This window comes from Saccharopolyspora flava, from assembly GCF_900116135.1.
Taxonomy (GTDB): Bacteria; Actinomycetota; Actinomycetes; order Mycobacteriales; family Pseudonocardiaceae; genus Saccharopolyspora; species Saccharopolyspora flava.
In genome coordinates this window covers 624,669-682,339 of record NZ_FOZX01000002.1, presented here as the reverse complement: position 1 = coordinate 682,339, position 57,671 = coordinate 624,669, and the positions used below count along the sequence as shown (strand labels likewise).

Sequence of the window (57,671 nt, the reverse complement as noted above, 5' to 3'; positions counted from 1 at the left end):
GCGCGCTGACCTCGGTTAGGCTGCTGCGGCAACCGAACCGAGGAGGCGTGGGCCTCCCGCGACCGAGGCCCTTCGATGTCGTTCGCTTCCCCGCTGTTCCTCTGGTACTTCCTGCCGGTCGTGCTCGCGGCCGTGCTGGTGGCACCCCGCAGCGGGCGCAACACCGTCGTCGCGCTGGCCAGCCTGGTGTTCTACGCCAGCGGGGCGGGCGGCACGACGGTGCTGCTGCTGGCGTGCATCGCGGTGAACTTCCTGGCCGGTCGCCACCTGGAACCGGGTGCCCAGTGGCCGGGCGCGCGGGAACGCCGCCGGTGGGTACTGATCGGCGTGGTCGCGTTCAACCTGGCGATCCTTCTGATCTGGAAGTACGCGGGGTTCGCGACCGAGCAGCTGGCGGTGCTGGCGCGCTGGTTCGGCGGCGACTACCCGGTGCTGCACCTGGCGCTGCCGATCGGCATCTCGTTCTACACGTTCCACCACATCTCGTACGTGGTGGACGTCTACCGGGGTGAGCGCCCGGCGCTGCGGAACCCGGTCTCGTTCGTCACCTACATCGCGATGTTCCCGCAGCTGGTGGCGGGCCCGATCGTGCGCTACCGGGAGATCGCCGATCAGCTGCCGCAGCGCCGCACGCACCGGCTGGACGACATCGCCGCCGGTTTCCCGCGCTTCGCCTGGGGTTTGACGAAGAAGGTCGTCGTCGCGGACACGCTGGCGCCGATGGTGGACGCGTGCTTCGCGACGCCCGCGCAGGACATGACGTTCGCGATCGCCTGGCTGGGCGCGATCGGCTACGCGATGCAGCTGTACTTCGACTTCTCCGGCTACTCGGACATGGCGATCGGGCTGGGGCGGATGCTGGGGTTCCGGCTGCCGGAGAACTTCGCGCGGCCCTACTCGTCGGTGACGATCACCGAGTTCTGGCGGCGCTGGCACATGTCGCTGTCGCGCTGGTTCCGCGACTACGTCTACATCCCGCTCGGCGGCAACCGCCGGGGCGCGGCGACGACGTACCGGAACCTGACGATCATCTTCGTGCTCACCGGTTTCTGGCACGGCGCGGCGTGGACCTACCTGGTGTGGGGGCTGTTCCACGGCGCGCTGCTGGTGCTGGAGCGGCGTTTCGGCTGGTCGGCGGCCCCCGCGGACGTGCGGGCGCGGTGGGCGCGGCGGGCGCTGACGCTGCTGCTGGTGGTGGTCGGCTGGGTGTTCTTCCGCGCGCCGGACCTGGGCAGCGCGCTGGGGATGCTCGGGCACATGCTGGTCCCGGACCTGGCGGGGCTGACCGACGTCGTCTCGGCGTCGGTGACCCACCAGCGGCTGTTCTTCCTGCTGATCGCGCTGATCGTGGTGCTGCTGCCCGCGGGTTCGGGCACCGGCCCGTTCCTGGAGGCGGTGCGCACCCGCGAGGCCTACGCCGCGCGGGCGGCGGTGCTCACGGCGGGCCTGGGCTACTCGGGCCTGCTGGTCGCCACCGGCACGTTCAGCCCGTTCCTGTACTACCAGTTCTAGAGGGGGAGAGGTGCGGACTCCGGAGTTGCCGCCGGTGCACGAGGCGTGGTTGCCGCGGGATCACCCGCTGCACCGGCCCCGGCACGGCCGGCGTCAGCTGGTGGCGCTGATCTGCGCGCTGGCGTTCTTCAGCGCGCCGTTGAGCAGCTGGTTGTTCGGGGCCCGGCCGGAGCAGCTGGAGAACCGGCCGCTGGCCGAGTTCCCCAGCGTCACCGAGGGTTTCGGGTTCTTCACCGGGTTGAACGGGTGGGCCACCGATCATCTGCCGTTCCGCAAGGGAGCGGTGCAGGCGGTCAGCGGCATCAGCAGGGGAGTGTTCGGCGAGCCCGCGCCGCTGGCGGGCGGCTCGCACGGATCGCCGGTGGGCGCGGGGCAGGTGGACGCCAAGCCGCCGATCGACGAGAGCGTGTTCCCGCCGGTCATCGAGGGCCGGGACGGCTGGCTGTACTTGGGTCACGACGTCTCGTACCGCTGCGTGCCGAGCCGCACGATGGACGAGGTCATCGCGGGATTGCGCGCGTGGCGGAAGGCGGTGGAGTCGTCGGGGCGGACGTTCCAGCTGGTCATCGCCCCCGACAAGTCCACCGAGTACCCGGAGCACCTGCCGGAGGACTACGCCGGGAAGGACTGCTCGGAGGCGGCCAGGGCCGAGTTCTGGCGGCGGGTCCCGGAGGCGACGGGCGCGATCGACCTGCGCGGGGCGCTGCGCCGGGCCGCCGAGCGCAACGGGCACCCGATTTACCACGACATCGACACGCACTGGACCCACGAGGGCGGCGCGACGATGGTCTACCAGCTGGCGGAACGGCTTTCGCCGGGCATCACCGGCACGTGGCGGATGACGCCGTCGCGGCGCTACCCGCACAGCGCCGACATCCCGGACCTGCTCGGCCAGGACCGCACGGTCGACATCCAGGCCTACGCGCTGGCGCCGGACGGGGGAGAGGACAACGCGCAGTTCAAGCCCAGCGACTTCCACGAACCGCTGCACCTGAGGTCAACGCCGAAGCCGGGCATGATCACCAAACCGGTGCGGATGGTCGGCGACTCCTTCACCCAGTTCGCCAGCCCCTACCTGGCGGCGACGTACTCCGACATCACCATCACCCACCCGGACAACGTCGCCACCAACCCCGCAGCCACGGCTGATCTCCTGGCGCAGGGCGAGGTCGTCACCTTCGAGCTCTCCGAACGCTTCGTAGCCGGAGGCCGCTACCCCCTCCTCAACCCCGACGTCGCCGCCGAAGTCGGCCAGGTCCTCGCCGCTCACCCGGTGAGGTGAGGGCAGGGGACAGTTTTTGCCAGGACTGTCCGGGGGTGATGCCCGAAATGTCCGGACAGTTATGGCTAAAACTGTCCCCTGGCAACGAACGTCGCCGCCGCGACGTCGCTTCGAACGCGACGACGCACCCGAGCCGGGCCCCGGAGCGGAGCGGCGGTTGGGGCTCCGCTCCGGGGTGGGGCGTCAGCGGTGGAGTGGGGTGAAGTCCCTGGATGCGATGTGGTTGGGGCGTGGGGACTTCGCCGCGTACGGCTCTTCCAGGGTGTTGTCCACGCTGTTGAACACGATGAAGATGTTCGAGCGCGGGTAGGGCGTGATGTTGTTGCCCGAGCCGTGCATGCAGTTGGAGTCGAACCACAGGGCCGAGCCCGCCGGGCCGGTGAACTGCTCGATGCCGTGCTCGTAGGCGAGCTTGGTGATGTCGTCCTCGGACGGGACGCCGACCTTCTGCTGCTTGAGCGAGGTCTTGTGGTTCTCCTCCGGGGTCTCACCCGCGCACGAGACGAACGTGCGGTGGGCGCCCGGCATGATCATCAGGCCGCCGTTGAACGGGTGGTTGTCGGTCAGCGCGATCGAGATGCTCACCGCGCGCGGGGACGGCATCCCGTCCTCGGCGTGCCAGGTCTCGAAGTCCGAGTGCCAGTAGAAGCCGGTGCCGCGGAACCCGGGCATGTAGTTGATCCGGCTCTGGTGCACGTACACCTCGGATCCCAGGATCTGCCTGGCGCGGTCGAGCACCCGCGGATCGCGGGCCAGATCGCCGATCAGCGGACTGATCCGGTGCACCTCGAAGATGGAGCGGACCTCGTCGGACGAGCGCTCGATGATCGTGCGCTCGTCGTTGCGGACCTGCTCGTCGCGGGTCAGCCGCTCCAGCTCCTGCCAGTAGGTCTGCACCTCCGCGGGGGACAGCAGTCCCTCGTGGACGTGGAAGCCCTTGGCGTCGTGCTCGGCCAGCTCGTCGCGCGTGGCCGGGCCGGTGGGCACACGGGACCACACGGTCGGATCGGTCCGTTCGAGCAGCGCCGAATCGGAGCCCCGCGTCGGGTAGCGGTCCGTGGTGCTCAGATCAGCGACGGTCATGGGTTGCGCCTCCTTCGCGAATTACCGCCGGAGCGGATCGATGTCCGGATGACACCGCCCGCCGTTCTCGGTTCCTCGGTTGAGAAGCGGCACACGTCGAGTGCCCGCGTACCCCCACGTCGCGCGTGGGGAAACCCCAGGTGGTGAAAGACAGCGCGGCGGGTCCCCGGTCTCCGGGTACCCGCCGCGCGTGGAGCTGAATCAGCCCGCGACGATCAGTCCTCGACGATCAGCGGGTAGACGCCGTTCTCGTCGTGCACCTCGCGACCGGTGACCGGCGGGTTGAACACGCACACGGTCTTCATGGTCGTCTTCGGGCGCACCTGGTGCTTGTCGGCGTCGTTGAGCACGTAGATCGAACCCGGCTTGAGCTGGTGGACCTCACCGGTCGCCTTGTTCTCGACCTCGCCCTCGCCCTCGGTGATGAACACGGCTTCGATGTGGTTGGCGTACCAGAAGTCGTTCACCGTGCCGGCGTACAGCGTGGTCTCGTGCACCGAGAAGCCCAGCTTGTCCTTGGCGAGGAGAATGCGCTTGCTGCGCCAGTTCTCGGTCTTGATGTCGGCGTCGGTGTCCTCGATCTCCGAGAGGTGCCGGACGATCACGTTTCCTCCTGTGAATCTTGGTTGGTGCACTGCGCGGGAACGCGCCACACGCAGCTTGCCGCACGACGTGCTCGGGCCGGGAGAGGCGAAAGCCGTTCGAATGGCTTTTTCACCCTCCCGACCCGCGGAAGCAACGTCAAATCAGGCCAAAACGGCACGAACCGAATCGCGGACGATCTCCAGGCCCTTCTCGAGCTCGTCGTCCGTGACGGTCAGCGGCGGCATGATCTTGAGGACCTCGCTGGAGGGACCGGAGGTCTCCATCAGCAGCTTGCGGTCGAACGCGGCCTTGGAGACCTTGCCCGCCACGTTGGTGTCCTCGAAGCCCAGGCCGCGAGCCAGGCCGCGGCCCTTGGCGATGGCGCCACCGTGCTCGGCGGCGATCTCCTCCAGCACCTGGCCGACCCGCTCGCCCTTGGCGATGGTCGACTTCTCCAGCTGGTCGTCCGACCAGTACAGGCGGAAGGCCTCGGCGGCGGTCACGAACGCGGGGTTGTTGCCGCGGAACGTGCCGTTGTGCTCACCCGGCTCCCACACGTCGTGCTCGGGCTTGATCAGCGTCACGGCCAGCGGCATGCCGTAGCCGCCGATGGACTTCGACAGGCAGACGATGTCGGGCTGGATGCCGGCCTCCTCGAAGGAGAAGAACGGGCCGGTCCGGCCGCAGCCCATCTGCACGTCGTCGACGATCATCAGGATGCCGTGCTTCTGGCACAGGTCGTAGAGGCCGCGCAGCCACTCGGGGCGCGAGGAGTTGATGCCGCCCTCGCCCTGCAGCGTCTCGACGATGACCGCGGCCGGCTCGTTGAGGCCCGAACCGCTGTCCTCGAGCATCCGCTCGAAGTACAGGAAGTCGGGGACCTGGCCGTCGAAGTAGTCGTCGTAGGGCATCGGGGTGGCGTGCACCAGCGGGATGCCCGCGCCGCCGCGCTTCATCGAGTTGCCGGTGACCGACAGCGAGCCCAGCGTCATGCCGTGGAAGGCGTTGGTGAAGCTGATGATCGACTCGCGGCCGGTGATCTTGCGGGCCAGCTTCAGCGCCGACTCCACCGAGTTGGTGCCCGTCGGGCCGGGGAACTGGACCTTGTAGTTCAGCCCGCGGCGCTGCAGCACGTTCGTGTTGAACGACTCCAGGAACTCGGCCTTGGCCTTGGTGGCCTGGTCGAGACCGTGGGTGACGCCGTCGCGGGCGATGTAGTCGAGCAGCTTCTGCTTCAGCTTCGGGTTGTTGTGCCCGTAGTTGAGCGCACCCGCGCCTGCGAAGAAGTCGAGGTAGCCGGTGCCGTCCTCGTCGTAGAGGTAGCTGCCGACCGCGCGGTCGAACGTGGTCGGCCACGTTCTGCTGTAGCTGCGGACTTCGGACTCGAGGGTGGCGAAGATGTCGTTCACGGATCCTCCGTTCGGCCGGCGGCGCGCGGGCGCCCGGCGCTTCAAGACGAGAAAGAGTGGGGTGGCTCGTGCCTCAGGCGGCGTCGAACGGCCCGATGCGGTACAGGTCCTCTCCCAGGTGCGAGTCCGGGAACAGGTCAGCGGTGAACAACTCGCTGCTGGTGATCTGCGTCGCTCGGTCGCGCGCCAGTGCGCTGAAAAGCTTGATCGATGCGGTGTTGTCCGGGGTGATCGTGGTCTCCAGGAAACGCACGCCTCGCCCCTGCACGCGGTCGACCAGGTGGTTCAGCAGCTTGCCCGCCACGCCACCACCGCGCTGGGAGGCATCGACGGCGATCTGCCACACCACGAGGGTGTCCGGGGCGTCGGGCCGGATGAACCCGGTCACGAAGCCCACGACCGCACCGTCGACACGCGCCACCGCGGAGGTCTGCGAGAAGTCCCGGCACCACAACAAATATGCGTAGGACGAGTTCACATCGAGCACTGCCGAATCGCGAGTGATCCGGTAGAGCTCAGGGCCGTCCGCGACGACCGGAGCGTCGATCTCCAACCGTCCGGCTGAACCGCTTCCGCCATTCCGATCTTCGTGTTTATGGCTCGGTTTATCGCCGGTCATGTTGTGCCAACTTAACAGAACATCCGTCGTGAGTCAGGTTCTCACGCCTTTCTTCCGGCATCTACCAGGCGATTCTGGATTTTACACGTGAGAAGCACTACAGAAACGTTGATTCGCCGTCTGAGCCGGTGCTAGCCCGCCTCTGCCACGATTTGGCGGACAATTTCCGGCAGGGTCTGACCAGGGGAAACTTAGTATTCGGGCGCAGTGGATCAGTGCGGTGCAGGAAATCTTCCGGTGTTGTGAATACTGCTCGGATCGAGTGAGAAATGGAAGCGGGCGCACCCGCCGGGGCCGGCACGCCCCGGGCGAATGCGCCCGCTGGAGCGGGGACCCCTGCCTGCGTCGCGGTCCCCGGTGGGAGGTCGATCAGACCCCGGCGAGGCCGGAGATCCAGTCGCGGTACTCGGTGATGTTGACGTAGGCCGTCGAGGTCGCGCGGTCGCTGGTGGAGGCCACGCCGACCTGCTTGTCACCGGCGAACATGGGGCCGCCGGAGTCGCCGCCGGCCGGGATGCCGTCACCGCGCGAGGCGCAGATGGCCTGGCCGCCGCGGTAGTCGGTGCAGTCGCCGTTCACGCCGGTCACGCTGACGTCGGCGACCTTGAGGATCGGCGCCTGGCACTCGATCTCCGGCTTGTCGGTGCAGGTCGCGCCCCAGCCGTAGGTCTGCACGGTGTCACCGGTCTTGACGGTGTCCGGGTCGCCCAGCGGGGCGTAGTCGGTCTGCACCGCCTTGTCGATCTTGACCAGCGCGATGTCGGCGGTGTCGTGGATGTGCACCTCGCCGGGGATGGCGTTGACGTGCTCGCCCTTGGTCTGGTCGACGTCACCGATGTTGAAGCTCAGGCCGTTGCCGTCGGCCGCGTCGGCGACGCAGTGCTGCGCGGTGAGCACCCACTCGGGGGCGATGATCGACGCGGTGCAGGTCTCCTGGTCGTCGACGAACAACCGGGCCGCCCACGGCGCGCTGTCCACCTCGTGGCCATCGATGATGAGCGGCTGGACGTCCTGCGGGGTGGTAGCTGCCTGCGCGGGCACCGCCAGCAGGCCGCCGGCGATCACGGCACCGGCGAGTCCGGCGAGATTGCGGACGAGCGACACGTTGGTCTCCTTCGGTTCGCGGATGGGCGAGAGCCGAAATCGACCTTCACTCGATCGGGTGGCGGTGTCCATTGCTTGAGCACAACTCGCCAATCAATGGGAAATGCGGCACCCGGCAATTCCCAGTATTTCCCAACGGAATTCAACCCCGGCGGTTCGGATTCCCCTCCGGTTCGGCGGAGTCCCGGCGGAGCTCGCGGTACTCCTTGACCACCATCACGATGATCGCGATGTCCAGCACGGTGAGCGCGGGCAGGATCAGCGAGTGCGTCTGCACGCCCCGGATCAGCTCGAAGAGCACGAACAGTCCCAGCGCGGCGATGGCCACCGGGTACCAGCGGATCTCCTTGCGCAGCAGGGCGATCACCAGTCCGAGCTTGATCAGGCCGTGCACCAGCAGGTAGCCGATCACGAAGGCGCGGGCGCCGCCGGCGAAGTGCTGGACGGCCTCCTCGAAGTGGCCCGCCAGCGGTCCGGTCGGCGGGCCCAGCAGATCGCGCGTCACGATGCCGTGCGCGATCCGGGTCAGCGCCCGCGGCGTGAAGAAGATCAGCAGCACCCCGCCGAGCAGCTGGCCCACGGCGTCCAGGCCCTTGATCCACACGGCGACCCGGAACAGCTTGTCCGTCAGCGTCAGCTCACCGGCCACGACCCCATGATGCGCCCACCGAGCCCCGCCCTGCGCGGACGCGCCGCCCGACGGGGTCCGGGTCAGAGGGTTCTGGTCATGAAGACGCTGTTGGGGTCTTTGCGGTATTCGGCGAAGGGTTCGCAGTAGTCGAAGCCGTGCTTGAGGTAGAGCTTGCGGGCGGGTTCGAAGAAATCGGCGGATCCCGTTTCCAGGCTCAGGCGCGTGTAGCCCATGAGTTTCGATTCGTCGATGATGTGCGTCAGCAGTTGCGACGCGATTCCCCGATTCTTGTGCGTGGGGTCGGTCCGCATTGATTTGATCTCGGCGTGCTCGAGGTCGATTTCCTTGATCGCTCCGCAGCCCAGCACCGCGTCGCCCTCGCGCGCGGACCAGAACGTAACCCCAGGTCGGCGCAGGGAGCTGAGCTCCAGCGCGTGCTTGCTCTCCGGCGGCGAGACCGCCCGCATTTTGCTGATGTGGCCGTGCAGGAAAGCCTCGATCTCCGGACCTGTCAGATCGTCAACGACGATGCGCACGAGCAACCCCACCAGAATTCACGATCGACAACCGCAGGGACGGTATAGGTCGGGGTCCTCCGATGTCCAGCCGCCCCGTCGAAGGTGATCTTCAACGCGTCGGAAATCAGCTCGTGATCGCAGGTTGTGAGCGCTGCAAAGAATTTCTGCTGGTCCCGGGACCAGAATTCCCGCGGGCGGACTGTGGCGGAGCGGACACGGCCGTACCCGCTCGGTCATAAGGCCTGGTCAGGTACGCTCGGAGCCGCTGAGGGGACTCGAACCCCTGACCATCCGCTTACAAGGCGGGCGCTCTACCAACTGAGCTACAGCGGCGCGCGACAACGAGGTGTGCGCGAACATCGTAAGCGCCGCCGCGCTCGGCCCGGGAAGCGCCCGCGCCTGCGCCCACGACCAGTGATGGAAGCCACAGATGCCGACTGCAACGGTCCGCTCATGACGGGCGATGCCCGAGGGGAAGATCAGCCACGGCGGCGCTCCGCTCGCGGGGCGCGGCAGGAAGGAAAGACCGCGGTGGGAATCACGCAGCGCGCGCGTGGTGTGCTGCGGCGGCGCGACCCCGAGCAGACGATCGTCCCGGGCTCTCGCAACGTCGTCTACGGGCCCTCGCTGCCCGACGAGTCAACCGTCCACCTGGTCCTCGACCTCGGCCTGCGCATCGGTGAGGTGCAGATGGCCAGCGGCGCGGGTGCCTCCGACGTCACCGCGACGATCATCGGCGTGGTCAGCGCCTACGGTCTGCCGCACTGCGAGGTCGACGTGATCTACACGTCGATCACCGTCTCCTGCTACCGGGGCACCGAGCAGCCGCCGATCACCTCGCTGCGCGTGGTCCGCAACCGCTCCATCGACTACACCCGGCTCGCCGACGTCGAGAACCTGCTGCGGCGCATCACCGCGGGCGAGATCAGCGCCAACGACGCCTACGCCGAGCTGGACCAGATCACCACCGCCGCGCACCCGTTCCCGCGCTGGGTCGCCACCCTGGCCTGGGCGGGCATGGCCGCCTCGCTGGCGGTGCTGCTCGGCGGCGGCAACGACCCGTTCCTGCCGCTGGTCGCCGCGGGCACCACCGCCCTCGTCGACCGCGTCGGCCGGTTGCTGAACAAGCGAGCGCTGCCGTTCTTCTTCCAGCAGGCCGTCGGCGGGGCCGTGGCGACCACCATCGCGCTCGGCGCCTACGCGCTGGGCCTGCTGGGGAGCGCGCCGCTGGCGATCGCCGCGAGCATCATCGTTCTGCTGTCCGGGATGACCGTCGTCGGTTCCATGCAGGACGCCATCACCGGCTACAACGTCACCGCGGCGGGCCGGATGGCGGAACTGGCGATGATGACCGCCGGGCTGATCGCGGGCGTGGTGCTCGCGCTCTACATCGGCCTGCGCATCGGCGGCGACCAGGTCGCCGGGCTCGACGCCCAGTCGCTGGGCAGAGCGCAGGTGAGCGCGCCCGGCCTGGTGCTGTCGGTGCAGGTGCTCGCGGGTGCCTCCACCTCGGCCTGCTTCGCGCTGGCCAGCTACGCGCCGCCGCGACCGCTGCTCGTCGCCGGCATCGGCGGCGGCGTGGCCGCCGGGGTGTACGCGACGCTGACCATGGCGGACGGCCCGGCGCTCAACCCCGTGCTGGCCGGTGCGGTGGCCACCACCGTCGTCGGTTTCGTCGGCGGCATCGTCGCCCGCCGGTTGCGGATCCCGGCGCTGGTCATCGCGGTTTCCGCGGTGTCGCCGCTGCTGCCCGGTCTGGCGACCTACCGGGGTCTGTTCGAGCTGTCGGTGCTGGGCAGCCCGACCGGTGTCGCCACGCTGATGCTGGCGGTGGCCACGGGTCTGGCGCTGGGCGCGGGCGTGGTGCTCGGCGAGTACCTGGCGCAGCCGGTGCGCAGCAGGCTCGGCAACCTGGAGCGGCGGATCTCCGGCCCGAGGCTGTCCGGTCCGCTGCGCCCCAGCAGGAGGCGGCTGGACTGATGAGAACTTGCCGCGCAACGCAACCGCAACGAAGTTAAGGCCCCATCCGGACCGAAACACACGAGTGTGTTTGGGCCACACGAAGCACGCGATGACGAGGCCGGTTAAGTAGCCTCACCACTCCAGGTGGACACAGGGCGGGAGGGTTTCCGGTGAGCAAGGGCGACGGGCCCCAGAGGAGTTCGAAGCGAGCGGACTTCGTCGTGGTCGCCAACCGGCTACCCGTCGACCTGGAGAAGCTCGAGGACGGCACCGAGCGCTGGAAGCACAGCCCCGGCGGGCTGGTCACCGCGCTGGAGCCGTTCCTGCGCGCCCGGCGCGGCGCCTGGGTCGGCTGGCCCGGCGTGGCCGACGTCGACGTCGAGCCGTTCGACGACGACGAGATGCAGCTGTACCCGGTGCGGCTGTCGGCGGACGAGTTCGCCGAGTACTACGAGGGCTTCTCCAACGCGACGCTGTGGCCGCTGTACCACGACGTGGTCGTGCCGCCGGTGTTCGACCGCTCCTGGTGGCACGCCTACCAGCGGGTGAACCGCCGCTTCGCCGAGGCCGCCGCCGAGGTCAGCGCCGAGGGCGCCACCGTGTGGGTGCAGGACTACCAGCTGCAGCTGGTGCCCGCGATGCTCCGCGAGCTCCGGCCCGACCTGCGGATCGGCTTCTTCCTGCACATCCCGTTCCCGCCGGTCGAGCTGTTCATGCAGCTGCCGTGGCGGACCGAGATCGTGCGCGGTCTGCTCGGCGCCGACCTGGTCGGCTTCCACCGTCCCGGCGGCGCGCAGAACTTCCTGTGGCTGGCCCGCAGGCTCGCCGGTTTCGAGCCCAGCCGCGGCCAGGTCGGCGTGCGCAACCGGCCGGGCGTGGTGCAGGTGGGCGACCGGACGGTGCGGGTCGGCGCGTTCCCGATCTCCATCGCCTCCACCGAGCTGGACCGGCTCGCGCGCAGCAAGGACGTCCAGCAGCGGGTCAAGAAGCTGCGCGCGGACCTGGGCAACCCGCGCAAGATCATGCTCGGGGTGGACCGGCTGGACTACACCAAGGGCATCGACGTGCGGCTGCACGCCATGCACGAGCTGCTCGCCGAGGGCCACATCAAGGCCGAGGACGTGACGATGATCCAGGTCGCCACGCCCAGCCGGGAGCGCGTCGAGCACTACAAGCAGATGCGCGACGGCATCGAGCGCGAGGTCGGCCGGATCAACGGCCTGTTCGGCCGCGTCGGTCACCCGGCCGTGCACTACCTGCACACCTCTGTGGACAAGAAGGACCTGGTCGCGCTGTACGCCGCGGCCGACGTGATGGTCGTGACCCCGGTGCGCGACGGGATGAACCTGGTCTGCAAGGAGTACGTCGCGTGCCGGTACGACCTGGGCGGGGCGCTGGTGCTCAGCGAGTTCGCCGGGGCGGCCGCCGAGCTCACGAGTGCGTTCTTGGTGAATCCCCATAACCTGGACGGGGTGAAGGACGCTCTGCTCGCCGCCCTGGAGATCGACGAGGCGGAGGGTCGCCGTAGGATGCGCGCTCTGCGTAGGCAAGTGCTCACGCACGATGTCGACCGCTGGGCGCGGTCGTTCCTCGAAGCGTTGGGCGCGCCCCTCGTGGAGTAGCTGACGGTAACCGGTCCGCAACAGCGGAACGCGCCACGTCGGCGATACTGAGCAGAACCGGTCGCCAGCAGATGGTTATCGCCTCAGGCGTTCCGGATCGATCCATCCAGACTTGACCTGCCCCAAGGAGTATGGCGTTGACCGCCGAAGCCCTGCCTGCGGAGCTGCGACGCGTGATCGTGCAGCTCGCGCGGACGCCTCGACTTCTGGTCGCCTGCGACTACGACGGCACGCTCGCGCCGATCGTGGCCGACCCGACCCAGGCCAAACCGCTACCCGAATCCGTGCACGCGCTGCGCTCGCTCGCCGCGCTGCCCGCGACCACCACGGCGGTGATCTCCGGTCGTGCGCTGCGCGACCTCGCGACCCTGTCCCGCCTGCCCGCGGAGGTCCACCTCGTCGGCAGCCACGGTTCGGAGTTCGACGTCGGCTTCGTGCACGGACTCGAACCCGAGGCCACCCAGCTCCGGACCGAGCTGCAGGTCGCCGTGCAGGACGTCGTGCGCGGCCGGACCGGCGTGACGCTGGAGGCCAAGCCGGCCAGCGTCGCCGTCCACGTCCGCCGCGCCGAGCCCGACGTGGCCGAGGCCGTCCTCGACGCCGTGCGCTCCGGCCCCGCCCAGTGGGACGGCGTGCAGGTCACCGAGGGCAAGGCCGTCATCGAGCTGGCCGTGGTGCAGACCGACAAGGGCAACGCGCTCGAGGCGCTGCGCCACCAGGTCGGCGCCACCGCCGCGATCTTCCTCGGCGACGACGTCACCGACGAGAAGGCCTTCGCCCGCCTGCAGGGACCCGACCTGGGCATCAAGGTCGGCGACGGGGAGTCGCTGGCGGCGCACCGGATCAGCAGCACCACCGACGTGGCCACCGTGCTGGCGTTCCTCATGGAGGAGCGGCGCACCTGGCTCTACGGCGAGCAGGCTCCGCCCATCGAGCGGCTGACCATGCTGTCCAACGAGCGCACCATCGCGCTGGTCACCCCGGACGCCCGGGTGACCTGGATGTGCCACCCCGGGCCGGACTCGGCCGCGGTGTTCGCTGACCTGCTCGGCGGCCCGACCGCCGGGCACTTCAGCATCCGCCCGCACGCCAGCGGCAACGGCGGTCAGCGCAGCCCGCTGCCGCTGGGCCAGCGCTACGTGCCCAACACGATGACCGTGGAGACCCGCTGGTCGCGGCTGCTGGTCACCGACTACCTCGCGCACGGCACCGACAGCCACCGCACCGACCTGGTGCGCGTCATCAGCGGCAGCACCACGGTGACCGTGGACTTCGCGCCGCGGCCGGAGTTCGGCCAGGTGCCGGTGCGGATCACGCCCGAGGCCGGGGGCCTGCGCGTGCAGGGCACCTCCGAGCCGATGGTGCTGTACTCGCCGGGCGTGCAGTGGGAGATCACCTCCGACGGGATGCACCAGTCGGCGAAGGCCGTCATCGAGCTCACCGACGGTGAGCCGGTGGTGCTGGAGATGCGCGGCGGCACCGAGGACCTCACGCCCACCGACGAGCCCGCCCGCCGGGCCGAGGCCGAGGCCTACTGGTCGGAGTGGATGAAGACGCTGTCGCTGCCGGAGGTCGAGCGCGACCTGGTGGCCCGCTCGGCGCTCACGCTGCGCGGCCTGGTGCACTCCGACACCGGCGCGATCATGGCGGCGGCCACCACCTCGCTGCCCGAGGAGATCGGCGGTGTCCGCAACTGGGACTACCGCTACTGCTGGCTGCGCGACGGCGCCATGACCGCCCAGGCGCTGGTCACGCTCGGCTCCAACACCGAGGCGGAGGACTTCCTGGACTGGCTGCACCGGGTGCTGGAGAGCGTCCCCGGGCCGGAGCGGCTGCACCCGCTGTACTCGCTGCAGGGCACCGGTCTCGGCCCGGAGGCCGTGATCGACAGCCTGCCCGGCTACGCCGGTTCGCGTCCGGTGCGCGTCGGCAACCTCGCCGACCAGCAGGTCCAGCTCGACGTGTTCGGGCCGGTCGTGGAGCTCATCGCGCACCTCGCGCAGGCCACCGGCCGGGTCAGGGACAACGACTGGGAGCTGGTCACGGCGATGGCCGACGCGGTCGGCAAGCGCTGGTTCGAGCCCGACCACGGCATCTGGGAGGAGCGCGACGCGCCGCGCCACCACGTCTACTCCAAGGTGATGTGCTGGGTGACGCTGGACCGCGCCGTCAAGATCGCCGAGGCCTACGGCCGCGAGCTCGACGACGCCTGGGTCCCGCTGCGCGACCAGATCGCCGAGGACGTGGTGAAGAACGGCTGGCACCCGGACGTGCAGGCGTTCACCACCGCCTACGAGGGCTCCGACCTGGACGCGGCCTCGCTCTACGTCGGGCTGTCGGGCCTGATCGACCCGTCCGACGAGCGGTTCCGCGCCACCGTCACCGCCATCGAGGCGGAGCTGCGCAGCGGCTCCACCGTCTACCGCTACCGGCGGGACGACGGCCTGCCCGGTGACGAGGGCGGGTTCCACCTGTGCGCGGCGTGGCTGATCGAGGCCTACCTGCTCACCGGCCGCCGCACCGAGGCGGAGGAGCTGTTCCAGCAGATCGTCGACACCGCCGGTCCGACGGGCCTGCTGTCGGAGGAGTACGACCCGATCGCCGAGCGCTCGCTGGGCAACCACCCGCAGGCGTACTCGCACCTGGGCCTGATCCGCTGCGCCCAGCTGCTCTCCGCCTGACGCACCTCCCGAGAAGGGCCGCCCACCACCCGGTGGGCGGCCCTTTCCATTTCGGTTGGTCACGTTTCGGGGTTTTGGGCCACTCGGGTGATCTCGTCCGGTTAGCCTCGGCGCGAGATCCTGCGGAAAGGGGGAAGCCATGACGGCGTTGCTGGTCGTGCTGGTGCTGCTGCTGATCGTGGTCGCGGTCGTCGCCGTGGTGCTCGGGATGCGGGCGCGGCGCGCGGAGCGCCAGGGGGAGTCGACGGCGGGAACGCCGCAGGACCCCTTCGGCACGGGTGACCAGGACTCGCTGCGCGGTGATCCGCGCGCGCTCAAGGCCGGGGACATCGTGGAGATCCGCTCGACGACCTACACCGTGCGCGGCAGCCTGCGCCTCGACGAGGGCGGCTGGAGCTGGTCGGAGCACCTGCTCGACGACTCCAAGGGAACCCAGGTGTGGCTGGCGGTGGAGGAGGACCCGGATCTGATCCTGACCATGTGGACGCCGGTGACCGGGGTCGGAGCGCCGGGCGCCCCGACGATCGAGCACGAGGGCCGCACCTACCGCTCGGGCGAGTCGGGTTCGGCGAGCTTCCGCAGCGAGGCGACCACGGGCCTGGATGCGCAGGGGACCGTGCGCTACCACGACTACGAGGCTGCCGACGGCGCGCTGCTGGGCTTCGAGTCCTACGGCGGTGCAGCGTGGGAGGCCACCGCGGGCGAGAAGCTCGGCCGCTACGACGTGCTCATCTACCCGACGGCGGACTGATCGATGAAACCCAGGTACTGGTTCGTCATCGCGGGCGCTGCCGCGGTGATCGCCCTCATCGTCGCGATGGTGCTGATCTTCGCCGGTGGTGGCGGGCCGCGCGGCTACGTGCAGCAGCACTACACCCGCGCCGCGCACCTCGACATCGCCGGGGACGACGACAACGAGGCCTACACCAGCCCGAAGCCGCCGCGGACCGTCGCGGGCGAGATCACCGCCAAGTGGCGGCCCCAGGCGCAGACCACCGACGCCTCGGGCGTCTACCTGCGCTACTCGGACGACGCGGTGATCATCCAGCCGCAGCGGACCGGCTCGGTCATCCACCTGATGGACGCCGACCGCGCCTACCGCCACTACCACAGCCACGTCGCGCACGTGTGGGGCTGGAGCTCCACGCGCGGCGAGACCTTCCGGGGCGGCGGTCCGGGAGTCGGCAAGTGACGCGCGGCCCCGCCACCGCACCTCGACCTCCGCGCGCGGTTCCGGCCGCGCGCTGACGCACTCACCACACGGGAAGGGCACCACCTTGCTCCACGAACTGCTCGCCGGCCTGTTCGCCGCGGTCGCCTACGGGGTGATCGGGGTGGCGATGATGGCCCTCGGCTACGTGCTCGTCGACCTCGCGACCCCCGGCAGGCTGCGCGACCTGATCTGGGTGCAGCGCAACCCGAACGCCGCGCTGCTGCTGGTCTCCGGCCTGCTCGGCGTCGGCATCATCCTCACCACCGCGATCATGGCCAGCTCCAACGACCTGCTCGTCGGCCTGGTCGGCACCGTCGTTTACGGGCTGCTCGGGCTGATCCTGATGAGCCTGTCCTTCCTGCTCATCGACGCCATCACGCCCGGCAAGCTCGGCGACGAGCTGGCCTCGCCGGACATGCACCCGGCGACCTGGGTGTCGGCGTCCGCGCACCTGGTGATCGCGGTCCTGATGGCCGCGTCGATCTACTGATCCACCCGTGACGACGACCGAAGCCGCTCCGGCACAACAGGATTCGGCCCCGGCGCCGCCCAACCGCGGGGCGCGGTTCGCGGTGCTGGTGGCGGTGTTCGTCTGCGCCGCCTGCGGCCTGGTCTACGAGCTCGCGCTGGTCGCGCTCGGCAGCTACCTGATCGGCGACACCATCGGGCAGGCCTCGATCGTGCTGTCGCTCATGGTGTTCGCGATGGGCGTCGGCGCGCTGGTGGCCAAACCCCTCCAGCCGTGGGCGGCGGCCTCGTTCGCCGGGATCGAGCTGGCGCTGGCGCTGCTCGGCGGGCTCAGCGTCCTCGGGCTCTACGCGGCGTTCGCGTGGCTGAGCCTGTACCTGCCGGCGCTGATCGCGACCGCGCTGGTGCTGGGCCTGCTCATCGGCGCCGAGATCCCGCTGCTCATGGTGCTGCTGCAGCGCATCCGCAGCCAGGACGCGGGGTCGGCGGTGGCCGACCTGTTCGCCGCCGACTACGTCGGTGGCCTGGTCGGCGGGCTGGCCTTCCCGTTCCTGCTGCTGCCGCTGTTCGGGCAGGTGCAGGGCGCGCTGCTGGTGGGGATGCTCAACGCCGCCGCCGGGCTGGGCCTGGTGCTCACGGTGTTCCGCCGGGAGCTGTCCAAGCGCGCCCGGCTGCTGCTGATCGGCGCGTCGGCGCTGGTCGCGGGCCTGCTGCTGGGCGCCTACGCCTACGCCGACGACTTCGAGGTCACCGCGCGGCAAGCGCTGTACTCGGCGCCGGTGGTGCACGCCGAGCGCACGCCCTACCAGGACGTGGTGCTCACCGAATCGGTGTCGCTGAGCGGGGTTCGGGACACGCGGCTGTTCCTCAACGGGGACCTGCAGTTCAGCTCGGTCGACGAGTACCGGTACCACGAGGCCCTGGTGCACCCGGCGATGTGCGGGCCGCGCGGGCGCGTGCTGGTGCTCGGCGGCGGGGACGGCCTGGCGCTGCGGGAGATCCTGCGCTACCCGGACGTGCGCGAGGTGACGCTGGTCGACCTCGACCCGGCGGTGCTGAAGCTGGCCCGCGACGACGAGCGCGTCTCCTCGCTGAACCACGACGCGTTCCGCGACCCGAGGGTGCACGCGATCCCGGCCGACGCGTTCAGCTGGCTGCGGGAGAACCGGGACCGCTACGACGTGGTGTTCGTCGACATGCCCGACGCCGACTCGACCGCGACCGCGAAGCTGTACTCCGCCGAGTTCTACGGCCTGGTCCGGCAGGCCATGACCGACCGGGCGCGGATGGTCGTGCAGGCCGGGTCGCCGTACTTCGCGCCGAAGGCCTACTGGTGCGTCGAGGCGACGCTGCGCTCCCTCGGCCTGGCCACCACGCCCTACGAGGTCTCGGTCCCGGCCTTCGGCGAGTGGGGGTTCCACCTGGTCACCCAGGGCTCAACGCCCCCGGAACCGCGCCTGCCCGACGACGTCCCGCCGCTGCGCTCCCTCGACGCGGACACGCTGCGGGCGGCCCGGACGTTCCCGCCGGACCGCGCCCGCCTCCCGGACCTGCGGCCCTCGACCCTGATGCACCCGACGATCCTCGACTACGCCCAGGGCGAGTGGACCAACTACTGACCCGGCCCGATTTCCGCGGAAATCGGGTCCACCGCGGGTCACGGGCCGAACCAGAACTCCTCGCCGGAGCGGGGCGGGCCCGAGGTCGAGCCGGTGATGAGCTGGGTCTCGAGCTGGATGTGGCGGGGACGGCTGGGCTCGGCGGTCTCCAGCAGGAGGCGACCGGCGGCGCGGCCCTTCTCCAGCCAGGGCTGGCGGACCGTGGTGAGCCCGGCGCGCTCGGCGTCCGGGATGCCGTCGAAACCGGTGATCGTGAGGTCCTCGGGCACCCGCAGGCCGCGGTTGCGGGCCTCGCGCAGCGCGCCCAGCGCCAGGATGTCGGAGGTGCACACCAGCGCGGTGATCTCCGGGTCGATCTCCAGCGCCTGCGCGGCGGCGGAGGCGCCCGAGTCCAGCGTGTGGTCGAAGCGCTCCACGACCGGCACCGTCGTCCAGTCCACGCCGGCCTCGCTGAACTCCTCGGCGAGCGCGGTCAGGCGGGCCTTCTGCACGTGGAAGCTGGCGTTGGCCTGCCGCTGCACGGTGGCGGGACCGTCGTTGCGGCCGCGCGCCAGGCGCATGCACAGCACGCCGATGCGGCGGTGCCCGAGCCCGATGAGGTGATCGGCGACGGCCTTGATGGCCTTGCGGTCGTCCGGGCCGACCCAGTCCAGGTTGTCCAGGCGCGGCTGGTCGCACACCACGACCGGGACGGGGCGCTCCAGCACGGCTGCCAGGTGCGGGTCGTCCTCGGGAACGGAGTACACGACGAAGCCGTCGACGCCGGCGCGGTGCACCGAGGCGACGTCCTCGCGCTCCGGGCTGGCCGGGATGAGCGTCAGCCCCTGACCGGCGTCCTCGCAGGCCAGCGCGAGCCCTTCCAGGAAGCCGACGGCTCCCGGGTCGCGGAAGGCGTAGGAGAGGTTCTCGGTGAGCAGCAGGCCGACCGCACCCGCCTTGCGGGTGCGCAGCGAGCGTGCGACCGGGTCCGGCCCGGGATAGCCGAGCCGCCGCGCCGTCTCCAGGACGCGCTTGCGCAGCTCAGGAGACAGCTGATCCGGACGGTTGTAGGCGTTCGACACCGTCGTCCGGGAAACCCCGAGTTCCGCAGCGAGCGACGCGAGGGTCGCAGGCCGCCGGGCATTCGTTGACCGCGCCATGGAGGAACCGTAACGGTTCAGATCCCGAGGGTGAAGCGAGCATGACCTACGTCCCACTGATGTTCGAACGCTGAACACGGCGCGATGTACGCTGATCACTGTCCGAAATGGTTCGCTCGGGGGAGTGACGGAAACACTTTCGGCGGATAGCGTCCTCTGGACCATTTGTAGTGAAGGGTGTCACATATGGCTGAGGTCGCGTACGTCAACGCCTCGCGCGTCTATCCCGGCAGCCCGCCGGTCAAGGCCGTTGACCAGCTGGAACTGGACGTCGCCGACGGCGAGTTCCTCGTTCTGGTGGGGCCCTCCGGGTCCGGGAAGTCCACCGCGTTGCGCATGCTGGCCGGGCTCGAGGACATCGACGAGGGCGGTATTTCCATCGGTGGCAGCGATGTCACCAACACCCCGCCGAAGGCGCGGGACATCGCGATGGTCTTCCAGTCCTACGCGCTCTACCCGCACATGACGGTCGCCGAGAACATGGGCTTCGCGCTCAAGCTGCGCAAGACCCCGAAGGCCGTCATCAACGAGAAGGTGACCGAGGCCGCGCGGATGCTCGACCTCGAGAAGTACCTGGACCGCAAGCCCAAGGCCCTGTCCGGCGGTCAGCGCCAGCGGGTCGCGATGGGCCGCGCGATCGTCCGCGAGCCCAGCGTGTTCCTGATGGACGAGCCGCTGTCCAACCTGGACGCCAAGCTCCGCGTGGAGACCCGCGCGAACATCGCCGCGCTGCAGAAGCGCCTGGGGACCACGACCATCTACGTCACCCACGACCAGGTCGAGGCGATGACGATGGGCCACCGCGTGGCGGTGCTCAAGGACGGCCTGCTGCAGCAGGTGGCCTCGCCGCGCGAGCTGTACGAGAACCCGGCGAACGCGTTCGTCGCGGGCTTCATCGGCTCCCCGGCGATGAACCTCAAGACGGTGCCGCTGAGCAGCGAGGGCGCGGTGCTCGACGGCACCACGGTCCCGCTGTCCCGCGAGTCGCTGGCCGCCGCGGGCGACCTCAAGGAGGTCACCTTCGGCGTGCGTCCCGAGGCCCTGGAGCTGACCTCCAGCGAGGCCGAGGGCCTGGACATGACCGTGGAGCTGGTCGAGGAGCTGGGCGCCGACGCGCTCATCCACGGCTCGATCACGGTCGGCGGCTCCTCGGAGCGCTTCGTCGTGCGCGCCGACGGCCGCACGCCCCCGGCGCTGGGCCAGAAGGTCAAGGTCGCCCTCCGCGACGCCGGTGAGGTGCACCTGTTCCACCCCGAAACGGGTGTCCGCCTGGCCGCCTGATCGGTTTCGATCGCCGCCGTCTCCTGCGGGGTCGGCGATCGCGTCAACGCCCTCGTCCTGGTTTTCCGGGCGGGGGCGTTGTTGCTGCTTGTGGGGCATGTCGCGTTCGGAAATACGACGGGTTCTGGTGCGTTTGGTTGAAGGGCGCCTAGACTGCTGTTGACAACGGTTACCGTTACCGTTCGCATCTGGAGTCGCTCGACAGCGTCCTGCCTGATCACCCGGGAGTGCCATCCATGACCGTCCGCAGCCGCACAGCTGTGACCGCATTAGCCGGAATGACCGTCGGCGTCATCGCGCTGACCGGTTGCTCGGCGGGTCAGCCCGCCGCACCCGGGCCCGACGACAAGGTCAAGGTCGTCGCCTCGACCAGCGTGTGGGGCAGCGTCGCGCAGGCCGTCGGCGGCGACGCCGTCGAGGTCGAGTCGATCATCAACGACGCCGGGGCCGACCCGCACTCCTACGAGAGCAGCCCGCAGGACGCCGCCAAGATCAGCGACGCGAACCTGGTGGTGCTCAACGGCGGCGGCTACGACGAGTTCATGACCCAGATCCTGGGCCAGAGCGCCAAGCCGACCGTGCAGGCCGTCGACTCCGAGCACCCCGAGCCCGCCCCGGCGGAGGGCGAACACGGTGGTGAGCACGGCGGTGAGCACGCGGGCGAGCACGCCGAGGAGCCGCACGGCGAGCACGCCGGGCACGACCACTCGGTGAACGAGCACGTCTGGTACGACCTGCACGCCGTGCACGAGGTCGCCGACAAGATCGCCGCCGAGCTCGGCAGGATCCAGCCCGCCAAGGCGCAGCAGTTCGAGGCCAACGCCGCCGGTTTCGAGCAGCAGGTCGCCGGGCTGGAGAAGCGGGTCGGCGAGATCGCCGCGGCGCACCAGGGCAAGCCGGTGATCGTCACCGAGCCGGTGGCCCACTACATGATCGAATCCGCCAAGCTGAACGACGTGACCCCGCCGTCGTTCGTCAACGCCATCGAGGCCGAGACCGACCCCTCGGCGGCGGCCGTCGCCGACGTCCAGAACGCGATCAACGGGCGTCAGGCCGTCGCCGTCATCTACAACCCGCAGACCGAATCGCCGGTCACCCGCAACGTGCGCACCGCCGCCGACGCGCAGCGCATCCCGGTCGTGGAGATGACCGAGACGCTGCCCGAGGGCGCCGGTTACGTGCAGTGGATGGACGCGCAGATCACCGCCTTGCAAGGTGCCCTCAACCGATGACCTCCGAACAACTCGCAGAAGCGGACCCGGCGGCGGCGCAGGACGGCGCCGGGTCCCCGGCCGTCTCGCTGCGCGGCGCGACCCTCGCCTACGGCGAGCGGACCCTGTGGTCCGGCCTGGACCTCGACGTCGCACCGGGCGAGTTCGTGGCCGTGCTCGGCCCGAACGGCTCGGGCAAGACCAGCCTGCTCCGGGTGCTGCTCGGGCTGCAGGAGCTCAACTCCGGGACCGTCCACATCGGAGGGGAACCGGCGCGGCGCGGCAGCGACCGGATCGGCTACATCCCGCAGCAGCGGGCGCTGGAGGCCAACGTCACGGTGCGCGGCAGCGACCTCGTCGGCCTCGGCCTCGACGGCCACCACTGGGGTCTGGGCTTCGGCGGCCGCCGGGAGCGCAAGCGCCGGGTCGCCGACGCGCTGCGCGCGGTCGAGGCCACCGAGTACGCGAAGATGCCGGTCGGCCTGCTCTCCGGCGGTGAGCAGCAGCGGCTGCGGGTGGCCCAGGCGCTGGTCAGCGACCCGTCGGTGCTGCTGTGCGACGAACCGCTGCTGTCGCTGGACCTCTCGCACCAGCGCAAGGTGTCGCGGCTGATCGCCGAGCAGGCGCGCCGCACCGACGCGGGCGTGCTGTTCGTGACCCACGAGATCAACCCGGTGCTGCCGCTGGTGGACCGGGTGCTGTACCTGGTCGACGGCCGGTTCCGGATCGGCACGCCGGACGAGGTGATGAACTCCGAGACCCTCTCGGAGCTGTACCGGACCGACATCGAGGTGGCCCGGGTCGGCGGTCGTCTCGTGGTGGCCGGGGCCGAGAACGACGAGCACCACGTGGTGGGGGCGGACGAAGCGTGAACGACGTCGGTGAGTCGCTGAGCAAGGTGCTCGACTTCGACACCATGATCAACCTGCTCGGTTACCCGTTCGTGCAGCAGGCGCTGCTGGCGGCCGCCGCGCTCGGCCTCGTGTCGGGCTGCCTGGCGCCGCTGGTCGTGGCCCGCAAGATGTCCTTCGCCGTGCACGGCACCGCCGAGCTGGCCTTCACCGGCGCCGCCGCGGCGCTGCTGGTGGGGGTGAGCGTCGGCGTCGGCGCGCTGGCCGGTGCGGTGGTGGCCGCGCTGCTGCTGGGCCTGCTGGGCCAGAAGCAGACCGAGCGCGACTCGGTGATCGGCGCGATCCTGTCGTTCGGCCTGGGCGTGGGCGTGTTCCTGCTGTGGCTGAACCCCGAGCGCACCGCGAACAAGTTCAGCCTGCTGGTGGGGCAGATCGTCGGCGTGGACTCGGCCGACGTGCTGCTGCTCAGCGGCTGCGCGGTGGTGGTGCTGCTGGTGCTGGCCTTCGTGTACCGGCCGCTGCTGTTCGCCAGCGTCGACCCCGACGTCGCCACCGCGCGCGGTGTGCCGACCCGCGTGCTGACCCCGCTGTTCGCGGTCCTGGTCGGCGTGGCGACGGCGTTGGGCGTCTACACCGTGGGCGCGTTGCTGGTGCTGGCCCTGATGGTCACGCCGGGCGCGGCGGCCGCGCGGGTGACCGCGAGCCCGGTGCGCGCGACCGTGCTGGCCGTGGTGTTCGCGGAAGTCGCCGTGCTGGGCGGCATCCTGCTGTCGCTGGCGCCGGGCGCGCCGGTGAGCGCGTTCGTCACGATCATCTCGTTCGTGATCTACCTGGTCTGCCGGGCCGTCGGCACCCGCCGCCTCGCGCGGGCCTCGCGGGTCCCGGCCGCGGCCTGACCGGGCTCAGCCGAGACCGAGGTAGCGGCGCTCGTTGAACGGCTCCCCCGAGCAGGAGGCGCCGAGGTCGTGGCCGATGCGCTCGATGACGTCGGCGAGTTCCAGGCGGGCCAGCCAGTTCCGCGGCAGCACGGCCGTGCCGTGGCGGGCGCCGAGGATGCTGCCGGTGACGGCCGCGGTGGAGTCGCTGTGGCCGGAGTGGTTGACCGCCAGCCGGATCGCGTCGGCGAACTGCTCGGGCTTGGGCAGCGCGAGCGCGCAGTAGACGCCGATGGCCAGCGCCTCCGGGCCGATCCAGCCCTGCCCGAGGCGTTCGATGTGACCGACGCTGGCGCCGAGCCGGGACAGCGTGGCGGCCTCGGCGAGCGCGTTGGCGGTCTCGAAGTCCTCCCGCAGCACGCGTCCTGCGGCCTGGTCGACGGCCGCGGGCAACCGGCGCTGCTGCACCGCGACCAGGTGCACGATCAGCGCGAGCGCCCCCGCCGAGGACCAGCCGCCGACGCCGCCGTGCGTCAGCGCCGCGCACTGGCAGGCCAGCTGGTAGGCCATCTCGCCGGTGGGGGAGAAGCCGATGGGGGTGCTGCGGTCCAGGCCGCCGCAGCCCTTGGAGGTGTTGCGCGGCCGGTCCGGCGTGCCGAGCTCGGGTTCCTCCAGCGCGCGCAGGCTGGTCAGGCCGGGTGCGCGGCTGACGTAGAGCTCGGGCTCGGCGAGCAGCCCGGTGGCGCCGGGCGCGGGCTTGTCCTCCTGCTGGGTCAGCAGCCAGCGGCGCAGCGCCGCCGCGGTGGACTCGACGGGCCGCCACTGGCCACCGCTGTTGCCCGTGGTCCAGGCGTGCAGGTAGCCCTCGCCGGCGAACAGCGCCATCTGGGTGGCGTCGCCGAGCAGTGCCTGGGGGGCGGGTTCGGTGAGTCCGTCCGGTCCGAACTCGGCGCGGATGTCCTCCAGCGGCGAGTACTCCACCAGGGTGCCGAGCGAGTCGCCGAGGGCGCCGCCCAGCAGGCAACCCACCGCCCGATCGACCACTGCGGACGTCGTCGGCACGGGTGGTGCTCCTTCCGCGGCGTCCCACTACGCCACTCGTTCGGGTGATCGACGCCCTCAGACTTTACTTGCCCGCTTCGGCGGCCGGGAGACGTTCACCGCAGACGGAAGCGGAGTGTGAAGTTCCGCCTGGTGAATCGGGCATACTCCATTGGTGTGAGCGTTGTGAACGCCTTGGTCTCGAGTCCATCTCGGATCGCTACCGTGTGTCGGTCGCACCAGAAGTAGGCCGGAAGTCGGATTTGGGTGAAGATGACGCCGCTGGGCAGCTTAGGAGGGGCCGCGGGCTTCGAGTTCCGCCTGCTCGGCCCGCTCGAGGTGCACCTCGACGGCGTTCAGCTGGAAGTGGGTCGCACGCCGGTGCGCGCGCTGCTGGCCTGCCTGCTGCTGGAGCCCAACCAGGTCGTCCCGATGGACCGGTTGATCGACACCCTGTGGGACGACGAACCGCCCGCCAGCGCCCGCACCATCATCCAGGGCTACGTGTCCCGGCTGCGGAAGTTCTTCGGCACCAGCGGTCCTGAGATCATCACCCGCGCGCCCGGCTACCTGCTGCGCGTCGACGGCGACCGGATCGACGCGCACCGCGCGCGCAGCCTCATCAACCGGGCCCACGGCCTCGAACCCGCCGAGCGATCGCGCCTGCTCACCGAGGCCCTGGAGCTGTGGAGCGGCGCGGTGCTGGCCGACATCGCGGGCAGCGGGCTGCACCGGATGGTCGCGCCCAACCTCGAAGAGCTGCGGCTGCTCGCCCTGGAGGAGCGCATCGCCGCCGACCTCGAACTCGGCAGGCACCACCAGCTCATCGCGGAACTGTCCACATTGGTCGACCAGCACCCGATCCGGGAACGCCTGACCGGGCAGCTGATGCTGGCCAACTACCGGGCCGGGCACCGCGCCGAAGCGCAGGCCCGCTACCACGACCTGCGGCACCGGCTGTCCCACGAGCTCGGCATCGACCCCGGCCCCGAGCTGCGCGAGCTCTACGAGAAGCTGCTGCGCGACGACCCCGGGCTGCGCAACCACCGCAGCCGCACCGAACCCGGCCTGGGCATCCGCCGCCCCGTCCCGGCCGAACTCCCGCCCGCCCCGGCCGGTTTCGTCGGCAGGCGCCTGGAGGTCGGCACGCTCGACGCGATGCTGGAGACCCGCGAGAAGGGCTCCAGCCTGATCACCGTGCTCACCGGCACCGCAGGCGTCGGCAAGAGCGCCCTGGCGCTGACCTGGTCGCACCGGGTCGCCGAGGAGTTCCCCGACGGCCAGCTCTACGCCTCGCTGCGCGGTTTCGACCCCGAGCACCAGCCGCTCACCCCCGGTGAGGCGCTGACCAGCATGCTCAAGGCGCTCGGCGTCGCCTCCGACGCGATCCCCGTCGAGCTCGACGACCGCACCGCCCTCTACCGGTCGCTGCTGGCCAAGCGGAAGGTGCTGGTGCTGCTGGACAACGCGCTCGACTCCGACCAGGTGCTGCCGCTGCTACCGGGCAGCGCGGCCTCGCTGGTCGTGGTCACCAGCAGACGCAGGCTCGACGGGCTCGTGGTCCGCTCCGGCGCGCGGGTGCTGCCGCTGGAGACGCTGTCCACCGAGAGCGCCATCGAACTCCTCGACCGCGCCGGGGTTCCCGGCAAGTCCGCCGCCGAACCCGACGCCGCCGCTGAGCTCGCCGAGCTGTGCGGCGGGCTGCCGCTGGCGCTGCGCATCGCCGCCGCCCGGCTGGCCGCCAACCCGGCGCGCGGCGTGTCCGACCTGGTCCACGAGCTCACCGACGAGCGAAACCGGTTGCAGGCGCTGGACATCGACGACGACGCCGACACCAGCGTGCGGCGCGCCTTCGACATCTCCTACCGCAGCCTGCCGCCGGTGCACGCCGAGACCTTCCGGATGCTCGGGCTCATCCCCGGCCAGACGTTCACCGCGCACGCGGTGGCCGCGCTGTGCGACACCGACCCGGCCTCCGCGCAGCGCAGGCTGCGCGCGCTGGCCCTCGCGCACCTGGTCACCGAGCCGGAACCGGACCGCTTCGGGATGCACGACCTGCTGCGCGCCTACGCCCGCGAACTCCCCGCGGCCACCGGGGAATCGGACGTCGAGGCGCTGCGCAGGCTGCTCGAGCACTACCTGTGCGCGGCGGACCACGCCCGCCGCTTCCTGAGACCCGCGCGCGACGAGCTCGACTTCAGCGCGCAGGGCGACCACCGGCCCGAGGTCGGATCCCGCTCGCAGGCCCTGGAGTGGTTCGACGCCGAGTGGCCGAACCTCGTCGCCGCCGTGCGCGCCGCCAAGCTCGCCGGGCTGCACGACATGGCCTGGCCGCTGGCCCGCCTGCAGTTCAACTACCTGATGGTCCGCTGCCCGTGGGAGGACTGGATCCGCGTCTACACCGACGGCGCCGAATCCGCCCGCGCCGTGGGCGATCCCGTCGGCAAGGTGCTCATGTCCGCCGGTCTGGGCGTCGCCTGCGCCCGCTCCGGCAAGCTCGACGAAGCCCTCGCCCACTACGAGGAGTCCTACCGGATCGCCGTCCAGACCGGCGACTCCGAACGGCTGGCCATGACCCAGGTCAACCTCTCCAGCGCGCTGTTCCGGCTGCGCCGCTACGAAGAGGCCAAGATCCACTCCAAGGACGCGCTCAAGGTCTACCGCTCGCTCGGCGACCGCTACTTCGTCGCCGGAGCGCTCAACAACCTCGCGATGGTCGAGCAGGTCAACGGCGAGCTGGAGGCCGCGCTGCGGCACCTGCGCGAGGCCGAGGACCTCTACCGCGAGGCCGACGACCTCGAAACCCTCGCGATGGTGCTCAACAACTGCGGCGAGGTCAGCATCGAGCTCGGCAACCTCGACGACGGCGAGCGCTTCCACCACGAAGCCCTCGAAGTCGCCCGGCAGTGCGGCTCCGCCGTCCGGCAGGCCTCGGCGAACCTCGGCCTCGGCGACGCCGCGCGGCTCCGCGGCGACATCGCGGTCGCCTGCACCCGCTGGGAAACCGCCCTGTCGATCTTCGAAGCCGAAGGATCTCCGCAGGTCAGAGAGGTTCGACAGCGGCTCGACGAGGCCGGCTGACGACCGTTTAGCGCGCGTTTAGCGGACGTGTAGGGCCGCCTGGGAACTTGATCGTGCGGATCGATCCGTGCTTGATCCGCGCACGGGCGGCTCTGGGGGGAGTCCAAGGGGGGATTGTCGCCCCGGTCGTCCCGGCCGTCCGCGGTCGGGACGACCGCAGGGGCATCCGGCCAGCCGGGTGCGGGGGGATGTGACGAGCGCTCGGACGGTTCGGGGGAGCCGCCCGAGTGCTCGTTTCTTTTTGTGGTCCCTTTGCTTGGCGGTGCGGGTAGCGGAACCTGAGCGCTTCCGTGGACTCCGTGCGCCGCTCCTTATGTATGCCAATACACGGCGTCACGGCGTACTCGCCACGAAAGCGCTCAGAACCCGCGGCGGTGCAAGCGTCTTAGGTGGTGAAAGAGAAAGCACCTTCGGTGCTTGCCTGACGTGGGTTGGTCTTTCTTATCCGCAGTTCGTCGGCAGCTTTTCCAGGCAGGGGCGCTTGGCCGTGCGGCCGTCTCCGCTGGAGACGCCTCGGAGGCGGCGGCTGATCCAGGGGGCGAGGTACTCGCGGGCCCACTTGATGTCCTCGGCGGCCTGCTCCTGCCAGCTGCGCTCGTCCAGGTCCGGCCAGGGCTCGTTCCAGTCCTCGGCGGTGGGCACGCCCAGGGCCGCGCAGGCGCGCAGCGCGACGCGGCGGTGGCCCTCGGCGGACAGGTGCAGCCGGTCCTCGCACCAGGCGCGCGGGTCCTGCAGGACGCGCATCGACCACAGGTCCATGACGTAGCAGCCGTGCCGGTCGGCGATCGAGCGCAGGTGCGAGTTGTAGGTGCCGATCTTGCCGCGCACGTGCTTGAGCACCGGGGTGCCGGCCGTGTCGAAACCGGTGCCGATCAGCACGTCGGCGCCGGTCGCGCGGATGCGGGCGACCGCGTCGTCGAACAGCGCGGCCACCAGGTCCGGGTCGCTGCCCGGCCGGATGATGTCGTTGCCGCCCGCGGTCAGCGCGACCAGCGACGGTTCGAGCGCGATGGCCTGCGGGACCTGGTCGGTGACGATCTGGCGGATCAGCTTCCCCCGCACCGCCAGGTTGGCGTAGCGCAGATCCGGGTTCTGCTCGGCGAGGTGCGTCGCCAGCCGATCGGCCCAGCCTCGGTAGACGTCGTGCTCCTCCGTCGCATCGGCCAGACCTTCGGTGAAGCTGTCACCCAGCGCGATGAAGCTGTCCCAGCGCCCCGATCCCATGTCGCTCGTCCTCCCTGCTCTTCCCCACCTCGTGTTGGTGCCCAATCAACAGTGGCTCTCCGGAACGTACCTACGCCACCGAAGGTTCCCGGCGAGTGACTAACGGCACTGGCCAGTCTAGAAAATATGTCCGATTGGTCGGTTGACTTGATCGAAACGAGGCCTTTCCTTGACGAGCGGGGAATCCGCTCGCCGGTCGGCCGAGAGGTCGGATCTTGATGGGAAACACCGATACGGGTGAACGTCAGCTGCTAGTGTCCTTCGGCGGTAACAGAAGTGACAAGGGAGCCCACGATGACGCGATCGCTGCAGGTCACAGCTCGACGCGCGTCCGCTCGCAGGACGCCGGAGCGGCCGCTGCGCGCTCTCGCCGTCGTGGCCGGTTGATGGGGAACGACGACATGGGGCATTGCGTCGATTCCGTTGTGGCCGCGACTCTGATCGTCGGTCTCCGCAACCTTCCTTTACAGCTGGGGGAATCGTGACGGCACCGCAGAATCCGGCGTCCGCGCCGGGGCCGGCGGGCTTCGAGGCGCCGAACCGGCGGGGTGGTCCCGAGACCGGGGGCAGGCGCCGAGCCGAACCACCGCTGCGCGGATCGCTCAGCGACGCCGGGCCGGGCGGACCTCCGCCCGCGCCTCCCGCACCTCCCGCGCGCCCGGGTCCGCCCGCACAGCGCCCGGGACGCTTCGACGTGCGCGCCGAACTGGCCGCGCTCGCCGCCGAGCCGCACCCGTTCGCCTTCTGGCAGCGCGCCGAACAGCTCCCGGACCGCTTCGAGCAGGAGCAGCGCGGAGCGGGCTCCGGGCACGCCCGCCCCGAGCCCTCGCGCCCGTCGACCGGCGGGCTCCCCTCGCTCTCCGGCGACCTAGGCGGCGGAGCCCCGCCGCAGCCGGCACCCCCGGCGCCCGAGCCCGCCGACCTCCCCGGGCCCGCCGACCTGCCGGGTTCCGCCGGGCTGCCCGGTTCCGCCGTGTTGTCGGGATCCGCCGGGCTGTCTGGCTCCCTCGCGGAGTCGGACGAACCGCGCCACGGCCGCCCGGAAGGCCCGAAGCTGAGCGGATCGCTGCTCCCGCCGTCCGAGAACCACGGCCCCGCACCGACTTCCGGCCCGGCGGCGACCCCGATGTCGAACCCCGCCCCGGTCCCCACCCCGGAAACCGGCCGCCAAGTCCGAGACGGAGTCCTCCGAGGCCCCCTCTCAGACACCCCCTCAGCAGACACCCCACTGCCCGACGCACCTCTGTCGGACGCACCTCGCGCCGACGGACGACGCCTGCCTGACCCACCGCTCGCGGACGCACCTCTTCCGGAGGTGTCCCCGGTGGACGCACCTCCGTCGGACCGTCCGGTGGACGGACGTCCGGTGGACCGTCCTTCGAGTGGTCCGATCCCGCAGGCACCGAACCCCCGGAACTCGGACGTTCCCCCTCCACCCGGACCCGAGGTTCCCTCGGGTGGGGAAGTTTTCATGAAAACTTCCCCACCCCGCCACGCACCCGCACCGACCTCGGAAACCCCAGGTCACGAAGGTCCTCTTTCGGATCCGTCGTTCTCGGAGGGGGAAGTTTTCATGAAAACTTCGCCCCCACCACAGAACAGGACCCCCTCGGGTCCTCCGTCGGGTCCGCGACCGATGGGACCTCCTCCGGGGCTTCCGCCGGGGCCGCCGAGCGGGCCGATGCCGCAGGTGGGACCTCCGTCCGGGGGACCGGGACCGGCGTCGGGACCGCAGGCCCAGACGCCTTCCGGACCGCAGACACCGTCGGGTCCGCAGCCACCTTCGGGACCGCAGTCGTCCTCCGGGCCGCAGCCCGCTTCCGGGACGCAGCCGTCGTCGGGTCCGCAGGGTCAGCCTCCGTCGGGTCCGCAGCCGCCTTCGGGAGCGCAGGGGCAACCGCCCTCGGGTCCGCAGGGTCAGGCGCCTTCGGGGGCGCAGCCGCCGTTGTCGCCTTCGTCGCCTCCTGCGGGGATGCCTGGGGCTGGGAACGGTGGGCCGCCGCGTCCCCAGGGGGCGCCGCCGGTGGGGCCGCCTCCGGCGCGTCCGGCCGGGCCTCCGATGCCGCCGCCTCAGGCGGAGCAGCCGGTGGAACCGCCGGTCGGCCAGCAGCCGTCCGGGCCGCAGGCTCCTGCGCCGCAGCAGTCCGCGCCGGTTCCGCCTCCGCCTGCTCAGCAGCAGTCCGGGCCCCAACCGCCGGTGTCGCAGCCGCCGATGTCGCAGCCGCCCGGGCCGCCGCGGCCCGGCCCGGCTGCTCCGCAGGTGCCCGCGCCTCAGCGCGCGCAGCAGCCGCCGGAAGCGCCGGAGCAGCGGCAGGAGCAGCAGCGGCCGAAGACCCGGACGGTGCGGACGCCGAAGGTCACCGAGCGGGCCGACGGCGGGTTCGGGCCGATGGGATCGGCAGGCGCGGGATCGAGCAGCGCGGGTCGTCCCGGCTACGGGCGCAACACCTCGTGGTCGGCCGAGGACTTCAAGGAGGAGCGCCGCGACGGCGGTGACGACCTGCGCGCCGGGTCCGGCTACAAGCCGGGCGAGTCCGGCAGCGGTGCCGTGCCGCAGTTCCTCATCGAGGCCGACGAGCTGTGGGACGACGATGACGGCGGCCGGCTCGTGGCGCCGCCGGTGCTCGGCGAGTCCCCGGCGAGCTTCCGGGACTTCTGACGGGCGGGTGACCCCGGGACGCCGCGTCCCGGGGCGAACCGCGCCCGCACGAACCACGTCCACATGAACAGGGCCCGCACCAACTGCGTCCACACGGACTGGGCCCGCACGAACCACGCACTGATAACACCGGGTACCGCCAACGCGAAATGTGAGCTGTGATGGTTGAGACGATCACCCTGTCGGCCCCCGCGGTCGACCTGCTCGGTGAGCAGCTGAACCTCGCCGTCCGGCAGTACCCGTTCGAGCTGCCGCGCATCGCCGAGCTGCCCGAGGACCGCAACCAGGTCGCCCAGCGCGTCTGGCAGGAGCTGGAGTCCACCGGCCTGGCCCGCAACGGCCGCCCGGAACCGGAGGTCGAGGACGCCCTCTACCTGCTGTGCAGCTCCGAGGTGTCGATCGCCGCGTCCGGGCTGCTCGACGTCCGCGCAGGTTACCGGCTCGCGGCCCGGGTCGTGGCCACGGGTGAGGTCGGGGTGCTCGGCGTCTTCGACGGCCGGGGCATGCGGATGACCTTCCTGTCGCCGAGCACGCTGCCGCGCACCGCCGCCGACCTGCTCCCGGACGCGCCCGTCGGTTCCGGGCCCGCGCTGCGCGCGGTCGCCGACCGGCGCGGCGGGATGCCCGCCGACGCAGACATCGAGGGCCTGCCGGAGCTGCGCGCGGTCACCTCGCGACCCAAGTTCCGCTTCGGCCACTTCGTCGTCGCCGGGGCCCGCCGGGCGCGGGTGCCCCACCTCATCTGGTTCGACACCGATCAGGGCCGCTACGCGATGCAGGGGGAGCGGGTCGACGGCCAGGACGCCGTCGCCTGCCAGCCCGCCGACAAGCCGACCATCGCCGCCGAGATCGCGACCCTGGTGGAACGCGCCCGCCAACTCGGGTAGAGCTGGAGACCGGGATCGGACATTTTGGTTCGGCCGGGACTTAGGGCAGGCTTAGTGTCGTGACGCAGGAGACGGACATCGAGCGGGACGACCGCGACTCGTTCATGCGGTTGCTCGGCGGCCGCGGCAGCGCGATCGACGCGAGCCTCCCGCCCATCGCCTTCGGCGCCGGCTGGTTCTTCGGCGGCGAGTCGATCGTGATCGGCGGCGCCGCCGCGGTGGTCGTCGGAGCCCTCATCGGCGGCTTCCGCCTCTCCCGGGGAGCCCGGCCGCTGGCGGTCCTGATCAGCCTTCTGGCGGTGATGCTGGGTGCGCTCATCGCGATCCGCACCGGTGACGCCGCGGACTTCTTCCTGCCCCGCCTGGCCAGCAACGCGCTGAGCGCGCTGGCCTGGATGACCAGCATCGCGATCCGCTGGCCGCTGCTCGGCGTCGTCGTCGGCGTCGCGCTGGGGCAGGGCCGCAAGTGGCGGCGCGACCCCGATCTGGTGCGCGGCTACAGCCGCGCCAGCTGGGTGTGGGTCGGGCAGTACGTCGTGCGGCTGGTGGTGTTCATCCCGCTGTGGCTGGCCGGGGCGACCGGGCCGCTGACGATCGCGCAGGTCGTGCTGACCTGGCCGCTGGTGGCGGTGTGCGTCGCGGCGAGCTGGTGGGTGCTGCGCCGCTCGCTGCCGGAGGATCACCCGGGCATGCGTCACCCGAGGGAACCCGCGGCGTGACACCTCCGGGGTGCGGGCGCACAATGCGCACATGTCTCTCGGCAGCGTGATCACCGCGATCGTGACCCCGTTCGACGACCGGCAGAAGGTCGACGAAGAAGCCTTCCTGACCCTGTTCCGGCACCTGCTGGACAACGGCTCCGACGGGGTCGTGGTGTGCGGGACGACCGGCGAGGCGCCGACGTTGTCGGACGCCGAGCACCTGCGGCTGGTCGAGCTGGCCGTCGGCGAACGGCCCGAGGGCGTCACGGTGATCGCCTCGACGGGCTCCAACAACACCGCGCACGCGTGCTGGATGACCGAGCGCTGCACCGAGATCGGCGCGGACGGCATCCTGTCGGTGACCCCGTACTACAACAAGCCGAACCGGCGCGGTCTGGTGCGGCACTTCACCGAGATCGGCAAGGCCACCGACAAGCCGGTGGTGCTCTACAACGTCCCGTCGCGGATCGGGCTGTCGCTGGACCACGACCTGCTGCGCGAGCTGGGCCAGGTCGACGGCCTCGACTACGTCAAGCAGGCCGACAACGACGCGCTCGCCCAGATCGACGGCCTCGGCCTCTACGCGGGCAACGACGACGGCTTCGCCCAGGCCCTGGACCTCGGCGCGCTCGGCGGCATCCTGGTCGCCAGCCACCTGGTGGGGCCGCAGATGAAGCAGATGGTCACCGACCCGGCCCGCCGCGCCGAGATCGACGCGAGCCTCAAGCCGCTCTACTCGGCGCTGGGCGTCACCACCAACCCCATCCCGGTGAAGGCGGCGCTGAACCTCCTCGGCCACCGGGTCGGCGAGCCGCGGCTGCCGCTGGTGGCGGCCGACGACGGCGAGCTGGAGGTCATCCGGGGAGCGCTCACCGAGACCGGTCTCCTGTAGCCGGTACGTCGCGAACCCCGGTTCTCGTGGTCGAGAACCGGGGTTCGTCGTGTGCGGGGTCAGCCCAGGAGCGTCTTGTGCAGCGCGTTCGGGTCGGGGGAGAGGGGGAGAGCGGCCAGCCAGGCGGCGCCCGCCGCGCCCGGTCCCGCCGTGAGCGGTTCCGGCCAGGAGCGGGCTTCGAGCTCGGCGCGGAGGGCCTGGCCGACGCGCTCGTCCGGGCCGAGCAGGCCCCCGGCGAGCACCACCGGGCAGCTAGGGTCCGGCCGGGCGGTGGCGGCGGTGTCGGCCAGCAGCACCGCAGCGCGGTGCACGATGTCCTCCGCCGCGTCGTCCTCGGCGGTCGTGACCAGCGGCGCGAGCTCGGCGAGGCGGATCGGTTCGCGCGCGTTCGCCGCCGTGATCAGCGCCTTGCGCTCCGGCGGCACGCCCAGGTGTGCGCAGACCGACTCGGTCAGGCCCTCGATCACCGCGCCGCGCGCCAGCGCGCGCAGCGTGGCGCGCACGGCCTCGCGGCCCAGCCAGTACGCCGAGCCCTCGTCGCCCAGCAGCCATCCCCAGCCGCCGACGGTGGCGGTCGTGCGGTGCTCCTCGACGCGCTCGGCGACCGCTCCGGTCCCGGCGATCAGCACCGTGCCCTTCGGCTCGGGCGTCCCGGCGGCGAAGGCGACGACGCCGTCGCTGACCGGCGTCGTCTCGCAGCCCAGGCCCAGCCGGGACCACTCGTCGCGGAAGAACTCGCCGAACGCGGGGTCGGCCATCTTGCTCACCCCGGCCATGCCGAGCACGCAGCCGCGCACCGCCGCCGGGTCGTGGGTGCCCAGGGCCTGCCTCGCGGCGCCGGCCATCTGCGCGACGGCGTCGGGGGCAGGGTGTGAGTTCGGGTTGCCGCCCGCCGCCTCGCCGACGCCCAGCACCCGGCCGGACAGGTCGCTGACCAGGGCGCGGCTGCTGGTGCCGCCGACGTCCAGACCGAGGACGAGGGCCGTGGGGTCTTCACCGTGCATGGGCTCTTTTCTACTCCGGCGGCGCGGAAGAGGCGGGCGATACGACGGAAAGTGATCAATCCGGGGCCTGGTCTCGCGGGCGGGGAGCCGCTATACATCGAGGCGTCGTGTCACCGTCGGGGAGAAGAGAAAACATGCGCGACGCCCGTCCGAGCGCTCCGTCTGATGTAGACACCCGCGGAGGCGCTCGATGACCGTGGACACCCACCACCACCTGTGGGATCTCGACGTCCGCGACCAACCCTGGATGACCGGCCCGGAGATGGATCCGCTGCGCCGCGACTTCCGCCCGGCCGACCTGCAGGCCGCGCTGCGCGGCACCTCCGTCGACGCGACCGTGCTGGTGCAGACGGTCGCCGACCCGGACGAGACGCCGGAGATGCTGGTGCTGGCCGAGACCGTCGACCGGATCGCCGCCGTCGTCGGCTGGGTCGATCTCACCGCCAAGGACGCTCGCGAGCGGATCGGCCGGTTGCAGACCCACCCGTCGGGCGGCTGGCTGCGCGGCATCCGGCACCAGGTCGAGGACGAGGCCGACCCGGACTGGCTGGTCCGGCCCGACGTGCTCGCCGGGCTCGCCGCGGTGGAGGACGCGGGGCTGATCTACGAGCTGCTGGTCCGCCCGCACCAGCTGCCCGCCGCGATCAAGGCGGTCGGCCAGTTCCCGCAGCTGACGTTCGTGCTCGACCACTGCGCGAAGCCGCCGGTGGCCGGCGGTGAGCTGGAACCGTGGGCGAGCCGGATCCGCGCGCTGGCGGCGTACCCGAACGTCGTCTGCAAGCTGTCCGGCCTGGTCACCGAGGACGAGTGGGCGGCGCAGCCGGACCCGTCGCGGCTGCGCGCCTGGGCCGAGGTCGTCCTGGACGCCTTCGGGCCGGGCCGGGTCATGTTCGGCTCCGACTGGCCGGTCTGCCTGCTCGCGGCCTCCTACACCGAGGTCCTCGGCATCGCCAAGGACCTCACCTCGGGCCTCACCGACACCGAGCGCACCGCGATCTTCGACGCCACCGCCCGAGAGATCTACAACCTCTGACCCCAGCCTCCTCCCGTCTGATCCCGGGCCTCTCCCGTCTGTTCCCGGGTCCCTCCCGTCGTGTGGGTGGGGTGGGGAAGTTTTCATGAAAACTTCCCCCACCCCAACGCGACGGAAGTTGTCCCGGGGAACTCGTTGGAAGGTTCCACGGGGACTTCGGGAGATCTTGGGTTCCCTTGTGTGTGTGGGGGGGTCAGGTTGTTTTGGTGATCTTCTGGAGGCCTCGGGGGTTGTCGGGGTCGATGCCCCTGGCCAGGGCGAGGCCGAGGGCGAGCTGCTGGGCGGGCAGGATCTCCAGGATCGGGGCGACCTCCTCGGCCGTCTCCGGGAGCGGGATGCGCTGCGCGGCGGGGGTTTTCGACGCCGCTGAGCCGATGGCGCAGATGTCGGCGCCGCGCTGGTGCACCGCCTCGATGACCTCGCGGGTCGATTCCCCGCCCAGGCCCGCGCTGCAGACCGCGAGCACCGCGGTCTCGCTGTCGACGGCGGCGACCGGGCCGTGCAGCAGGTCGGCGCCGCTGTAGGAGCGGGCCGACAGGTAGCTGGTCTCGGCGAGCTTCAGCGCGGCCTCGTGCGCGGTGGCCAGCGAGTAGCCGCGCCCGGCGGTCACCAGGCGCCCGGCGAAGCGGTACCGCTGCACGGCCTCCTCGACGGGGTCGCGCGCCTCGTCGAGCGCGGTGGCCGCCAGGTCCGGCAGGGCTCGGGCGTGCGCGCCGTCCCCGCCCCGAATGGCATCGATGAGCAGGTACAACGCCAGCAGCGTGGCGCTGTAGGTCTTGGTCGCGGCCACCGCCCGCTCGGCGCCCGCGCGGATGTCGAGCGACAGCTCGGCGACCGAGGCCAGCGGCGAGTCGGCGGTGTTGGTGACCGCGACGGTCAGCGCGCCGCGCGCCCGGCCCGCCTCGGTGACCGCGACGAGGTCCGGCGAGCCGCCGCTCTGGCTGACGGTCACCAGCAGCACGTCGGTCAGGTCGGGGCGGGCGCCGTAGAGCGTGGTCGTCGACGGCGAGGTGAGGCCGACGGGCAGCTCCAGCAGCACCTCGATCAGGTACTTGGCGTAGAGCGCGGCGTGGTCGCTGGAGCCGCGCGCGGCGAGCAGCGCGAACCGCGGGCGCCGCTCGGCCACGGCCGCCGCGACCTGGGTGAACTGCTCGCGCGCTGCCAGCAGGTCCGCGAAGACCGCGGGCTGCTGCTCGATCTCGTCCTTCATGTGGGTGCCGGGGGTGGCGGACATCTCGGTCCCATCCCTTCGTAAGGTCCAGACCAATTCTACTCGGTCCGGAACCGGCGAGCACCGGCGTTCGTCCGATGGACGGCCTCACCGCGACCGCCGGGGCATCACGGATTGTGGTGAGCGACACTCATTGTCAACAGGAATCGGCGTTAGTGTGCTCGCACACCAAAGACTGAATTGATCAGCACGCACGATCTGCGCCGAGCGCGTTCCGCCCGGCGCCGCGGTCGGGCATGCTCGATGGTCAGGCTGCGGCGGGTAGGAGGAACGATGCTCGACACGACCGTGTCCGGCGGGGCGGATTCGCAGGGTCGCGCGCCGCGGGAACCGAAGTACTGGGGACTCAAGCAGCACCTGCTCGACCTGCTGCGCTCGATGCCCCCGGGTTCGCCGATCCCCACCGAGCGCTCGCTGGCCTCGGAGTTCGACGTCTCCCGCACCACGGTCCGCCAGGCGCTGGCGGAGCTGACCGTGGAGGGCCGGTTGCTGCGCGTGCAGGGCAAGGGCACCTTCGCCGCCAAGCCCAAGGTCGCCCAGCGGCTCCAGCTGTCCTCCTACACCGAGGACATGCGCGCCCAGGGCAGGCAGCCCACCTCGCGGCTGCTGGAGGTCGTCGAGGAGGCCGCCGACGAGGAGCTCGCGGTCCTGCTCGGCACCAAGGCCGGTTCCGCGGTGCTCCGGCTGCGCCGGCTGCGGCTGGCCGACGGCGAGCCGATGGCGATCGAGACCACCCACCTGCCGCTGGCCCGCTTCCGCGGCCTCACCGCGCAGCTGGAGTCCGGCGGCTCGCTGTACCAGGTGCTGCGGGAGTCCTTCGAGGTCGAGCTCGGCCACGCCGAGGAGACCATCGAGACCGCGCTGGCCAGCCCCGAGGAGGCCGAGCTGCTCGGCTCCGACGTGGGCCTGCCGATGCTGCTGCTGTCCCGGCACTCCTTCGACACCGAGGGCAGGCCGGTGGAGTGGGTGCGTTCGATCTACCGCGGTGATCGCTACAAGTTCGTCGCGCGGCTGAATCCGCCCGCCTGATTCCCTCACGCTGCGCGCAATGGGAAATCCGCGCAGTCACACCGCTTTTCGTTACACGTCGTGGGAGTGCTCACGAAAGGCCCGGACCGGGAGAAACCGCTCCGGTGCGCGCGTTGGTCCGTGCGGAGCGAGTCCCATCGCGCGTGTGAGGGAAATGGTGAAGGGCAACGCGGATTCGGCGGAAGATCGGCCGGAGAAGCAGAACGAGAACAAGACGAAGGTCTCGCCGGCTCAGGTCGGCGGGACCGCGCTGGCGTCGGTGACGGCGGCGTTCCTGGGGTCGCGGCTCGGCGTGGCCGGGACCGTGGTCGGCGCGGGCCTGACCAGCGTGATCATCACCGTCGGCGGGGCGCTGTACCAGCGCTCGATCGAGACGACCCGGGAGAAGGCCGCCGCGGCCGCCGCCAAGGCCTCCGGCCTGCGGCAACGCCGCACCCGGCTGAGCGCGCCGGAAGGCCCCACCCGGAAGATCGAGGTCACCGGCCTGCGGTGGCCCGGCGGCGAGGCGGTCGAAGAGCCCCGCCCGGTCGAGGAGCCCCGGACCCTGCTCTCCCCGCCGGTGCCGCGCCGCAGGTGGGGCCGCTGGGCGCTGGTCGGCGCGACCGGCGCGCTCGCCTTCGTGGTGAGCATGGTGCTGGTCACCGGCGTCGAGGGGCTCACCGGCCGCCCGCTGTCCGGCGGCGACGGCACCACGCTCGGCAAGGTGCTGCAGCCCGCCCCGGTCCGGGTCGCCCCGGCCGACCCCACCAGCAGCGAACCGGCCCCGACCAGCGAGAACCCGTCGACCGAGCCGTCCGCGCCGCCGAGCACCGAGCGGCCGGAGCCCAGCGCGCCGCCGACCGAATCCGGTTCTCCCACAACGCAACCCCCGGCTACTGAATCCGCTCCGGAGTCGACCGATTCCGCTCCGCAGTCGACGCTGCCCGGACTTCCGCTCGGATAAATGCGAAAAACGGTGAAATGAAGCGATTCCCCAGGTGATCTTCCAGAAAAGCGAGTTGTTTTGCGCACATTGCGCTAAAAGCTGGATGTGATTTCCCTGTGAGGATCTGATACTGGACCGGCGACGGGGGCTTGAGAGATCAGGTCACTACAAGGGAGACACGAGATGAAACGTAGACTCGCGGCTCGCATCGCCGGGACCGTTCTGGTCACCGCGGGCACGGTCGCCGCGCTCACCGTGCCGGCCACCGCCACCGCACCCACCGCCGCTCCGGTGGCGGGGACGATGCTGGAGGCCATGCAGCGCGACCTCGGCCTCACCGAGGCGCAGGCCCTCGACCGGCTCCACCTCGAAACCGCCGCTCAGCGCACCGAGAGCACCCTGCGCGGCGCGCTGGCCGACGCCTTCGGCGGTTCCTACTTCGACGCCGCGACCGGCAAGCTCGTCGTCGGCGTGACCGACGCGGCCCGCTCCGAGCAGGTCCGCGCCGCCGGTGCCGAGGTCCGCCAGGTCGCCTTCAGCGCCCAGCAGCTCACCGGCGTGATCGACGGCCTCAACGCGGGCAAGGCGCAGGCTCCGAAGAGCGTCACCGGCTGGTACACCAGCAACCGGCAGAACGCGGTCGTCGTCACCGTCAAGCCGGGTGCCGCCGCCGAGGCCGCGCAGTTCGCCAAGGCCGCGGGCGCTCCCGACGGCGCGGTGAAGATCGTCGAGTCGCAGGAGCAGCCGAAGACGCTGATGGACGTGGTCGGCGGCAACGCCTACTACATCGGCAGCGGTGCCCGCTGCTCCGTCGGCTTCGCCGTCGACGGCGGTTTCGTCTCCGCCGGCCACTGCGGCAGCACCGGCGACACCACCTCCGAGCCGAGCGGCACCTTCGAGGGCTCGTCCTTCCCGGGTGACGACTACTCGTACATCTCCGTCGGCGACGACGACACCCCGCAGCCCGCGGTGAACAACTACGAGGGCGGCACCCAGGCCGTCGCCGGTTCCTCCGAGGCGGCCGAGGGCGCGTCGATCTGCCGTTCCGGTTCCACCACCGGCTGGCACTGCGGCACGGTCGAGGCCAAGAACCAGTCCGTGCAGTACCAGGAGGGCACCGTCGAGGGTCTGACCCGCACCGACGTCTGCGCCGAGCCGGGCGACTCCGGTGGCTCGTTCATCTCGGGCGACCAGGCCCAGGGCATGACCTCGGGTGGTTCGGGCGACTGCACCAGCGGTGGCACGACCTACTTCCAGCCGGTCGGCGAGGCCCTGTCCGCCTTCGGCGTCTCCCTGCTGACCCAGTGATCCCCCGTTGATCGAGTGATCCGAGACTTCCCCCGCTCGCGGCCCGTGTCGTGGGTGGGGGAAGTTTTCATGAGAACTGCGCGACCCCCGGAGACCACCCCCCGGGGGTCGCGTCATGTCACGGGAGTCGCGACCGCAGCTCGCGCGCCGCCGCGACGGGGTCCTCGGCCTCGGTGATCGCGCGGACCACCACGATCCGCTCGGCACCCGCCTGCACGGCCTCGTCGACGTTGTCCAGCCCGATGCCGCCGATGGCGAACCACGGACGACCGTGCCCGCGGTGCTCGGCGGCGTGCCGGACCAGGTCGATGCCCGCGGCGGGACGCCCGGGCTTGGTCGGCGTCGTCCACACCGGGCCGGTGCAGAAGTAGTCCACGCCCGCCTCGGTCGCCGCCGAGTCCGCCTGCGCGATGTCGTGTGTGGAACGGCCGATCACCACCTGGTCGCCGACGACGCGGCGGGCGAGCTCCACCGGCAGGTCGTCCTGACCGAGGTGCAGCACGTCGGCCTCGGCCGCCAGCGCCACGTCGGCGCGGTCGTTGACCGCCAGCAGCGCCCCGTGCCGGACGCACGCCTCGGCCAGCACCTCCAGCGCCGCGAGCTCCTGGCGGGCCTCCAGCGGAGCGCCGTTCGGGTTCTTGTCCCGCAGCTGGATGATGTCGACCCCGCCTTCCAGGGCGGCGTCGACGAACTCCGCGAGATCACCCCGCTCGCTGCGCGCGTCGGTGCACAAGTACAGCTTCGCCTCGGCGAGGCGAGCGCGAATCCCGAAGCCGTCCAAACCAGGCATGCCCTCACCCTAAGGGCTGTCGTCGCGGTCGCCTTCCCCGGCGGTGCGGCCTGCGCAACAGGTCCGACCAACCGCTGACGTCGTGATCTGCGGACGGGTACTGTGGGAGGCGGTGAGCACGGGAGCCCGGCGGACCGGGCTGAGAGGGAGCGCAGGGCTCCGACCGTCGAACCTGATCCGGGTCATGCCGGCGCAGGGAGCGTGGAGTTGTCTGGGAAGAGCACTGATCATGTCGCCGTGGTGGGCGGCGGAGTCGTCGGTCTGTCGGTGGCCTGGCGCGCCGCCGCGGCCGGGAACCGGGTGAGCCTGGTCGATCCGGCCCCCGCCTCCGGTGCGTCGCACGTGGCGGGCGGGATGCTCGCCCCCTTGGCCGAGGCGTGGCCCGGCGAGGAGGAACTGCTGGAGCTCGGCACGACGTCGCTGGACCTCTGGCCCGGCTTCGCCGACGAGCTGGCCCGCGCCGCCGGGATGCCGTCCGGGCTGCGCACCGACGGCACGCTGATGATCGGCATCGACGGCGCCGATCGCGGCGAGCTCGACACCGTCGCCGGGCACCTGGCCGGTCTCGGCCGCAGCGTCACCCGGCTCACCGGCCGCGAACTGCGCAAGCGCGAACCCGCGCTGGGCCCGGCGGTGCGCGGCGGTCTGGAGATCCCCGGTGATCTCGCGGTGGACAACCGGCTCGCGCTGACCGCGCTGCGGGCGGCGGCGGAGGCCGCGGGCGTGGAGTTCGTCGCCGAGCGCGCCGAGCGGGTCCGGCCCGGTGCCGTGGAACTCGCCGACTCCGAGCTGGAGTGCGACGTCGCGGTGATCTCCGCGGGCGTGCGCTCCGGCGACCTGCACCCGGCGCTGAGCGGCGCGATCCGGCCGGTCAAGGGCGAGATCCTGCGGTTGCGGCGCCGCGCCACCGCGCTGCCGCCGCCGGTCCGCACCGTGCGCGGCCCGGTCCACGGCAGGCCCTGCTACCTGGTGCCGCGCGACGACGGGGGAGTGGTGCTCGGCGCCACCCAGTACGAGGTCGGCTTCGACACCGAGGTCACCGTCGGCGGCGTCCGCGACCTGCTCTCCGACGCCGAGACCGTGATGCCGGGCATCGCCGAGTACACGCTCGTCGAGGCCACCGCCGGGCTGCGCCCGAGCACCGCCGACAACCTGCCGCTCATCGGCTGGCTGGAACCCGGGGTGCTCGCCGCGACCGGGCATCACCGGGGCGGGTTCCTGCTCACCCCGGTCACCGTCGAGGCGGTGCTGGCGCTGCTGCGCGGGGAGGAGCCCGGCGCGCTCATCAAGGCCACCGATCCGAGTCGCCTGGGAGGGCAGCAGTGAAGATCGTGATCAACGGCGAGGCGCGGGAGGTCGCCGCCGACGCCACGCTCGCGTCGGCGCTGGACGACTTCGGCGTGCCGGAACGGGGCGTGGCCGTGGCCCTGGACGGCGCGGTGGTGCCGCGCGCGTCCTGGCAGGGCACGGCGCTGCACGCCGACGCCACCATCGAAGTCCTCACCGCAGTGCAAGGAGGCTGACCGTGGACGACCCACTGGTGATCGCCGGTCGTGAGTTCGGTTCGCGTCTGATCACCGGGACCGGCGGGGCCACCAACCTCGCGGTCCTGGAACGCGCGCTGATCGCGTCCGGCACCGAGCTGACCACCGTCGCGATGCGCCGCGCCGACGCCGGTGGCGGCACCGGCGTGCTCGACCTGCTGCGCAAGCTCGGGATCGAAGCGCTGCCCAACACCGCGGGCTGCCGCACCGCGGCCGAGGCCGTGCTCACCGCCCAGCTGGCCCGCGAGGCGCTGGAGACGAACTGGGTGAAGCTGGAGGTGGTGGCCGACGAGGACACCCTCCTGCCCGATCCGGTCGAGCTCCTCGACGCCGCCGAGCAGCTGGTGGACCAGGGCTTCGTCGTCCTCGCCTACACCAACGACGACCCGGTGCTGGCGCTGAAGCTGGAGGAGGCCGGCTGCGCGGCGGTCATGCCGCTGGGCTCGCCGATCGGCACCGGCCTGGGCATCCGCAACCCGCACAACATCGAGATAATCGTCTCCCGGGCGAACGTCCCGATCGTGCTCGACGCGGGCATCGGCACGGCCTCCGACGCGGCCCTGGCGATGGAGCTGGGCTGCTCGGCGGTCCTGCTGGCCACCGCGGTCACCCGCGCCCAGGACCCGGAGCGGATGGCCACCGCCATGCGCTCGGCGGTCGAAGCGGGCCGCCTCGCCTCCCAAGCGGGCCGCATCCCCCAGCGCTTCTGGGCCCAAGCCTCCAGCCCCGGCACCCCGATGGGCTAGTTCTGGACCCGAAGGGTCGGGGAGTTGGACGGTTTTTGCCAGAATCGCCCGGGATTTCGGAGTCGAAATCCCGGGCGATTCTGGCAAAAACCGTCCCCAGCCGCGCCACCGAACCCCGCGCGACCAGCCGCGGCGGCTGCTCAGCGGATGTGGAGGCGTTCGGGGCGGACGAAGCTGATCGTGTAGCTCTTCCACGGGTTGTCGTAGCCGAAGGAGCGGTCGATGGCCTGGCGGGCGTGCAGCGCGTTCTCCACCAGGGAGCTCGCCAGCAGCTCCGAGGCCGGGGCGCCGCCTGCCGGGATGTCGGGGATCTTGGCCGTGGACTTGCCGCCCAGCAGGTCGTCGACCGAGCGCAGCGCGGGGACCGCGACCTTGCGCTCCTCGGCGGGCCGGAACGCCAGGGTGGAGACGTCCTGGCGCAGCGCGTCCAGGGCGATCGCGGCGGCGCGGGTGGCGTGGTTGTCGTCGGTCTCCTCGCCGGTGCCGTCCAGCAGCGCCGGCATCCCCAGCAGGTCCTGGGTGCGGCGCAGCGCGAGGACGTTCGCGGCCTGCAGCGCCTTCGGCAGGTCCGCGCCCTGACCGGACGCGCGGACGCTGCGCAGCAGCTCCGAGACCGACCACACGGTGGAGCGGACCGCGCCGCGCACGTCCGGGAGGATGCTGCTGGGCAGCACCAGGTAGCTCACGTAGCCGACGATCAGCGCGATCGCCGCGCCCACCGCGGTGTTGGCGGCGAAGCTGATGCCGACGTTGACCAGCGGCCGGTCCAGCGCCATCGCCTGGTCCACGACGGTGATCACGATCAGGCAGCCCAGCACCACCTGGTACTCGGCGCGCAGCCGCGGCATGTTCAGCAGCATCCCGCCGATGACCAGCGGCACCAGCAGGTACGCGCCCGGCAGCAGGGTGATCAGGATGGCCAGCGCGGTCACGCCCAGCACCGCGCCACCGGTGCGCTCCAGGGCACCGGTCATGCTGTCGCGCGCGGCGGGCGCCAGCACCACGTAGAGCGCGAGCAGCAGGCTCGACGCCGACGGGTCGCGCATCAGCAGCACGATCACCATGCCGACCGCGACGGCCAGGGTGCAGCGCAGCGCGTGCCGGAACAGCGAGGACCGGAACGACAGGTGCGCGCGGACCGCCCCGACCAGCCGCTCCTTCAGCGCGCCGTCCTCGGCGGGCGGCACCGGCGACTCGTCCCGGTTGACCACGGCGGCCCGGATCCGGTCGAGACCCTGGTTCACGCCCGCGACCGCGTCGGGCAGGTCCTGCCTGCCACCGCGGGCGACGACCAGCTGCGCCGGGTCGCGGCGGGCCGCCATCGGCAGGCCGGTGCAGGCGCGGGAGCGGACGGCGCGGGCGAGCTCGGCGGCGACCTTGTCGGCCTCGGCGACGATCTCGCGCAGCCGCTCGGCCTCGATCCGGTCGCTCTGCTGGGCCTGCGCGAGCAGCGTCTCGCGGGCGGCCCGGAACCGGGCCGAGCCCGCCAGCACCTGACCCAGCCAGGTGCTGGAGCCGTCGGCGCGCCACGCCGCCGCGGCCCCTTCGAGCACGCCGGGTCCGGGGGTGAGCAGGGTGCGGGCCACCGCGACGCGCGTGGCGTGGCCGGGATCGCCGAGCCCGACGATCACCCGCAGCAGCAGCGCGAACAGCCCGCCCGCGGCGGTGGAGGCCAGCAGCACCAGGAACGGCTGGTCGTTGCCGATGCCGGTCGTGGTGGTCACCAGCGTCGCGGCGGCGAAGATCTGCCCGCCGATCCGGTAGTGCTCGCCCAGCGCCGGCAGCATCCCGGTGCCGAACACCACCAGCGCGACCGCGAGCCCGGCCAGCACCGGCACCTTGGTCAGCATCGGGCCGACGGCCATCATCAGCACCAGCGCGGGCGTCAGCCACATGAACCGGCGCAGGTCGGAGCGCAGCGCCTGACCGCTGGTGGCGGTCAGCGCCAGCACGGTCGTCAGCGCCCCGAGCAGCATCGGGGTCTGCAGTTCGAAGAACCATCCGGCGACGGTTCCGGCGACGACGGCGAGCACCACCAGCAGCACGTACTGGCGCTGCCGGGGATCCGGCGCACCCGCCTCGGTGGCCAGCCATCCCCGCGCTCGTGTCAACACCGCTTTAGCCACTGCTCTCGCAAACCCCTGTCGTCCCTCGCCGCGCTCCAGGTTCCGCGCCCTGGGATTACGCGTCTCTCGAACATATGTCGACGAGTAACACCTATCGGGTTACAGGGTGGGGGCGAGAATCACCCTATTGATTGGTCAGTACGAGCGAGGGCTGATGCGCCAGAAGGTCGACACCGGCCCCACGCCCGACCCCAGCGGGTAGGCGTCGGCGACGCTGCGGGTGACGAACCGCTTGCCGCCGCGCACCGCGTCCGGCATCGAGGCGCCCTTGGCGAGCGCGGCGGTGATCGCCGAGGCGAACACGTCGCCTGCGCCGTGGGTGTGCTCGGTGGCGTAGCGCGGGCCGGGCAGCGCGAGGGCCTCGGTGCCGTCGAAGAGGAGGTCGACGCACTCCGGGTCGTCGGGCAGGTGCCCGCTCTTGATCAGCACCCACTCGGGGCCGAAGTCGTAGATCGCCTTGGCCGCGTCCAGCAGGTCGTCGCGGGTGCGCGCGTCGATGCCGGTCAGCAGCCGCACCTCGTCGAGGTTCGGGGTGACCAGCGTGGCGCGCGGGAACGCCCGGTGGCGCAGCGCGTCGAGCGCGTCGGGGTGCAGCAGCGGCTCACCGCTGCGCGCGGCGGCGACGGGATCGACGACGAACGGCGTCGTGCCGCCGCGCCCGATGCCGTGCCGGTCGCAGGCCTCCAGCATCGCGTCGATGGTGGCGGCCGAGGCGAGCATGCCGGTCTTGGCGGCGCCCACGCCGATGTCGGAGGCCACCGCGTCGATCTGCGCGGCCACGGTCTCCGCCGGGACCTCCACCACCCCGGACACGCCGGTGGTGTTCTGCACGGTCACCGCCGTCACGGCGGTCATGCCGTGCACGCCGCAGGCGAAGAAGGTCCGCAGGTCCGCGTGCATCCCCGCGCTACCCCCGGAATCCGACCCGGCGATCGTCAGCGCGGTGGGCGGAGCGGTCATCTCATGCATTCCTGAAATGCTACGTCGAGTGCGTTCCGCATCGATCGGCTGCGGAGCGTGCTGGTGACGAGGGGTCGGCTCCGGTGGAGCCGCCCCCGTCGGGGTCACTGCGTCGTGATCGGGAGGTAGACCTCGCCTCCGGTCCGGGTGAACTCCTCGGACTTCTCGGCCATGCCCGCTTCGATGGCTTCGACGCTGGTCAGGCCGTGCTCCTCGGCGTAGGCGCGAACGTCCTGGGTGATCTTCATCGAGCAGAACTTCGGCCCGCACATGGAGCAGAAGTGGGCCGTCTTCGCCGGTTCGGCGGGCAGCGTCTCGTCGTGGAAGGCGCGGGCCGTGTCCGGGTCCAGCGACAGGTTGAACTGGTCGGTCCAGCGGAACTCGAAGCGGGCCCGCGACAGGGCGTCGTCGCGCTCCTGGGCGCGCGGGTGCCCCTTGGCGAGGTCGGCGGCGTGGGCGGCGATCTTGTAGGTGATCACGCCGGTCTTCACGTCGTCGCGGTTGGGCAGGCCCAGGTGCTCCTTCGGCGTGACGTAGCAGAGCATCGCCGTGCCGGCCTGGGCGATCATCGCCGCGCCGATCCCGGAGGTGATGTGGTCGTAGGCGGGAGCGATGTCGGTGGTCAGCGGGCCGAGCGTGTAGAACGGCGCCTCACCGCACAGCTCCTCCTCCAGCCGCACGTTCTCCGCGATCTTGTGCATCGGCACGTGCCCCGGGCCCTCGATCATCACCTGCACGTCGTGCTCGCGGGCGATGTGGGTGAGCTCGCCGAGGGTCTCCAGCTCGGCGAACTGGGCGCGGTCGTTGGCGTCGGCGATCGAGCCCGGCCGCAGGCCGTCGCCCAGCGAGAACGTCACGTCGTAGGCGCGCAGGATCTCGCACAGCTCGCTGAAGTGCGTGTAGAGGAAGCTCTCCCGGTGGTGCGCCAGGCACCAGGCCGCCATGATCGACCCGCCGCGGGAGACGATGCCGGTGACGCGCTGGGCGGTCAGCGGCACGTAGCGCAGCAGCACCCCGGCGTGCACGGTCATGTAGTCCACGCCCTGCTCGCACTGCTCGATCACGGTGTCCCGGTAGATCTCCCAGGTCAGCGAGGCCGGATCGCCGTTGACCTTCTCCAGCGCCTGGTAGATCGGCACGGTCCCGATCGGCACCGGCGAGTTGCGCAGGATGCGCTCGCGGGTCTCGTGGATGCGCTTGCCGGTGGACAGGTCCATCACGGTGTCGGCACCCCAGCGGGTCGCCCACACCATCTTCTCCACCTCCTCCTCGACCGAGGAGGTGACGGCGGAGTTGCCGATGTTGGCGTTGACCTTCACCAGGAAGTTCTTGCCGATGATCATCGGCTCGCTCTCCGGGTGGCACCGGTTCGCCGGGATCACCGCGCGGCCCGAGGCGACCTCGTCGCGGACGAATTCCGCCGAGAGGCCCTCGCGGTGCGCGACGTACTCCATCTCGCGGGTGATCACGCCCGCCTTCGCCCAGCCCAGCTGGGTGTTGTGCTCGCGTCCGTCCCGCCATTCCGCGCGCGTCGGAGCCAGACCGCTGTGGACGTCCACGGCGGCGTCGTCATCGGTGTAGGGCCCCGACGTGTCGTAGACGTCGAGGTGCTCACCGTTGGTCAGCTCGATGCGGCGGAACGGCACGTGCAGCCCGGATTCGGTGCTGCTGAAGACCTTTCGGGATCCCTCGACGGGTCCCGTGGTGATTCCGGATGCGTTCGGATACACGTCGGCCACTGCCGTTCACTCCCTACGCCGGCATTACCCGGTCAGGTTCTGCGGTCGGCGGCCCCGGAGTTGCTCCAGCCACCCTCTCAGCCCGCTTTCGGTGCGAGCTCCCGCGGATTGATTTGTGCAGTGCCCGAGGCTACGGCGCAGGGGCTCCGGGGACAACAGCCCGATCCGGAGCCTCAGCCATCCGGATCAGTCGTCGGCGAACGGGTCGCCCATCTCGGCCGGGTCCCAGCTCAGGCCGGGCACGCCCCACTCGTTGCGCTTGATCATCTTCTTCGCCGCGCGCGCGTGCCTGCCGGTGAGCCGGTCCAGGTAGACGTAGCCGTCGAGGTGGTCGGTCTCGTGCTGCAGGCAGCGCGCGAAGAAACCGGTGCCCTCGACCTCGACCGGATTTCCGTCCACATCGGACCCGGTGACCTTCGCCCAGCTCGCCCGGCCGGTCGGGTAGGACTCGCCGGGAACCGACAGGCAGCCCTCCCAGTCCTCGTCCGGGTCCGGCATCGTCTCCGGGATCTCCGAGGTGGTCAGCTCGGGGTTCACCACCAGGCCGCGGTGCTGCACGCCCTCGTCGTCCGGGCAGTCGTAGACGAACAACCGCAGGTCGACGCCGATCTGGTTGGCCGCCAGCCCGACCCCGTTCGCCGCCGCCATCGTCTCGAACATGTCCTCGACGAGCGTGCGCAGCTCGGCGTCGAAGTTCTCCACGCGCCGGGTCGGGTGGTGCAGCACGGGGTCGCCGTAGACGCGGATGGGGTGAACAGCCATGCGCGGACTCTATCGGTTGCGCAGGTGAGGCACCCGAGCCGCTCTTGCGCGTGAAAACCGCGTGTGATCGGCTCACCGTCGAGATCACGGCATGGTTCAATTGGTCCGGGAATGACAGCCGTGTGATTCTCCGCGACCGATCGCGAGGCGAGGAGCCGGATGGACGCCGCCCAGATGCTGACCGCGAAGGAGATCGCCCGTCAGTGCGAGCAGCTCGCGCGGACGCACGGGCGGCAGCAGGCTCCGGAACGCCGGCGGTTGCAGCTCGCGGAACCGATCACCCAGCCCATCCAGCGGATCGTCGAACCGGAACCCGCCCCCGCGGAACCGGAACCGGCGGATCGGGAGCTCACCGATCGGGAGTTGGGCATCCTCGCCTTCGAGGCGCAGTGGTGGAAGCGCTCCGGCAAGAAGGACATCGCGATCCGCGAGCTGTTCGACATGTCCGCGTCGCGCTACTACCAACTTCTCAACACGCTGCTGGATTCACCCGCGGCGTTCCGCGCGGACCCTATGCTGATCAAGAGACTGCGCAAGGCACGGGCGGCGCGGCAGCGCGCCAGGGCCGCTCAACGACTGGGAATCGAGTTGCACTGATGAGTGTTGGGGAACCGTCCGGCGGGCCAGGCGGGGCCAAGCTGATCGGCCTGGGTCTGATCGGAGTCGGCGTGCTCGCCGCCGTGTTCGGGACCGTGAGCCTGATGTCCGGCGAGTCCTCGGACACCGCCCAACCGCTGCCGCCGGACCCCTCCTCGCAGGTGCAGTCGCCGCCGAAACCCGCCCCGTCCACCGTCGCCCCGCCCGTGCAGCCGCCGCCGGTCGCGCCCCCACCGGTGAGCGAGCCGCCGCAGTCCGCGCAGCCGGGACCGGGCCAGGCCCCCGGGGCCGGCCAGTCGACCGGTTCGGGCTCGGGCGAGTCGACGGGATCGGGCCAGTCGCAGGACATCCCGGTCGGGTCCGGCAAGGGCAGCGAGCAGATCATCGTGCGGGTCTACAACAACTCGACGATCTCCGGTCTCGCGCACCGCGCCGCCGAGGACCTCCGCAAGGCCGGCTACCAGGTGCCCGAGGTCGGCAACTACGCCGCGGGCACGATCCCGACCACCACGGTCTACTTCCGCCCCGGCACCGACGAGGAGCGCCAGGCCAAGGAGCTCGCCGCCCGGATCGGCGCCCGCGCCGACGCCCGGTTCGACGGGATCCAGGACGCCACTCCCGGCTTGATCGCCATCATCACCAACGACTACAAGGGTCCTTCTGTCGGGAAGTGATCTGTGGTCACCTTCGCTGGCCGTCGGCGTAGGAGGCGAGGGCTTCGAGCTGGGCCGGGTCGAGGGAGGGGCGGACCGCTTCGCGGGCCTTGGTCAGGTGGGAGTTCGTGACCTCGGCTGCTGTGAGGGATTCGCGCATGGCCGTGAGGGCGGCTTCGCGGACCAGGGCCGTGCAGTCGGCTGCTGAGTAGCCGTCGAGCGTCGCGGCCAGCTCGGCCAGGTCGACGTCGTCGGCCAGCGGGGTGTTCTTGGCCGCCGCTGCGAGGATCGCCTGGCGGGCGTCGGCGTCCGGTGGTGGGACGTAGACGAGGCGCTCCAGTCGTCCCGGGCGCAGCAGGGCCGGGTCGATCAGCTCCGGGCGGTTGGTGGCCGCGAGCACCACGACGTCGCGCATCGGCTCGACGCCGTCGAGCTCGGTGAGCAGAGCCGCCACCACGCGGTCGGCGACGCCGGAATCCGAGGACTGGCCGCGTCGCGGGGCCAGCGCGTCCACCTCGTCGAGGAACACCAGCGATGGCGCGGCACCCCGGGCGCGCAGGAACAGCTCCCGCACCGCCCGCTCGGACTCGCCGACCCACTTGTCCATCAGCTCCGCGCCCTTGACCGTGAGCACGTTGAGCCGGCCGCTGCCCGCCAGCGCGCGCACCAGGTAGGTCTTGCCGCAGCCCGGCGGGCCGTAGAGCAGCACGCCGCGCGGCGGCTCGACTCCCAGCCGGGTGAACGAGTCCGGGTACTGCAGCGGCCACAGCACCGTCTCGGTCAGGGCCTGCTTGACCTCGGTCATGTCGCCGACATCGTCGAGAGTGAGCCCGCCGGTCTGCAGGTTGTCCGAAGTGGACATCGAGATCGGGCGGACCGAGGACAGCGCGTCCAGCAGGTCCTGGTGGCGCAGCCGCGGGTCGGCGGGGTCGTCGGCGTGCCGCAGCGCGGCGCCCAGCGCGGCCTCCCGGCACAGCGCCAGCAGGTCGGCGACGACGAAACCCGGTGTGCGACCGGCGATGTCGTCGAGACGCACGTCCTCGTCGAGCGGGGTGCCGCGCAGCAGCACGCCCAGCAGGTCGGCGCGGGTGGCGTCGTCGGGCAGCCCGAGGGTCAGCTCGCGGTCGACCACGCCGGGTTCGCGCAGCCTCGGATCGACCGACTGCGGGTTCGCGCTGGTGACGATCACCGCGAGCCGGTCGTTGCCGAGGGCGCCGCGCAGCGCGTCGAGCGCGACCGTGGCCAGCGGCGGCGGGTCGGACTCGGGCAGCAGCGCCTCGACGTCGGTGATGAGCAGGACCCGATCGCCCGAGGCGCTGGTGGCGCGGTCGACGGCCTGCTGCAGCCGGGCCGCGGCGGTGCGGGCCTCGAGCGCGGCGATGCTGGGCGCGGCGACCTCGACGAGCTCGGCGCCCGCCTCGGCGCACACCGCGCGCACCAGCGTCGCCTTGCCGACGCCGGGCGGGCCGCTGATCAGCGCGCCGAGGCGGGGTTCGGCGCCGAGCCTGCGCAGCAGGTCGGGCTGGTCGAAGGCCAGCCGCAGCCACTCGGTGAGCCTGCGGGCGGTCTCGCGCGAGCCCACCAGGTCGGCCACCGGGACGGCGGCGTGCTCCTGCTCGGGTGCGGGCTGCGGGGTTTCCGGCTCGGCGGCCGGGGTCTCCGGCGGGGTCTCGGTGGTGCCGTCCTGCCACTCGACCACAGTGGACGGTTGGACGGCGACGGCTCCGGCGGGCTCGGCGGAGGCGATCGTGATGAGCTCGTTGGTCCAGGTCAGGCCGATCGCGGCGGACATCTGCCTGCGCACCTCCCCGGCCCGGGTGGACGAGGCGGGGGAGAGGTCCTGCGGCAGCAGCGACACCGCGTCGCCGGGGGAGAAGACCTTGCCGGTCAGCGCCAGCCGCGCGGTCTCCGGCGACACCGTCGCCCTGGCCATCCGGGACCCGGTGATCCGGACCCGCTTGGCGACCTCCACCTGCGCGGGGGCGACCGCGACGGAGGTTCCCTCGGTGACGCCGAGGTTGAGCAGCGCCACGTCGTCGAGCAGCAGGAATCCGGTGGGGGAGGTGCGCTCCGCGGCGGCGGCCAGCGCGACGGTCTCCCGGGCCCCGGTCAACCGCACCGCGCTCCACGGCCGCAGTCCCAGCGCGTCGAGCACCTCGGGGTGCAGCCGCACCACCCCGCGGCGGGTATCGCGAGCGGAGGCGGACACACGCGCAGTCAAACTGATCGAAGCCACCCCACCGACCTTAGCCCCCGCGACCCGCGGTCGCGGTGATCACGATCGTGGGCAGGGGGCGGTTTCAGTGGAAACTGTCCGTGATGATCAAAGTCCGTTGTGCCCGGAAAGTTCCCGCCAAGGGTACGTTTCGCGAGGAACGCGACCAAGGCGACCCAAGCTTTGGTAGAGGCGACCCACTACGGATACGTTTCACGAGGAGCGCGACTAAGGCGACCCAAGCTTTGGTAGAGGCGACCCACTACGGATACGTTTCGAAAGGCAGGGGAAATTTCGTTTGAAATTGGCGGACCGCACAACGCGAGGAGGACCACGAAACGAAGCCAATTTCGGACGAAATTGCCCCTCCGTACGCACTCAAAGTACCCCGCGGAGCGCTCCCAAGGCGACCCCCGAGGGGTCGGGACAGTTTTCATGAAAACTGTCACTCCACCTACACGGCGGGGCCCCAAAATCCCAGCTCAACCACGTCGAGACCCTGGGGTCCCCTCCACAGAGAGACCCCGTGGGGTCGGGAAGTTTTCATGAAAACTGTCACCACCCCCACGGGGTTCTTCGGGAGCGCTTCGCGGGGTCGGGCTGCTTGCGTGCGGAGTGGCAATTTCTCCAGAAATTGGCTTCGTCTTGGGGTTTTCTCGCGTTGTGGGGTCTGCCAATTTCAGAAGAAATTTCCACTGCCTATCGAAACGTACCCGTAGTGGGTCGCCTCTACTAAAGCTTGGGTCGCCTTGGTCGCGTTCGTTTCGAAACGTATCCGTAGTGGGTCGCGTCTACTAAAGCTTGGGTCGCCTTAGTCGCGTTCCTTTTGAAACGTACCCGTAGTGGGTCGCCTCTACTAAAGCTTGGGTCGTCTCGGTCGCGTTCCTTTCGAAACGTAGCCCAGAACCGTTCCTGCCTCAGGTGTCGTCGCGGTTTCGGCGGAGTTCGAGGCGGCGCCAGCTGCGGCGGGGGTGGCCCGGGCCTGCGGGGCGGCGGGGGAGCCTGACTCGGCGGGCGGCGCCCGCGACGCTGCGGCGGAGTGGTGGGCGGAGTCCCAGGCGGCGCTGGTTGCGGCGGCGGATGTCGCGGCGCTCGCGCGGGGCGGCGTCCCAGGCCTCCGGGTGCTGGGCCAGCCACTGGTAGCGGTAGACCGCGTAGGGGATGTGCAGCAGGTACAGCACCATCGCGATGGCCAGCGAGATCAGCGGGAACACCACGACCAGCGCGGCCAGCAGCGCCACGCCCACCAGCAGCGGGGCCACCAGCTTCGGCGGCACCTTCACGGTCTTCAGCGACAGCGTCGGCACCCGGCTGACCGCCAGCGCGGCGATGAGCACCATCCACACCATCACCACCGGCTGGTTCGCCCACCAGCCCGGGTAGCCGAAGTGCGCGGTCAGCGCGAGCGGCAGCAGCGCCAGCAGGCCCGCGGCCGGGGCGGGCACGCCGACGAAGAACTCCTTGGCGAACGGGGGCTGCTCGGCGTCGTCGAGCAGCGTGTTGAACCGCGCGAGGCGCAGCACCATGCACACCGCGAAGATCAGCGAGACCACCCAGCCGGCCCGGTTGTCCTGCATGTGCCAGGCGTAGAGGGTCAGCGCCGGTGCCACGCCGAAGGACATCGCGTCGGCCAGCGAGTCCAGCTCCGCGCCCATCTTGGAGGTGGCGTCGAGCAGCCGGGCGATCCGCCCGTCGAGGCCGTCGAGCACGGCGGCGACGGCGACGGACCCGATCGCGAAGTCCAGCTGCCCGTTGAGGGCGAACTGGATCGCGGATAGGCCGGCGCACATCGCCAGCACGGTGATCGCATTGGGCAGCAGCCGGACGCCGGGGGTGGTCCGCATGCTCATCGGTCGCGCTTCCCCCCGGGCAGTTCGGCCATCGGCGTCTCGCCGCCGATCGTGCGCTGGCCGGGCTCGACGAGGATCTTGCTGTCGGCGGGCACGTAGAGGTCCACGCGGGAGCCGAACCGGATGAGCCCGTAGGTGGAGCCCGCGGCGACGGTGTCGCCCGCGGCGACCTCGCAGACGATGCGGCGGGCGACCAGGCCCGCGATCTGCACGACCGCGACGCGGGTGCCGTCGTCGGTGCGCAGCGCCATCGAGTTGCGCTCGTTGTCCTCGCTGGCCTTGTCCAGGTCGGCGGAGAGGAACTTGCCGGGCCGGTAGACGATCGAGTCGATCCGGCCGCTGACCGGCGCGCGCTGGACGTGCACGTCGAAGATGGTCAGGAAGGTGCTGATCCGGGTCATCGGCTCGTCGCCGAGGCCGAGCTCGGCCGGCGGGACGGCGCTCTCGACGTGCGCGACGGCGCCGTCGGCGGCGGCCACGGCCAGGCCTTCGCGGGTCGGCGTGGTGCGCTCCGGCACGCGGAAGAACCACGCGCACCAGGCGGTGAGCACGGCGCCGACGGCGCCCAGCGGACGCCAGACTCGGCGCAGCACCAGCGTGGCGACGGCGGCGCCGATGACGAACGGCCTGCCTGCCGGGTGCATCGGCGGAACGGTGTCCTTGGCCAGCGCGATCAGGTGCGCCAGCGGGCTCTCTTGGGTGCTGCTCATCTAGGTGGTCGCGCCCCTGCGTCGGAGGTCATGTCAGCGCGGCGGGGTGGTCCAGCCTGCGCCGTAGACGTACAGCATCGCCGACGTCCGATCGGCTCCGTCGCCAGGGGCCGGAGTCGATCAAGGACGCGCCGTCTGACCTGCACGTATTTCGTGCGGGAACTCTACCGCCCCGCCCTCGCGAAGTCACACGGACGGGTGAACGACTTCGCGGGCCCTCCTTGCCCGTGCAACCAACCGAGCGGCCTGTTCCGTCCCTGGAGTGACCGCACCCGGTCGTGAAGTGAACAGTGATTTCGTTGACGCGGAGTCACCAAAAGAGTCGCCAACGTCCTCCGATAGCGGCTACGGACAGGCTGTGAACTCGATTACACTAGAAACCGCGTCACGAAACGTTGATCACTTCATCTCCTTCGTGTCCGCGAACGGCACCGTCGCTTGCCCGGTGCCGCGGACCACGGAAAAAGAGGGCCGTGCGCCGTCGGGGGGCGCACGGACCCGAAAACAAAGAGGCCGTTCGGCACCTACGGGGAGGTTCCGAACGGCCTCTTTGTCCGTCTGAGGCGGCCCAGGCGGCCTAGTCCTGCGGGCGGGCGTCAGTCCAGCGACAGGGCGGGCTCGTCCAGCTCCATCCGGGCCCCCATCAGCTCGGACAGCCCGTGGTACGGCTCGCCGTGCTCCACGCCGTCGGCGGTGCTGCGCAGCGCGAGCACCGAGACGCCCTCGTCGCGGCCGGAGACCACGCGGACCTCGTCCAGCGTCGACATCGCGTACTCGTCGAGGTAGAGGTCCAGCTCCAGCGACCAGCCGGTCTTGTCCTGGTCGAGGCGGGCGCTGGCCACGTCGCGGCTGTCCACCCACTGCGCGCCGGAGCGCTCCCGCAGCTCGGGGATCGGGCGGGAGGCGAGCTCGCTGAGCTGCTCCTCCTCGGCCTCGCGCAGCATCGCGAGGGTGCCCGCGAGCAGCCGCTTGGCGGCGCTGGCGTCGCTGGGCAGCAGGAGCAGCCCGCGGTCGGTGACCAGCAGGTCGTAGGACTCGCCGGAGCACTGCACCGGGCTGACGATGCCCGACAGCACGGGCTCGGGTTCCTCGGCGGGCTCGCGCGTGTGGTGCAGCGGGACGCCGAGATCGACCAGCACCCGGTGCAGGCCGGGGATGAGCCGCGGGTCGGTGACGGCCGGGCGGACCAGGCGGTCGGGGTCGATCGGCCGGCCGTTGGCCAGCCGCACCCCGGGCGGACCGCCCCAGTCGAGCTCGTGGTGGGCGCGCCCGGCGCAGACCAGCGCGTCGACGACCGTGCATCCCAGCAGGTCGGTGAGGGTGTCCTCGGCGGTCTGGTCGATCATCGACGGGTGCAGGCCCGGGTTGAGCACCGGGTTGATCAGGTCGCGGCCGTGACCGCGGTGGATGGCCACCAGCACGCCCTGGATCGTCGGGTCCACGCCGAGCCCGCACTGGTGGGCGGCGGCGCTGAGCTGCGCGGCCTTCTCGGCGGCCTGCGCCGCACCGGCCTGCCGGACCACGTCCGGCCACGGCAGCCGGGGGCCGAGCGAGTCCACCAGGAGGTTGTCCTCCAGCTCGGGGACGGCGTTGCGGGGCTTGCGCAGGATCGCGAAGGCCGGGCGCTCGTCGACCTCCTTGTCGGAGGACTTGAGTCGTTTCATCATCTCGACGCGGGTGCGCACCGGCAGCTCGCCGGTCTCCTCGGCGATGGCCTGCTTGGCGCGCTCGGCCAGCGCGGGCTTGCGCGCCGGGTGGTCCATGAAGCTGCGGAAGCCCAGCAGCACGTCCGGCGCGTGGCCGATCGTGGCGGCCATGCTCAGGTACTCGTCGGTGTAGTCCTGCCAGCCCAGCTCCACCGCGACCGACTTGCGCAGCGCCATCACCGCGTTGCGCTTGCCCGCGACCCGCACGGCCGCGGCGTCACCGGCCAGCACCAGCTCCCGGCTGGTGGTCACGGCGATCGCGGTGAACACCCGCGCGTACCCGGCGAACAGCCACTTCACCGGCCCGGCGGTGAGGCCGTCGCGGGTGCGCTGGACGCTGGCCAGCACCCGGTGCGCGGTCACGGCGAGCCTGCTGCGCCCGGTGAGGCGGCCGACGGCGTGCGCCAGCAGCGCGCCGAGCTCGGAGGTGGTCAGCGCCGCCAGCAGCGGCAGACCGATCTCCAGGTAGCGGGTGCGGGTGCGCAGGCCGAGCAGGGCGGTGTCCTCGCGGACGGTGACGCTCGGCTCGGAGGTGATGCGGATCTCGTCGGGCAGCGGGGAATCGGTGGCGTCGACGAGCTGGTCGACGGTCC

Annotated in this window: 48 protein-coding genes, 1 tRNA gene and 1 riboswitch (1 of these 50 only partly in view); of the genes, 27 read left to right on the top strand and 22 right to left on the bottom strand. The window is 71.2% G+C overall.

Translation table 11 applies throughout. From position 1 onward, the window contains the following. Nucleotides 1–75: 75 nt before the first annotated feature. Entirely contained in the window at nt 76–1,512 is a 1,437-nt protein-coding gene (locus BM424_RS10005; RefSeq protein ID WP_093415542.1) for an MBOAT family O-acyltransferase, read from the top strand. Nucleotides 1,513–1,522: 10 nt separating this feature from the next. After that, nucleotides 1,523–2,794 (top strand): alginate O-acetyltransferase AlgX-related protein, encoded by a 1,272-nt coding sequence (locus BM424_RS10000; protein WP_217649659.1) that lies wholly within the window; start codon nt 1,523–1,525, stop codon nt 2,792–2,794. A 183-nt stretch (nt 2,795–2,977) separates the two neighbouring features. Here the strand turns inward: BM424_RS10000 and thpD are convergent, their stop codons facing one another. The 8 genes from thpD to BM424_RS09960 all read right to left on the bottom strand — a co-directional run bounded on the left by thpD (nt 2,978) and on the right by BM424_RS09960 (nt 9,076). After that, nucleotides 2,978–3,877, bottom strand: a complete 900-nt coding sequence (gene thpD / locus BM424_RS09995) for an ectoine hydroxylase (protein WP_093415541.1) — start codon at nt 3,875–3,877, stop codon at nt 2,978–2,980. 215 nt (nt 3,878–4,092) lie between these two features. Next, nucleotides 4,093–4,482 (bottom strand): ectoine synthase, encoded by a 390-nt coding sequence (locus tag BM424_RS09990; protein ID WP_093415539.1) that lies wholly within the window; start codon nt 4,480–4,482, stop codon nt 4,093–4,095. Between the two features lie 141 nt (nt 4,483–4,623). Beyond that, the gene (gene ectB / locus BM424_RS09985; RefSeq protein WP_093415538.1) at nt 4,624–5,871 is read right to left on the bottom strand and encodes a diaminobutyrate--2-oxoglutarate transaminase; all 1,248 of its coding nucleotides are present in this window, start codon (nt 5,869–5,871) and stop codon (nt 4,624–4,626) included. Nucleotides 5,872–5,944: 73 nt separating this feature from the next. After that, on the bottom strand, nt 5,945–6,424 hold the full coding sequence (gene ectA, locus BM424_RS09980; protein WP_093415536.1) for a diaminobutyrate acetyltransferase: 480 nt from the start codon (nt 6,422–6,424) through the stop codon (nt 5,945–5,947). A 435-nt stretch (nt 6,425–6,859) separates the two neighbouring features. After that, on the bottom strand, nt 6,860–7,594 hold the full coding sequence (locus BM424_RS09975; RefSeq protein ID WP_093415535.1) for a S1 family peptidase: 735 nt from the start codon (nt 7,592–7,594) through the stop codon (nt 6,860–6,862). 142 nt (nt 7,595–7,736) lie between these two features. Further along, a complete protein-coding gene (locus tag BM424_RS09970) occupies nt 7,737–8,243 on the bottom strand; it encodes a DUF2127 domain-containing protein (RefSeq protein ID WP_093415533.1) in 507 nt (168 codons plus the stop codon). A 62-nt stretch (nt 8,244–8,305) separates the two neighbouring features. Continuing rightward, on the bottom strand, nt 8,306–8,773 hold the full coding sequence (locus BM424_RS09965) for a GNAT family N-acetyltransferase (protein ID WP_245775734.1): 468 nt from the start codon (nt 8,771–8,773) through the stop codon (nt 8,306–8,308). A gap of 230 nt (nt 8,774–9,003) precedes the next feature. Further along, nucleotides 9,004–9,076 (bottom strand) — tRNA-Thr (locus BM424_RS09960). Between the two features lie 198 nt (nt 9,077–9,274). Here BM424_RS09960 and BM424_RS09955 point away from each other — a divergent pair. The 7 genes from BM424_RS09955 to BM424_RS09925 all read left to right on the top strand — a co-directional run bounded on the left by BM424_RS09955 (nt 9,275) and on the right by BM424_RS09925 (nt 18,308). Continuing rightward, nucleotides 9,275–10,723: a threonine/serine exporter family protein gene (locus BM424_RS09955; RefSeq protein ID WP_175548005.1), complete on the top strand. Its 1,449-nt coding sequence runs from the start codon at nt 9,275–9,277 to the stop codon at nt 10,721–10,723. A gap of 152 nt (nt 10,724–10,875) precedes the next feature. Next, complete coding sequence (locus BM424_RS09950; RefSeq protein ID WP_093415530.1) at nt 10,876–12,327, top strand: alpha,alpha-trehalose-phosphate synthase (UDP-forming); 1,452 nt, start codon at nt 10,876–10,878, stop codon at nt 12,325–12,327. Nucleotides 12,328–12,458: 131 nt separating this feature from the next. Further along, entirely contained in the window at nt 12,459–15,008 is a 2,550-nt protein-coding gene (gene otsB / locus BM424_RS09945) for a trehalose-phosphatase (RefSeq protein ID WP_217649658.1), read from the top strand. Between the two features lie 139 nt (nt 15,009–15,147). Further along, nucleotides 15,148–15,759, top strand: a complete 612-nt coding sequence (locus tag BM424_RS09940) for a DUF4178 domain-containing protein (RefSeq protein WP_093415527.1) — start codon at nt 15,148–15,150, stop codon at nt 15,757–15,759. Nucleotides 15,760–15,762: 3 nt separating this feature from the next. Then, on the top strand, nt 15,763–16,200 hold the full coding sequence (locus BM424_RS09935; protein ID WP_093415526.1) for a DUF4247 domain-containing protein: 438 nt from the start codon (nt 15,763–15,765) through the stop codon (nt 16,198–16,200). 85 nt (nt 16,201–16,285) lie between these two features. Beyond that, nucleotides 16,286–16,711, top strand: coding sequence for a DUF350 domain-containing protein (locus BM424_RS09930; RefSeq protein WP_093415524.1), 426 nt, complete (start codon nt 16,286–16,288; stop codon nt 16,709–16,711). A gap of 7 nt (nt 16,712–16,718) precedes the next feature. Continuing rightward, a complete protein-coding gene (locus BM424_RS09925) occupies nt 16,719–18,308 on the top strand; it encodes a polyamine aminopropyltransferase (RefSeq protein ID WP_093415523.1) in 1,590 nt (529 codons plus the stop codon). Between the two features lie 38 nt (nt 18,309–18,346). Here the strand turns inward: BM424_RS09925 and BM424_RS09920 are convergent, their stop codons facing one another. After that, entirely contained in the window at nt 18,347–19,447 is a 1,101-nt protein-coding gene (locus BM424_RS09920) for a LacI family DNA-binding transcriptional regulator (protein WP_093415521.1), read from the bottom strand. A 186-nt stretch (nt 19,448–19,633) separates the two neighbouring features. Between BM424_RS09920 and BM424_RS09915 the strand changes: the two genes are divergently transcribed. The 4 genes from BM424_RS09915 (at nt 19,634) to BM424_RS09900 (ending at nt 23,686) form a co-directional block, all read left to right on the top strand. Beyond that, the gene (locus BM424_RS09915; RefSeq protein ID WP_093415520.1) at nt 19,634–20,728 is read left to right on the top strand and encodes an ABC transporter ATP-binding protein; all 1,095 of its coding nucleotides are present in this window, start codon (nt 19,634–19,636) and stop codon (nt 20,726–20,728) included. A gap of 278 nt (nt 20,729–21,006) precedes the next feature. Continuing rightward, nucleotides 21,007–21,960, top strand: a complete 954-nt coding sequence (locus BM424_RS09910; RefSeq protein ID WP_245775733.1) for a metal ABC transporter solute-binding protein, Zn/Mn family — start codon at nt 21,007–21,009, stop codon at nt 21,958–21,960. Then, nucleotides 21,957–22,811, top strand: coding sequence for a metal ABC transporter ATP-binding protein (locus tag BM424_RS09905; protein WP_093415517.1), 855 nt, complete (start codon nt 21,957–21,959; stop codon nt 22,809–22,811). The genes BM424_RS09910 and BM424_RS09905 overlap by 4 nt, the downstream gene beginning before the upstream one ends. 44 nt (nt 22,812–22,855) lie before the next feature. After that, a complete protein-coding gene (locus tag BM424_RS09900) occupies nt 22,856–23,686 on the top strand; it encodes a metal ABC transporter permease (RefSeq protein ID WP_217649677.1) in 831 nt (276 codons plus the stop codon). A gap of 6 nt (nt 23,687–23,692) precedes the next feature. Here BM424_RS09900 and BM424_RS09895 read toward each other — a convergent pair whose 3' ends face one another. Beyond that, a complete protein-coding gene (locus tag BM424_RS09895; RefSeq protein ID WP_093415513.1) occupies nt 23,693–24,727 on the bottom strand; it encodes an ADP-ribosylglycohydrolase family protein in 1,035 nt (344 codons plus the stop codon). A 252-nt stretch (nt 24,728–24,979) separates the two neighbouring features. Here BM424_RS09895 and BM424_RS09890 point away from each other — a divergent pair, with 252 nt between their 5' ends. Next, complete coding sequence (locus BM424_RS09890) at nt 24,980–27,787, top strand: AfsR/SARP family transcriptional regulator (protein WP_093415771.1); 2,808 nt, start codon at nt 24,980–24,982, stop codon at nt 27,785–27,787. A 441-nt stretch (nt 27,788–28,228) separates the two neighbouring features. Here BM424_RS09890 and BM424_RS09885 read toward each other — a convergent pair whose 3' ends face one another. Then, on the bottom strand, nt 28,229–29,011 hold the full coding sequence (locus BM424_RS09885; RefSeq protein WP_093415512.1) for an SGNH/GDSL hydrolase family protein: 783 nt from the start codon (nt 29,009–29,011) through the stop codon (nt 28,229–28,231). Nucleotides 29,012–31,097: 2,086 nt separating this feature from the next. Here BM424_RS09885 and BM424_RS09880 point away from each other — a divergent pair. The 4 genes from BM424_RS09880 (at nt 31,098) to dapA (ending at nt 34,150) form a co-directional block, all read left to right on the top strand. Further along, complete coding sequence (locus BM424_RS09880; protein WP_139274037.1) at nt 31,098–31,670, top strand: hypothetical protein; 573 nt, start codon at nt 31,098–31,100, stop codon at nt 31,668–31,670. A gap of 161 nt (nt 31,671–31,831) precedes the next feature. Next, complete coding sequence (locus BM424_RS09875; RefSeq protein WP_093415508.1) at nt 31,832–32,557, top strand: ESX secretion-associated protein EspG; 726 nt, start codon at nt 31,832–31,834, stop codon at nt 32,555–32,557. A gap of 104 nt (nt 32,558–32,661) precedes the next feature. Further along, complete coding sequence (locus BM424_RS09870) at nt 32,662–33,276, top strand: DUF3159 domain-containing protein (RefSeq protein ID WP_093415769.1); 615 nt, start codon at nt 32,662–32,664, stop codon at nt 33,274–33,276. Between the two features lie 31 nt (nt 33,277–33,307). Then, nucleotides 33,308–34,150 (top strand): 4-hydroxy-tetrahydrodipicolinate synthase, encoded by an 843-nt coding sequence (gene dapA / locus BM424_RS09865; RefSeq protein WP_093415506.1) that lies wholly within the window; start codon nt 33,308–33,310, stop codon nt 34,148–34,150. Nucleotides 34,151–34,209: 59 nt separating this feature from the next. Here the strand turns inward: dapA and BM424_RS09860 are convergent, their stop codons facing one another. Continuing rightward, nucleotides 34,210–35,154 carry an N-acetylglucosamine kinase gene (locus BM424_RS09860; protein ID WP_093415504.1) on the bottom strand — a complete coding sequence of 315 codons (945 nt, stop codon included), beginning with the start codon at nt 35,152–35,154 and terminating at the stop codon, nt 34,210–34,212. 190 nt (nt 35,155–35,344) lie between these two features. Between BM424_RS09860 and BM424_RS09855 the strand changes: the two genes are divergently transcribed. After that, nucleotides 35,345–36,187, top strand: a complete 843-nt coding sequence (locus tag BM424_RS09855; RefSeq protein ID WP_093415502.1) for an amidohydrolase family protein — start codon at nt 35,345–35,347, stop codon at nt 36,185–36,187. A gap of 193 nt (nt 36,188–36,380) precedes the next feature. Here BM424_RS09855 and BM424_RS09850 read toward each other — a convergent pair whose 3' ends face one another. Continuing rightward, on the bottom strand, nt 36,381–37,421 hold the full coding sequence (locus BM424_RS09850; protein ID WP_093415501.1) for an SIS domain-containing protein: 1,041 nt from the start codon (nt 37,419–37,421) through the stop codon (nt 36,381–36,383). A gap of 270 nt (nt 37,422–37,691) precedes the next feature. Between BM424_RS09850 and BM424_RS09845 the strand changes: the two genes are divergently transcribed. The 3 genes from BM424_RS09845 to BM424_RS09835 all read left to right on the top strand — a co-directional run bounded on the left by BM424_RS09845 (nt 37,692) and on the right by BM424_RS09835 (nt 40,680). Continuing rightward, entirely contained in the window at nt 37,692–38,447 is a 756-nt protein-coding gene (locus tag BM424_RS09845) for a GntR family transcriptional regulator (protein ID WP_093415499.1), read from the top strand. Nucleotides 38,448–38,601: 154 nt separating this feature from the next. Then, entirely contained in the window at nt 38,602–39,390 is a 789-nt protein-coding gene (locus tag BM424_RS09840; protein WP_093415498.1) for a hypothetical protein, read from the top strand. A 165-nt stretch (nt 39,391–39,555) separates the two neighbouring features. Next, on the top strand, nt 39,556–40,680 hold the full coding sequence (locus BM424_RS09835; protein ID WP_093415496.1) for a S1 family peptidase: 1,125 nt from the start codon (nt 39,556–39,558) through the stop codon (nt 40,678–40,680). Between the two features lie 118 nt (nt 40,681–40,798). On the opposite strand, the gene thiE is transcribed toward BM424_RS09835, so the two are convergent. Continuing rightward, nucleotides 40,799–41,470: a thiamine phosphate synthase gene (gene thiE / locus BM424_RS09830; RefSeq protein ID WP_093415494.1), complete on the bottom strand. Its 672-nt coding sequence runs from the start codon at nt 41,468–41,470 to the stop codon at nt 40,799–40,801. A gap of 108 nt (nt 41,471–41,578) precedes the next feature. Then, nucleotides 41,579–41,686, top strand: a riboswitch (TPP riboswitch). On the opposite strand from thiE, the gene thiO reads away from it, so the two are divergent. From thiO to thiG, 3 genes are all read left to right on the top strand, one after another. Continuing rightward, nucleotides 41,678–42,796: a glycine oxidase ThiO gene (gene thiO, locus BM424_RS09825; protein ID WP_093415768.1), complete on the top strand. Its 1,119-nt coding sequence runs from the start codon at nt 41,678–41,680 to the stop codon at nt 42,794–42,796. (Overlaps the previous riboswitch by 9 nt.) Continuing rightward, nucleotides 42,793–42,993: a sulfur carrier protein ThiS gene (thiS, locus tag BM424_RS09820; protein ID WP_093415492.1), complete on the top strand. Its 201-nt coding sequence runs from the start codon at nt 42,793–42,795 to the stop codon at nt 42,991–42,993. Before thiO ends, thiS begins: the two co-directional genes overlap by 4 nt. Nucleotides 42,994–42,995: 2 nt before the next feature. After that, the gene (gene thiG / locus BM424_RS09815; protein ID WP_093415490.1) at nt 42,996–43,760 is read left to right on the top strand and encodes a thiazole synthase; all 765 of its coding nucleotides are present in this window, start codon (nt 42,996–42,998) and stop codon (nt 43,758–43,760) included. A 140-nt stretch (nt 43,761–43,900) separates the two neighbouring features. On the opposite strand, the gene BM424_RS09810 is transcribed toward thiG, so the two are convergent. From BM424_RS09810 to BM424_RS09795, 4 genes are all read right to left on the bottom strand, one after another. After that, nucleotides 43,901–45,874: an FUSC family protein gene (locus BM424_RS09810; protein WP_245775731.1), complete on the bottom strand. Its 1,974-nt coding sequence runs from the start codon at nt 45,872–45,874 to the stop codon at nt 43,901–43,903. Between the two features lie 147 nt (nt 45,875–46,021). Continuing rightward, nucleotides 46,022–46,846 (bottom strand): bifunctional hydroxymethylpyrimidine kinase/phosphomethylpyrimidine kinase, encoded by an 825-nt coding sequence (gene thiD, locus BM424_RS09805; RefSeq protein ID WP_093415487.1) that lies wholly within the window; start codon nt 46,844–46,846, stop codon nt 46,022–46,024. A 104-nt stretch (nt 46,847–46,950) separates the two neighbouring features. After that, a complete protein-coding gene (gene thiC, locus BM424_RS09800) occupies nt 46,951–48,585 on the bottom strand; it encodes a phosphomethylpyrimidine synthase ThiC (RefSeq protein WP_093415486.1) in 1,635 nt (544 codons plus the stop codon). Between the two features lie 186 nt (nt 48,586–48,771). Continuing rightward, on the bottom strand, nt 48,772–49,347 hold the full coding sequence (locus BM424_RS09795) for a peptide deformylase (protein WP_093415484.1): 576 nt from the start codon (nt 49,345–49,347) through the stop codon (nt 48,772–48,774). Nucleotides 49,348–49,635: 288 nt separating this feature from the next. Here BM424_RS09795 and BM424_RS09790 point away from each other — a divergent pair, with 288 nt between their 5' ends. Together BM424_RS09790 and BM424_RS09785 are read left to right on the top strand one after the other, a co-directional pair. Continuing rightward, nucleotides 49,636–49,944, top strand: coding sequence for a DUF3263 domain-containing protein (locus BM424_RS09790; protein WP_245775753.1), 309 nt, complete (start codon nt 49,636–49,638; stop codon nt 49,942–49,944). After that, complete coding sequence (locus BM424_RS09785; protein ID WP_093415481.1) at nt 49,944–50,618, top strand: LytR C-terminal domain-containing protein; 675 nt, start codon at nt 49,944–49,946, stop codon at nt 50,616–50,618. Before BM424_RS09790 ends, BM424_RS09785 begins: the two co-directional genes overlap by 1 nt. A 7-nt stretch (nt 50,619–50,625) precedes the next feature. On the opposite strand, the gene BM424_RS09780 is transcribed toward BM424_RS09785, so the two are convergent. The 4 genes from BM424_RS09780 to BM424_RS09765 all read right to left on the bottom strand — a co-directional run. Then, nucleotides 50,626–52,806, bottom strand: a complete 2,181-nt coding sequence (locus BM424_RS09780; RefSeq protein WP_425441986.1) for an AAA family ATPase — start codon at nt 52,804–52,806, stop codon at nt 50,626–50,628. A gap of 923 nt (nt 52,807–53,729) precedes the next feature. Further along, a complete protein-coding gene (pssA, locus tag BM424_RS09775) occupies nt 53,730–54,662 on the bottom strand; it encodes a CDP-diacylglycerol--serine O-phosphatidyltransferase (RefSeq protein ID WP_093415478.1) in 933 nt (310 codons plus the stop codon). Beyond that, complete coding sequence (locus tag BM424_RS09770) at nt 54,659–55,372, bottom strand: phosphatidylserine decarboxylase (protein ID WP_093415477.1); 714 nt, start codon at nt 55,370–55,372, stop codon at nt 54,659–54,661. The genes pssA and BM424_RS09770 overlap by 4 nt, the downstream gene beginning before the upstream one ends. A gap of 596 nt (nt 55,373–55,968) precedes the next feature. Next, on the bottom strand, nt 55,969–57,671 hold the 3' portion of the coding sequence (locus BM424_RS09765; RefSeq protein ID WP_093415475.1) for a M48 family metallopeptidase. The gene runs 256 nt beyond the window's last position; the window shows 1,703 of its 1,959 coding nt (coding positions 257–1,959); its start codon lies beyond the right edge, outside the window; it ends in the stop codon at nt 55,969–55,971.

Bases quoted from the DNA above. Each gene is read 5' to 3' on its own strand.
- BM424_RS10005 (WP_093415542.1), top strand. From the start codon at position 76: ATGTCGTTCGCTTCCCCGCTGTTCCTCTGGTACTTCCTGCCGGTCGTG.
- thpD (WP_093415541.1), bottom strand. From the start codon at position 3,877: ATGACCGTCGCTGATCTGAGCACCACGGACCGCTACCCGACGCGGGGC.
- otsB (WP_217649658.1), top strand. From the start codon at position 12,459: ATGGCGTTGACCGCCGAAGCCCTGCCTGCGGAGCTGCGACGCGTGATC.
- BM424_RS09940 (WP_093415527.1), top strand. From the start codon at position 15,148: ATGACGGCGTTGCTGGTCGTGCTGGTGCTGCTGCTGATCGTGGTCGCG.
- BM424_RS09935 (WP_093415526.1), top strand. From the start codon at position 15,763: ATGAAACCCAGGTACTGGTTCGTCATCGCGGGCGCTGCCGCGGTGATC.
- BM424_RS09920 (WP_093415521.1), bottom strand. From the start codon at position 19,447: ATGGCGCGGTCAACGAATGCCCGGCGGCCTGCGACCCTCGCGTCGCTC.
- BM424_RS09915 (WP_093415520.1), top strand. From the start codon at position 19,634: ATGGCTGAGGTCGCGTACGTCAACGCCTCGCGCGTCTATCCCGGCAGC.
- BM424_RS09910 (WP_245775733.1), top strand. From the start codon at position 21,007: ATGACCGTCGGCGTCATCGCGCTGACCGGTTGCTCGGCGGGTCAGCCC.
- BM424_RS09905 (WP_093415517.1), top strand. From the start codon at position 21,957: ATGACCTCCGAACAACTCGCAGAAGCGGACCCGGCGGCGGCGCAGGAC.
- BM424_RS09900 (WP_217649677.1), top strand. From the start codon at position 22,856: ATGATCAACCTGCTCGGTTACCCGTTCGTGCAGCAGGCGCTGCTGGCG.
- BM424_RS09890 (WP_093415771.1), top strand. From the start codon at position 24,980: ATGACGCCGCTGGGCAGCTTAGGAGGGGCCGCGGGCTTCGAGTTCCGC.
- BM424_RS09885 (WP_093415512.1), bottom strand. From the start codon at position 29,011: ATGGGATCGGGGCGCTGGGACAGCTTCATCGCGCTGGGTGACAGCTTC.
- BM424_RS09875 (WP_093415508.1), top strand. From the start codon at position 31,832: ATGGTTGAGACGATCACCCTGTCGGCCCCCGCGGTCGACCTGCTCGGT.
- BM424_RS09870 (WP_093415769.1), top strand. From the start codon at position 32,662: ATGCGGTTGCTCGGCGGCCGCGGCAGCGCGATCGACGCGAGCCTCCCG.
- dapA (WP_093415506.1), top strand. From the start codon at position 33,308: ATGTCTCTCGGCAGCGTGATCACCGCGATCGTGACCCCGTTCGACGAC.
- BM424_RS09860 (WP_093415504.1), bottom strand. From the start codon at position 35,154: ATGCACGGTGAAGACCCCACGGCCCTCGTCCTCGGTCTGGACGTCGGC.
- BM424_RS09855 (WP_093415502.1), top strand. From the start codon at position 35,345: ATGACCGTGGACACCCACCACCACCTGTGGGATCTCGACGTCCGCGAC.
- BM424_RS09850 (WP_093415501.1), bottom strand. From the start codon at position 37,421: ATGTCCGCCACCCCCGGCACCCACATGAAGGACGAGATCGAGCAGCAG.
- BM424_RS09845 (WP_093415499.1), top strand. From the start codon at position 37,692: ATGCTCGACACGACCGTGTCCGGCGGGGCGGATTCGCAGGGTCGCGCG.
- BM424_RS09840 (WP_093415498.1), top strand. From the start codon at position 38,602: ATGGTGAAGGGCAACGCGGATTCGGCGGAAGATCGGCCGGAGAAGCAG.
- BM424_RS09835 (WP_093415496.1), top strand. From the start codon at position 39,556: ATGAAACGTAGACTCGCGGCTCGCATCGCCGGGACCGTTCTGGTCACC.
- thiE (WP_093415494.1), bottom strand. From the start codon at position 41,470: ATGCCTGGTTTGGACGGCTTCGGGATTCGCGCTCGCCTCGCCGAGGCG.
- thiD (WP_093415487.1), bottom strand. From the start codon at position 46,846: ATGACCGCTCCGCCCACCGCGCTGACGATCGCCGGGTCGGATTCCGGG.
- BM424_RS09795 (WP_093415484.1), bottom strand. From the start codon at position 49,347: ATGGCTGTTCACCCCATCCGCGTCTACGGCGACCCCGTGCTGCACCAC.
- BM424_RS09785 (WP_093415481.1), top strand. From the start codon at position 49,944: ATGAGTGTTGGGGAACCGTCCGGCGGGCCAGGCGGGGCCAAGCTGATC.
- pssA (WP_093415478.1), bottom strand. From the start codon at position 54,662: ATGAGCATGCGGACCACCCCCGGCGTCCGGCTGCTGCCCAATGCGATC.
- BM424_RS09770 (WP_093415477.1), bottom strand. From the start codon at position 55,372: ATGAGCAGCACCCAAGAGAGCCCGCTGGCGCACCTGATCGCGCTGGCC.